Annotated in this window: 49 protein-coding genes, 2 pseudogenes and 2 riboswitches (1 of these 53 running past the window's edge); of the genes and pseudogenes, 23 read left to right on the top strand and 28 right to left on the bottom strand. The window is 51.2% G+C overall.

All coding sequences use genetic code 11. The features are described 5' to 3' along the window. The 7 genes and pseudogenes from XI25_RS03960 to XI25_RS03930 form a co-directional block, all read left to right on the top strand. Positions 1-1,285: the 3' portion of an AraC family transcriptional regulator gene (locus tag XI25_RS03960; RefSeq protein ID WP_046677468.1), read on the top strand. It extends 1,040 nt beyond the left edge of the window; only the last 1,285 of its 2,325 coding nucleotides appear in the window; its start codon lies beyond the left edge, outside the window; the stop codon is at positions 1,283-1,285. Positions 1,286-1,486: 201 nt separating this feature from the next. After that, positions 1,487-2,430 (top strand): annotated as a pseudogene (locus XI25_RS03955) (ABC transporter permease). 31 nt (positions 2,431-2,461) lie between these two features. Further along, positions 2,462-3,337, top strand: a complete 876-nt coding sequence (locus XI25_RS03950) for a carbohydrate ABC transporter permease (RefSeq protein WP_046677467.1) — start codon at positions 2,462-2,464, stop codon at positions 3,335-3,337. A gap of 74 nt (positions 3,338-3,411) precedes the next feature. Beyond that, positions 3,412-5,088, top strand: a complete 1,677-nt coding sequence (locus tag XI25_RS03945; RefSeq protein ID WP_235439642.1) for an extracellular solute-binding protein — start codon at positions 3,412-3,414, stop codon at positions 5,086-5,088. Further along, on the top strand, positions 5,085-5,879 hold the full coding sequence (locus tag XI25_RS03940) for a M55 family metallopeptidase (protein WP_046677466.1): 795 nt from the start codon (positions 5,085-5,087) through the stop codon (positions 5,877-5,879). Before XI25_RS03945 ends, XI25_RS03940 begins: the two co-directional genes overlap by 4 nt. A 28-nt stretch (positions 5,880-5,907) precedes the next feature. Continuing rightward, entirely contained in the window at positions 5,908-6,933 is a 1,026-nt protein-coding gene (locus tag XI25_RS03935) for a Gfo/Idh/MocA family protein (RefSeq protein ID WP_052759440.1), read from the top strand. Between the two features lie 20 nt (positions 6,934-6,953). Then, positions 6,954-7,832, top strand: a complete 879-nt coding sequence (locus XI25_RS03930) for a sugar phosphate isomerase/epimerase family protein (RefSeq protein ID WP_046677465.1) — start codon at positions 6,954-6,956, stop codon at positions 7,830-7,832. Positions 7,833-7,923: 91 nt separating this feature from the next. Here the strand turns inward: XI25_RS03930 and XI25_RS03925 are convergent, their stop codons facing one another. Further along, positions 7,924-9,390, bottom strand: a complete 1,467-nt coding sequence (locus tag XI25_RS03925) for an alpha/beta hydrolase family protein (RefSeq protein WP_046677464.1) — start codon at positions 9,388-9,390, stop codon at positions 7,924-7,926. A gap of 281 nt (positions 9,391-9,671) precedes the next feature. On the opposite strand from XI25_RS03925, the gene udk reads away from it, so the two are divergent. Further along, positions 9,672-10,304: a uridine kinase gene (udk, locus tag XI25_RS03920; protein WP_046677463.1), complete on the top strand. Its 633-nt coding sequence runs from the start codon at positions 9,672-9,674 to the stop codon at positions 10,302-10,304. Between the two features lie 3 nt (positions 10,305-10,307). Here the strand turns inward: udk and XI25_RS35665 are convergent, their stop codons facing one another. The 5 genes from XI25_RS35665 to XI25_RS03900 all read right to left on the bottom strand — a co-directional run bounded on the left by XI25_RS35665 (position 10,308) and on the right by XI25_RS03900 (position 14,461). Continuing rightward, complete coding sequence (locus tag XI25_RS35665) at positions 10,308-10,430, bottom strand: hypothetical protein (RefSeq protein WP_268794460.1); 123 nt, start codon at positions 10,428-10,430, stop codon at positions 10,308-10,310. Then, entirely contained in the window at positions 10,427-11,218 is a 792-nt protein-coding gene (locus XI25_RS03915) for a MerR family transcriptional regulator (protein WP_046677462.1), read from the bottom strand. The genes XI25_RS35665 and XI25_RS03915 overlap by 4 nt, the downstream gene beginning before the upstream one ends. A 12-nt stretch (positions 11,219-11,230) precedes the next feature. Next, on the bottom strand, positions 11,231-11,968 hold the full coding sequence (locus XI25_RS03910) for an ABC transporter permease (protein ID WP_046677461.1): 738 nt from the start codon (positions 11,966-11,968) through the stop codon (positions 11,231-11,233). After that, a complete protein-coding gene (locus XI25_RS03905; RefSeq protein WP_046677460.1) occupies positions 11,965-12,681 on the bottom strand; it encodes an ABC transporter ATP-binding protein in 717 nt (238 codons plus the stop codon). The genes XI25_RS03910 and XI25_RS03905 overlap by 4 nt, the downstream gene beginning before the upstream one ends. Positions 12,682-12,853: 172 nt before the next feature. Beyond that, the gene (locus XI25_RS03900) at positions 12,854-14,461 is read right to left on the bottom strand and encodes a glutathione ABC transporter substrate-binding protein (protein WP_442950356.1); all 1,608 of its coding nucleotides are present in this window, start codon (positions 14,459-14,461) and stop codon (positions 12,854-12,856) included. A 188-nt stretch (positions 14,462-14,649) separates the two neighbouring features. Between XI25_RS03900 and nikC the strand changes: the two genes are divergently transcribed. Genes nikC through XI25_RS03880 form a run of 4 tightly spaced genes read left to right on the top strand, consistent with a single transcriptional unit; the run spans position 14,650 to position 18,530 of the window. Further along, positions 14,650-15,546, top strand: a complete 897-nt coding sequence (gene nikC / locus XI25_RS03895) for a nickel transporter permease (RefSeq protein WP_046677458.1) — start codon at positions 14,650-14,652, stop codon at positions 15,544-15,546. An 18-nt stretch (positions 15,547-15,564) separates the two neighbouring features. Further along, positions 15,565-16,488: an ABC transporter permease gene (locus XI25_RS03890; protein ID WP_046677457.1), complete on the top strand. Its 924-nt coding sequence runs from the start codon at positions 15,565-15,567 to the stop codon at positions 16,486-16,488. 30 nt (positions 16,489-16,518) lie between these two features. After that, a complete protein-coding gene (locus tag XI25_RS03885) occupies positions 16,519-17,526 on the top strand; it encodes an ABC transporter ATP-binding protein (protein ID WP_046677456.1) in 1,008 nt (335 codons plus the stop codon). After that, positions 17,523-18,530, top strand: a complete 1,008-nt coding sequence (locus XI25_RS03880) for an ABC transporter ATP-binding protein (protein ID WP_046677455.1) — start codon at positions 17,523-17,525, stop codon at positions 18,528-18,530. The genes XI25_RS03885 and XI25_RS03880 overlap by 4 nt, the downstream gene beginning before the upstream one ends. Positions 18,531-19,022: 492 nt before the next feature. Here XI25_RS03880 and XI25_RS03875 read toward each other — a convergent pair whose 3' ends face one another. The 13 genes and pseudogenes from XI25_RS03875 to XI25_RS03815 all read right to left on the bottom strand — a co-directional run bounded on the left by XI25_RS03875 (position 19,023) and on the right by XI25_RS03815 (position 38,020). After that, positions 19,023-20,387: an FtsW/RodA/SpoVE family cell cycle protein gene (locus XI25_RS03875; RefSeq protein ID WP_046677454.1), complete on the bottom strand. Its 1,365-nt coding sequence runs from the start codon at positions 20,385-20,387 to the stop codon at positions 19,023-19,025. Continuing rightward, positions 20,387-20,716 carry a PadR family transcriptional regulator gene (locus tag XI25_RS03870; protein ID WP_046677453.1) on the bottom strand — a complete coding sequence of 110 codons (330 nt, stop codon included), beginning with the start codon at positions 20,714-20,716 and terminating at the stop codon, positions 20,387-20,389. Before XI25_RS03870 ends, XI25_RS03875 begins: the two co-directional genes overlap by 1 nt. Positions 20,717-21,050: 334 nt before the next feature. Further along, complete coding sequence (locus XI25_RS03865) at positions 21,051-23,288, bottom strand: helix-turn-helix domain-containing protein (RefSeq protein ID WP_046677452.1); 2,238 nt, start codon at positions 23,286-23,288, stop codon at positions 21,051-21,053. Between the two features lie 94 nt (positions 23,289-23,382). Then, positions 23,383-25,011, bottom strand: coding sequence for an extracellular solute-binding protein (locus tag XI25_RS03860; protein ID WP_046677451.1), 1,629 nt, complete (start codon positions 25,009-25,011; stop codon positions 23,383-23,385). Between the two features lie 36 nt (positions 25,012-25,047). Next, a complete protein-coding gene (locus XI25_RS03855; RefSeq protein WP_046677450.1) occupies positions 25,048-25,959 on the bottom strand; it encodes a carbohydrate ABC transporter permease in 912 nt (303 codons plus the stop codon). 10 nt (positions 25,960-25,969) lie between these two features. Next, positions 25,970-26,905: an ABC transporter permease gene (locus XI25_RS03850; RefSeq protein ID WP_082112197.1), complete on the bottom strand. Its 936-nt coding sequence runs from the start codon at positions 26,903-26,905 to the stop codon at positions 25,970-25,972. 222 nt (positions 26,906-27,127) lie between these two features. Next, positions 27,128-27,301 (bottom strand): hypothetical protein, encoded by a 174-nt coding sequence (locus tag XI25_RS33245; protein WP_160308873.1) that lies wholly within the window; start codon positions 27,299-27,301, stop codon positions 27,128-27,130. 122 nt (positions 27,302-27,423) lie between these two features. After that, entirely contained in the window at positions 27,424-28,173 is a 750-nt protein-coding gene (locus XI25_RS03840) for an SDR family NAD(P)-dependent oxidoreductase (protein WP_052759439.1), read from the bottom strand. A 29-nt stretch (positions 28,174-28,202) separates the two neighbouring features. Further along, entirely contained in the window at positions 28,203-29,192 is a 990-nt protein-coding gene (locus XI25_RS03835) for a helix-turn-helix transcriptional regulator (protein ID WP_046677447.1), read from the bottom strand. Positions 29,193-29,301: 109 nt separating this feature from the next. Beyond that, positions 29,302-30,837 (bottom strand): MDR family MFS transporter, encoded by a 1,536-nt coding sequence (locus XI25_RS03830; protein ID WP_082112196.1) that lies wholly within the window; start codon positions 30,835-30,837, stop codon positions 29,302-29,304. Between the two features lie 221 nt (positions 30,838-31,058). Then, entirely contained in the window at positions 31,059-36,050 is a 4,992-nt protein-coding gene (locus XI25_RS03825) for a pullulanase (RefSeq protein WP_046677446.1), read from the bottom strand. 349 nt (positions 36,051-36,399) lie between these two features. Further along, positions 36,400-37,573, bottom strand: a pseudogene (locus tag XI25_RS03820) (MFS transporter). Between the two features lie 144 nt (positions 37,574-37,717). Continuing rightward, positions 37,718-38,020, bottom strand: coding sequence for an ArsR/SmtB family transcription factor (locus XI25_RS03815; RefSeq protein ID WP_046677548.1), 303 nt, complete (start codon positions 38,018-38,020; stop codon positions 37,718-37,720). Positions 38,021-38,170: 150 nt separating this feature from the next. On the opposite strand from XI25_RS03815, the gene XI25_RS03810 reads away from it, so the two are divergent. From XI25_RS03810 to XI25_RS03790, 5 genes are all read left to right on the top strand, one after another. Then, a complete protein-coding gene (locus tag XI25_RS03810; RefSeq protein WP_046677445.1) occupies positions 38,171-38,956 on the top strand; it encodes a MerR family transcriptional regulator in 786 nt (261 codons plus the stop codon). Further along, entirely contained in the window at positions 38,943-39,668 is a 726-nt protein-coding gene (locus XI25_RS34070; RefSeq protein WP_235439641.1) for a DMT family transporter, read from the top strand. The genes XI25_RS03810 and XI25_RS34070 overlap by 14 nt, the downstream gene beginning before the upstream one ends. Further along, on the top strand, positions 39,668-39,982 hold the full coding sequence (locus XI25_RS03800) for a DMT family transporter (protein ID WP_046677444.1): 315 nt from the start codon (positions 39,668-39,670) through the stop codon (positions 39,980-39,982). Before XI25_RS34070 ends, XI25_RS03800 begins: the two co-directional genes overlap by 1 nt. 180 nt (positions 39,983-40,162) lie before the next feature. After that, a riboswitch (cyclic di-GMP riboswitch) is annotated at positions 40,163-40,249 on the top strand. 106 nt (positions 40,250-40,355) lie between these two features. Beyond that, positions 40,356-40,440: riboswitch (cyclic di-GMP riboswitch) on the top strand. A 61-nt stretch (positions 40,441-40,501) separates the two neighbouring features. Further along, positions 40,502-41,152, top strand: a complete 651-nt coding sequence (locus XI25_RS03795; RefSeq protein WP_046677443.1) for an anthrax toxin lethal factor-related metalloendopeptidase — start codon at positions 40,502-40,504, stop codon at positions 41,150-41,152. 219 nt (positions 41,153-41,371) lie between these two features. Beyond that, positions 41,372-41,818 carry a carboxymuconolactone decarboxylase family protein gene (locus XI25_RS03790; protein ID WP_046677442.1) on the top strand — a complete coding sequence of 149 codons (447 nt, stop codon included), beginning with the start codon at positions 41,372-41,374 and terminating at the stop codon, positions 41,816-41,818. Here the strand turns inward: XI25_RS03790 and XI25_RS03785 are convergent. Both XI25_RS03785 and XI25_RS34065 read right to left on the bottom strand, forming a co-directional pair. After that, positions 41,811-42,692, bottom strand: coding sequence for a sigma-70 family RNA polymerase sigma factor (locus tag XI25_RS03785; protein WP_235439640.1), 882 nt, complete (start codon positions 42,690-42,692; stop codon positions 41,811-41,813). The two genes, XI25_RS03790 and XI25_RS03785, sit on opposite strands and share 8 nt — an antisense overlap. A gap of 337 nt (positions 42,693-43,029) precedes the next feature. Then, positions 43,030-43,377, bottom strand: a complete 348-nt coding sequence (locus tag XI25_RS34065; protein ID WP_082112195.1) for a sigma factor-like helix-turn-helix DNA-binding protein — start codon at positions 43,375-43,377, stop codon at positions 43,030-43,032. A 384-nt stretch (positions 43,378-43,761) separates the two neighbouring features. On the opposite strand from XI25_RS34065, the gene XI25_RS03775 reads away from it, so the two are divergent. Then, positions 43,762-44,685, top strand: coding sequence for an ArsR/SmtB family transcription factor (locus tag XI25_RS03775; protein ID WP_046677441.1), 924 nt, complete (start codon positions 43,762-43,764; stop codon positions 44,683-44,685). A gap of 406 nt (positions 44,686-45,091) precedes the next feature. Here XI25_RS03775 and XI25_RS03770 read toward each other — a convergent pair whose 3' ends face one another. Next, entirely contained in the window at positions 45,092-45,352 is a 261-nt protein-coding gene (locus XI25_RS03770) for a hypothetical protein (RefSeq protein WP_046677440.1), read from the bottom strand. Between the two features lie 396 nt (positions 45,353-45,748). After that, the gene (locus XI25_RS03765) at positions 45,749-46,519 is read right to left on the bottom strand and encodes a DeoR/GlpR family DNA-binding transcription regulator (protein ID WP_046677439.1); all 771 of its coding nucleotides are present in this window, start codon (positions 46,517-46,519) and stop codon (positions 45,749-45,751) included. Positions 46,520-46,809: 290 nt separating this feature from the next. On the opposite strand from XI25_RS03765, the gene XI25_RS03760 reads away from it, so the two are divergent. Together XI25_RS03760 and XI25_RS03755 are read left to right on the top strand one after the other, a co-directional pair. Further along, positions 46,810-47,772 (top strand): metallophosphoesterase family protein, encoded by a 963-nt coding sequence (locus XI25_RS03760; protein WP_046677438.1) that lies wholly within the window; start codon positions 46,810-46,812, stop codon positions 47,770-47,772. A gap of 20 nt (positions 47,773-47,792) precedes the next feature. Continuing rightward, positions 47,793-48,650, top strand: a complete 858-nt coding sequence (locus XI25_RS03755) for a DMT family transporter (RefSeq protein ID WP_046677437.1) — start codon at positions 47,793-47,795, stop codon at positions 48,648-48,650. Between the two features lie 145 nt (positions 48,651-48,795). On the opposite strand, the gene XI25_RS03750 is transcribed toward XI25_RS03755, so the two are convergent. Continuing rightward, positions 48,796-50,331, bottom strand: a complete 1,536-nt coding sequence (locus tag XI25_RS03750; RefSeq protein WP_046677436.1) for an alpha/beta hydrolase — start codon at positions 50,329-50,331, stop codon at positions 48,796-48,798. A 97-nt stretch (positions 50,332-50,428) separates the two neighbouring features. Between XI25_RS03750 and XI25_RS03745 the strand changes: the two genes are divergently transcribed. Together XI25_RS03745 and XI25_RS34060 are read left to right on the top strand one after the other, a co-directional pair. Next, complete coding sequence (locus XI25_RS03745) at positions 50,429-51,118, top strand: protoglobin domain-containing protein (protein WP_152669062.1); 690 nt, start codon at positions 50,429-50,431, stop codon at positions 51,116-51,118. A 5-nt stretch (positions 51,119-51,123) separates the two neighbouring features. Next, on the top strand, positions 51,124-51,426 hold the full coding sequence (locus XI25_RS34060) for a methyl-accepting chemotaxis protein (protein ID WP_152669061.1): 303 nt from the start codon (positions 51,124-51,126) through the stop codon (positions 51,424-51,426). A gap of 80 nt (positions 51,427-51,506) precedes the next feature. Here XI25_RS34060 and XI25_RS03740 read toward each other — a convergent pair whose 3' ends face one another. Further along, on the bottom strand, positions 51,507-52,892 hold the full coding sequence (locus XI25_RS03740) for an MATE family efflux transporter (RefSeq protein WP_046677544.1): 1,386 nt from the start codon (positions 52,890-52,892) through the stop codon (positions 51,507-51,509). A gap of 369 nt (positions 52,893-53,261) precedes the next feature. Here XI25_RS03740 and XI25_RS03735 point away from each other — a divergent pair, with 369 nt between their 5' ends. Continuing rightward, positions 53,262-53,684, top strand: a complete 423-nt coding sequence (locus XI25_RS03735) for a VOC family protein (protein WP_046677435.1) — start codon at positions 53,262-53,264, stop codon at positions 53,682-53,684. 112 nt (positions 53,685-53,796) lie between these two features. Here the strand turns inward: XI25_RS03735 and XI25_RS03730 are convergent, their stop codons facing one another. From XI25_RS03730 to XI25_RS03720, 3 genes are read right to left on the bottom strand one after another with little or no spacing between them, the layout of a single operon-like run. Beyond that, the gene (locus tag XI25_RS03730) at positions 53,797-54,750 is read right to left on the bottom strand and encodes an ABC transporter permease (RefSeq protein WP_046677434.1); all 954 of its coding nucleotides are present in this window, start codon (positions 54,748-54,750) and stop codon (positions 53,797-53,799) included. A gap of 4 nt (positions 54,751-54,754) precedes the next feature. Further along, positions 54,755-55,810, bottom strand: a complete 1,056-nt coding sequence (locus XI25_RS03725; protein ID WP_046677433.1) for an ABC transporter permease — start codon at positions 55,808-55,810, stop codon at positions 54,755-54,757. Continuing rightward, positions 55,803-57,341: an ABC transporter ATP-binding protein gene (locus XI25_RS03720; RefSeq protein ID WP_046677432.1), complete on the bottom strand. Its 1,539-nt coding sequence runs from the start codon at positions 57,339-57,341 to the stop codon at positions 55,803-55,805. The genes XI25_RS03725 and XI25_RS03720 overlap by 8 nt, the downstream gene beginning before the upstream one ends. Positions 57,342-57,671 lie beyond the last annotated feature (330 nt).

Raw genomic sequence — 57,671 nt, 5'->3', positions numbered from 1 at the left:
TTCTTTTATTCAGCACATGGTTTCCGCCAACGACCATTTGCAGAGCCAAATCAATGAACAAATCCCTTATTTAAAAGAAGCCTTGCTGCAGCAGCTTCTGCGCGGGGAAATCGATTCCGATTATGCTAAAAAAATGGACAGCTACCGGTTCTTCGAAAAAAGCGGCTTTTTCTATGTTTGCGTTGTCGAACTGGACAAATATGCTCTATTCAAGGAAACCTATGAGGAAAAAGACCGCGCCCTGCTCTGGTATGCCTTACGGAAAATGATTATTGAAACTTACGAGGAAGAACCCCGGTTCTTCTTCGCCACCTCCATGCCCGTTTCCAATCAAATTGCCGTCATTATCGGAATGGAGAAGGTGACGGACAAGTCCGAGGAAACCCTGAGACATTTAACCAGGCATTTTATAGATAAAATCAACCAGTTCTTTCCGTTCACGGTTACCGCGGCTGTAAGCCAGCCCGTGAGAGACTACAGAAACATCTGCGAGGGTTATCGGCAGGCCGTAGATTTGCTGGGCTACCGGTTATTGCTGGGATCGAACCAGCTCATTGTACCCGAGGACATTCAATCCTCCGTTGAGAAATCAAGAGCCTCGATCTTTAAAATTCAGAAATCCATAGTGAATGGCATCCTTCAAGGCGATCTGGAAAAGGCCAAGGACCGTCTGTACGAAATGGAGCAGATGGTGCCGCAGGTGATGAATAACGTGGAAGCCGCAAGAGGATTATTTACTTATTTGATCGGGGAAATCGAGGTTCATATCCAGGAGTTGGGCCTGGATGAGAATTCTTTTTTACCGAGGGACAGATACAGCGATCTCAATGGAATGACCAGTTTGAACGAAATAACGGAATGGTTTATCCATGATATTTTTCCGGGAGTGATTGAACATATCCGCAGCAAGCAGGTTTCCCAGCAAAAAAAACTTGTGCGGCAAATTCTGTTCCATATCCACGAACATTATGATACCGACCTGTCCTTGCAGCAGATATCCGATCGGTTTGAGCTCTCTCCTTCCCAAATCAGCCGGATGTTCAAAGAGGAGACCTCCGTTAATTTCAGCGATTACTTGATCCGGTACCGAATGGATAAAGCCAAAGAGCTTCTGATCCATACCAATATCCCCATTAAAGACATTTCCGAAAAGCTGTGTTATACCTCCGTCCAAAATTTCAACCGGATCTTTAAGCAGACCGTTCACATGCCGCCTGGAAAATACCGCAAGCAATTCAGGGAAATCAAAAACGATCCGGGTAGCGATCAAAGCGCAGAATGCTGATTCTGCGCTATTTTTCCGCTCTTTTTACGTTTAGCTTTTCTTGCGTTTTATTTATCTTTTGCAAATCGGAAGTGATTATTGAGTTTCATTTCAGTAGCTGGCAGTATTGATGGCATGACAAAGGAATGGCAGCGCTTCCAATCGGATGGATTGCCCATATTCAACTACAACCTTAAAGGAGGGGTGCTATTGAAAACACAATTGACCGCCAAGCCCATTCTGCAGGTCAAACAATCGAAATGGCAGGCAACGGCCCAACGGATTTGGAAAGAGAGGTACCTTCTTCTTATCGGACTGCCGGGCGTCTTTACTTTCTCTTATACAAATATATTCCGATGGCAGGCTCCTATTTGGCCTTTGTCGATTTCAATCCGTTTCAGGGAATTTTTAAAAGCGAATGGGTGGGGATGGCGCACTTCCGGCGGATTTTTGAGGACGAGGAAATTTTTAAAGTCATCATCAATACGCTGTATATCTCTTTTTTGCAGATCGTTTTTGCGTTCCCTTTACCGATCATACTTGCGTTAATGCTTAATGAACTGCGCAACCAGACGTACAAAAAATTCCTGCAATCCGTTATTTATCTCCCCCACTTCCTGTCTTGGGTCGTGGTTGTCGGGATAAGCATCGTGTTTCTAAAGAGTGAAGGAATCATCAACGTTCTTCTGCATGATATGTTCGGTTGGAATGCCATACCTTTCCTCACCAATCCCGATTACTTTAAACCCGTGGTCGTTCTGCAAGTGATCTGGAAGGAATCCGGCTGGGGAACGATCATTTTTCTGGCAGCGTTATCGGGCGTAAATCCGCAGCTCTATGAAGCGGCCAACATGGATGGAGCCGGAAGGCTCAGACAAATATGGAGCATTACGCTCCCCGCCATCCGCAGTACGATCGTCATCCTGCTTATTCTGCGGTTGGGGCAGGTGATGGACAGCGGATTCGAACATATTTTCCTGATGCTGAACCCGCTGAACCAGGACTCGCAAAACGTGCTGGATACCTTCGTTTATTTCAAAGGCATTCAGCAGTCGGACTACAGCTTCGCAACGGCGGTAGGCCTGTTTAAAGGAATGATCGGCCTCATTCTGGTGATCCTGGCGAATAAATTGGCCAAAAAGTTTGGGGAAGAAGGCGTATTTTAATGTTGAACCGAACCGGAAAGGAGCTGCTGTCGTGAGGGATCGATCGATATCCAACAAGCTGTTTGATGCGGTAAACATCATCATCCTGCTGCTGGTATCGCTAATGATGCTGTTGCCGTTTTTATACGTTGTATCCGTATCCTTATCATCCTATACCGAATACATGAACAGGGATTTTTATCTCATTCCGAAGTCCATCGATTTCAAAGCCTACGCATTCATTTTCAATTCGGGTTCCTTTATTCGATCGATTTTCGTTACCGTCTTTGTCACTCTGCTGGGCACGTTCGTGAACCTGCTGCTCACCTCTACGCTGGCCTATACGTTGTCCTATAAGGTGTTTGGCCAAAGAACCGTCTTATTCATGGTCCTGTTCACGATGATGTTCTCCGCGGGGATGATTCCAACTTATCTGGTCGTCAAAGAAACGGGACTTCTTAATTCGATTTGGTCGTTGATTCTGCCGGTCGCCGTCACCCCGTTCAATTTGATCGTCATGCGGCAATTTTTCATGAGCATACCCGGCGAGTTGAGCGAAGCCGCGAAAATTGACGGCTCGAATGACCTCCAGACGTTTTTGCGGATCATTTTGCCGCTTTCGAAGCCCTCTTTGGCAGCGTTCGGCTTGTTCTATGCGGTCTATCACTGGAACAATTACTTTTCCGCCATTTTATATTTGAATGATCCCGCCCTCTGGCCGATTCAAGTCATTCTAAGACAAATCGTCGTGGTCAACGAAGCGCTGAGCACGTTAGGCAACGGACAAATATTGCTGGAGAACGCGCCGCCCGCCGAAACCGTCCAAATGGCGGCAATCATCGTCGCTACCGTTCCCATTCTGATCGTGTATCCCTTTCTGCAAAAACATTTTGCCAAGGGGGTGATGCTTGGTTCAGTGAAGGGCTAGCAAGCCAAAGGCATCGCTGCAGCGCATCGGACAATCAAACCGATCATCAACAATTACGAGGAGGGTGCAAGGTTATGATCAAAAAATTCGCGGGATTAGGTATAAGCATTTCGCTGGTGCTGTCGATGGCGGCTTGCGGTACGAAAGATGCGGCCTCAACGGGAGAATCTGCCTCGAACGGCAAGTCGCCGGAAGAAACCAAATTCGAGATTCGCATGATTGACTACCGTTATGGTGCAATTCCGCCGCAGAACGGCAAAGGCATCGAGATGATCAACAAGAAATTCAATGTCGATTTCAAGCCTCAATACGTGGTTCGTTCCGATTACGACGCGAAACTTAGCGCCGTGGTTGCATCGGATGAAATTCCCGACATTATCGTCACGGAAGGCCCGGATTCGAACTTCTACAAATGGGCTAAGCAAGGCGCATTTTTACCCCTTAATGACTATTTAGATAAATATCCGACGTTTAAACTTGTGCCGGAAAACGTGCGCAAAACGGTTACCGTGAACAATAATATTTATGCCATTCAGAAATATTTGCCGCAAAACTACGAGCTGAGCCCCATGATCCGGCAGGACTGGCTGGATAAATTGGGACTGGCCATGCCGACCAGCTATGACGAGTTGAAAGAGGTTGCCATCGCCTTCACGAAAAACGATCCCGACGGAAACGGAAAAGACGATACCTATGGATTAACCATGGCGCAAAACATCAATCCGTCCTATGAAATGGGAGCCTATTGGGATGCTCAAGCCTGGTATCACAAAGATGATCAAGGAAGGCTCATCCCGGGATTTATCTCCGATGTCCGCAAGGAGCATGTTCGGTTTCTGGCTGACTTGTATAAAGAGGGCGCCATAACGAAAGATTTTGCCGTCTTGAACTGGACGGAAGTAAACACGAAAGAATTTTACGGCGGAAAGGCCGGGATTTTCATCGGGACGCCCCGGGGCATGAATCCGACCTGGATGCAGGGCTTGGTCGACAGCATTCCCGACGCCAAACTTGCGCCCATTCCTCCGTTCAAAGCGCCGGATGGTTCGCAAGGGTACAGAACCTCCATGGGGTTTTACGGAACGATTATGTTAAGTTCCAAATTGGAGAGCGAACCGGAAAAGGTGGCACGGATTCTGGAAATGATTGATTACGGCCGCACGTTTTATCCGATTGAAGATCGCGTCCCGACCAATACGGAATTTGATTGGCTGAACGGCCATGAAGGACAAGGCTACACCATGGAGGATGGAAACATAAGAAGGGAACTGGATGAAAAAGGCCTTTCGCCCTACAATTATTTGCCCGACAACCGGATGTGGGCGCCGAGCGATGAAGCCAACGGATACTCCAAGGAATATACCATTCCGCTCCTGCGCGATGTAGCCGGGCAATTCGAGAAAATGCATGCCGAAACCAAGCATTACGTGAACCCGGTAAACGCCGTTTATTCGGAAACCCGGGCAGCCAAAGGATCCGAGCTCGACAAGTTTTTGTTCAATGAACAAACCAAAATGATTTTCGGCGAAAAATCGATAGATGATTGGGATGCATGGTCGATCAATGGAAGGAAAAAGGCGGGGAACAGATCATTACCGAAGTCAATGAAGCTCTTAAAGCAAACGGGATCACGCCGAAGTGGCAGTAAGCCGTTTAAATTCGCCACAACACTTCAGCAAATAAATTTTAACGAATCGGGACTCCTTGCCGAAAGTACGAATCAGAACCATGGGAGGCTGGGATCAAGTTGAAAATCTACGTTTGTGCGGACATGGAAGGGATTTCCGGCATCGTGCTGCCCTCACAGCTTCGGCAGGGGGAATCTTTCTATCAAGAAGCGCGCCTCCTGATGACGGAGGAAGTAAATGCCGTCGTGGAGGGATTGCTGGAAGCCGGAGCATCGGAGATTATTGTACGCGACATGCATGCCTCCGGGTTTAATCTAAGGATAGACCGGCTTCATCCGGGCGCTTCGTATTTTATGGGAGCCAGCAGGATCGCGGAACGGTTTCCGGGCTTGGACTCCTCCTTCAACGGCGCCATTCTTCTCGGTTATCATGCCATGGCGGGCACGAAACATGCCGTTCGGGACCATACTTTTTCCAGCACGACCTTTATGGGAATGGAATTAAACGGAGAGCCCATCGGCGAAATCGGCATAGACAGCTTGCTGTTGGGGCTGCACCGAGTTCCCGTCCTGCTCGTCACAGGCGACGACAAAACCTGTCAGGAGGCGGAAAACGTGCTGCCCGGAACGGCGACCTACCAGACAAAAAGGGCATGGGGACGACACAGCGCCTTACTGAAGCCCCCATCCCTGGTAAATACAGAAATCCGGGAAGCCGTGAGGCAGGCCTTAATCAACCAAGCTCGGTGCACGCCGCATACGAACCCGGGCCCTTATGAATTGAAGGTTCGATACATGAGCACGGATTTGGCGGATTCGATCCCCACGGATGGCATCCATCAGATCAGATTGGACGGGTCAACCATTCTATACAAGGATACCAACCTGGTGGGCCTTTTTTCGAAAGCGCTGTAAATACAATGTTCAGACGGAGGAGCACGGCATGATAAAAAAATTACGGTTTGCCATCGTCGGAGCCGGAGTGATCAGCTCGTTCCACGCGAAAGCGGCAGCGGAGAATCCGGAAGCGGAACTGGTTGCCATCTCCGACGTGGTCGAAGAGAACGCCCGGAAGCTGGCGGAGAAACACGGCATACCTTCGGTTTATGGCGATTACCGGGAAATGCTGGAGCGTAAGGACATCGATGTCATCTGCGTCTGCGTGCCCAGCGGCAAACATGCGGAGGTGGCCATTGCCGCGGCAAGAGCCGGAAAACATATTCTCTGCGAAAAACCGCTGGATATCACGGTCGAAAGGATGGACCGGATGATTCATGAAGCCAGGGCGGAACGGGTCAAGCTGGGCGTTATCTACCAGCGGAGAACGTTCCCGGCTGCCATTGCCGCCCGAAAGGCCGTTCAAGAAAACAAGCTTGGCAAGCTCGTGCTCGGGGATGCGTATTTGAAATATTACCGGAGCCAGGAATATTACGACAGTGCCGGCTGGAGAGGAACATGGGAGCTCGATGGCGGCGGGGCTCTAATGAATCAAGGGGTGCATGGCATTGATCTGATCCAATGGATCGTCGGGGATGTCGAATCCGTATTTGCCCGTTCCGCAGCGCTTGTCCGGAATATTGAAGTCGAAGACACGGCCGTGGCCGTCGTGAAATACGTCAATGGAGCCTATGGGGTCATCCAAGGAACGACATCCGTCTGGCCGGGACAAGAAACCCGCTTTGAAATCCACGGGGAGAAAGGGAGCATCGTTTTCGCGGATAGCGGAATAAAACAGTGGGCGTTTATGGACGGCGAGCCATCCGTTCCGGACGTGGAAGGAACCGCATCCGCCAGCAGCGATGCAGCGAACATTTCGGCGGACGGCCATTATATTCTGATGAATGACATGATCCAAGCGATCAAAGAAGATCGCGATCCCATGATAACAGGCGAGGAAGCCAGCAAGGCCGTTAAATTAATACTCGCCATTTACGAGTCGGCAAGGACGGGTCGGGAAGTCAAACTATAATCTGCGCAAGGGGGATGCGGATGTCTCCGTTTCGGCTTGGAATCCTAACGGACGAAGTATCTCAAAGCCTTGAGGAAGCCATTGGGTTTGCTCTTCGGCATGGAATGAAGACGCTGGAGCTCCGGTCGATCGAAGGGCAAACGATTCAAACGTGGAGCGACGAACAGGTGGAGTCGATTAGAGCGCTTATCACGCAAAACCATCTGTCCGTGTGCGCGTTATCCACGCCCATTTTCAAATGTCGCCTAAGTCAACCGGAGGAGGTGCGGGAGCACCTATCCATTCTCCAACGCTCGATTGAAATTGCCAAGAAGCTAGGAGCGCCGATCATACGCGGTTTCAGCTTTTGGGCCGAAGAAACTTTCGAAAAGGCGCTTCCGTCCATTGTTGAGCAAATCCGCGGAATCGCACCTATGCTTGAAAAAGAGAACAGAATATTCGCATTGGAATTTGATCCCGGCGTTTACGCCAGCAATGCCGGGAAGGTACGAATCATACTGGATGCGGTCCAATCGCCTAACGTGATGGCCCTGTATGATCCGGGCAATGATGTATGGGACCCTGACGGGGAAATTCCTTATCCGGACGGTTATGAGTATTTAAAGGGAAAAATATGCCATATCCATTTGAAAGATGCGGTAAGAACGCCGGACGGCGTCAAAGGCGTCGCCATCGGAAAAGGTGAAGTCGATTATCGGGGTTTGCTGCGCAGGCTCATGATGGACCAATATGAAGGGTATCTGGTTGTGGAAACGCATTACCGATTGCAGGCGGAATTATCCGAAGCGCAGTTGAAGCGTCCGGCGGGCTATGCTTTCTCTGAAGGCGGATGGGCCGCTTCCGAGGAATGCGTAGAAAGCCTAAAGCGGCTTATCCATGAAACGGCTTCAAACGCTTAAGAAGAGTCGAATACCTTAAGCAGGCTATGAAACTCAAGTCAAAAGGCCCCGAATCCGGGGCCTCTGCCTTTTGGAACAACATCATCATTTTCTATCTTGCGTAAAACTCCACTTCCGGGTACGCTTCGTCCGGTCCGTTCAGCAGCGTGCTCTCGATTCCTTTCAGATGTTTGTTGAAGAAATCCAGGACATATCGGTTCACGATCTGCGCTCCCCGTTGTCCGTCGATTTTTCCGGTCATCCCCATCCAACTGACGAATTTCGGGAACAGCTGCAAGTCGGTGAAATTGTAATGACCGGCTCCTTTAAGCAGAAGCAAGTCCCCTTTTTTCCGGGAAACCTCATCCATAATCGACAGTTCTTCCGATATATTTTTTAATAATTGCCGGTCTGCATCCGGTTGCTTCTTATATTGTTCAATCGCGTCCATAAAGTCCGCCACCCTCATGAACAGAAAGGGTTTGTCCATCTGTTTCCGGTCCTTCAGCTCATACAGCGAGCCGTCCATATTGATTCCGGCCAGGACTTTATCGTTCAAATAGGCTGCATTAAAAGCCGTCGCGCCGCCGAACGAGTGTCCCATGGCTCCGATATGCCGCATATCGAGCGTTCCTTCCAGCCCGCTGGATACATCGCCGGAATTCATCCGCTCCAACTGCTCGATCACAAACCCCACATCCTCGGTCCATACCTTGCCGATTCTGCTTGCATCCTCATAAAAGGCGTTCTCGTCGATCTCGGTTTTGAACCCCGTGGTTCTGCCGTCCGGAAAGATAGTAACCATCGTGCTGTAGGTATGGTCTATCACTGCCACGACGTAACCGTGGCTGGCCAGATTTTCGGCTTGGGCGGTATGGTACCACGTTCCCGTCCCCATGCCGTGACTGATAATCACGACAGGATACGGAGCCGTCCCGCGCAGTACTTTTGCCTCTTTATAGCCGTTGGCCCCGATATATTTAAAGTAGTCCAAGAAAAATGTTGGAACTCCCAGTCCTCCGGAGTATGCTTCCATCAACTTGTCAAAGGCTTTACCGTCTTCCGGAAACAGCGTGGCCTGCTTCAGTTTCTTATCGGCCTCGGCCGGATACCACACGCGGACCATAAGCTCTCTGCGGTCGCCGGGATCATCCGTGAAAGTCTCTTCTCTGTCAGGATCTACGAGATGAAAGTCCTTGACGCCAACCTGATATTTCCCCGAAGGTTCGGGCAGACGAAAGACCGGTACAACGACGGATAACAAAACCGAAGCGGCCAAAAAGACCATCCCGGCAGTGTAAAGGCTGTACCTCAGCCATTTCCTTGGTTTTGCCGCATTCGGCGCGGCGGTCCTTAAACTTCGGACCGCACACCATATGAGGAGCATCACGGCGATGCCGTAGATGAATGCCATCTGCCAACGATATCCCTCCGCAAACAGTTGGGCCACTAACAAGCCGAGGACCATCGTGCCCAGGACCGCGGTCGTTCCGGTTTTGGATGCCGGTTTCCTGAAGAAAACCAAATAATTCAGCAGAATTAGACAGGCTCCCGCCAAGAGCATTTCAAATATTCTCATACGTTCCTCCCCCTGATCCATCGTCCATGTAAAAGATATATACGGACCATGTAACCATAATAGAGGTTGAAGGTTAAAAGAAGGCTGCAATTTTGTTTAAAAATGGTTTAAAAAAAAACAAAGTATTTCACATCCCTTCGTCCAAGGAAAGATACGCCGAAGGCTCCCCGTAACAAATTCCCCTAAAGGTTCCAGCCCGATCAAGGTGAAAAAAAACACATGCTGTGGTACAATACTAAAATTGCAGTGCACGAAAGCCTTAGGGAGGTTTAAGGGACACCATGCTGATTATTGGTATCGCCGGCGGCACCGGCTCCGGAAAAACGACGGTGGCCCGGTCCGTCATCGATCGACTCGGACCAGGCAAAGTGACTTTCATATCTCAGGATAATTACTATAAGGACAACCCCCATCTCACGTTCGCCGAGCGCGAGAAGATCAACTACGACCATCCTTTTGCCTTTGACAATGAGCTCCTCGTCGAGCATCTCGGGCTTCTGAGGCAGGGCAATCCTGCCTATGCTCCGGTATACGATTTCACGGTCCACGCCCGCTCCCGGGAAGAAACGCTGGAGTTGAAACCGAACCACATCGCCATCATCGAAGGGCTTCACGTGCTGTCCGACGAAAATCTCCGGAAGCTGCTGGACATTAAGGTGTTTGTCGATACGGATCCCGATGTGCGGATTCTCCGCCGCGTCGTTCGGGACATCGAGGAACGCGGGAGATCGATCCAGTCGATTCACGAGCAATATTTAAACACCGTAAAGCCGATGCACGAAGCATTTATCGAGCCCTCCAAAAAGTACGCGGACATCATCATCCCGGAAGGCGGCCAGAACGAGGTCGGCATCCAACTGCTGTCGATCCTGACCGAAAAATACCTGACCGGCGAACGGTCCTGGGGAAGCTGACCTTTAAAGACCGATCTCTAGCTTCATTTGAAATACCCGCATAACAAGCTGCCCGGCCGAACGGCCAGGCAGCTTTTTTTCGTGGTTTGGCTGTTTTTGCGTTGCGCATCCGTTGACGATATTCATCCCTTTATTCCTCTTCCCGCCGGCGCTCCTCTCATGTCCCCTTGCCCGTTTCTTCTGCTTATACTGATGCGTTGTTTTATGAGTCGTATCACTTCCTGAGCGCTCTGTATGGCTTCTTCAAGCGAAAAGATGAGACGATCGGTAACCGTAATGATATCGTCGCTCTCTGCCGGACTGTCCAATACCTTCTTCACGTTCAATTCCTTTGATTGCCCTAAAGTATTCATTAATCGGAGAATCGCGCTGATCGAATAATGCGCAGCCCTTAAGGCTCGGATGATTTTCATTTTGTTTAAATCCTTGTCCGTGTAGAAACGGTAGCCGTTGGGCAGCCGGGAGACGGCGATCAAACCGTTGCGCTCCCAGTTCCTCACGACTTCCGGCGAAAGATCCAGGATCGAAGCGGCCTTTTTTCGCGTATAGGTCTGTCCGGACAAGGACTCCTTCCCCTCCAGCCACGCCTCTACAAGCGCGATCGCCTCCAGGGCCCTTAAGTATTCGCGTTCCAGATGGGCCAGATAATCCTGAGCCCTCTCAAGCGCCTGATCGAAATTTTCTTTCCCGCTGGCTTCAACAACGGACCGTGCTTTATCCCGGATGCGACCTTGTATGATTTCACAGCGAAAGGAGGCTCTGGCTACCTGAAGCTGAAACAAATGAAGGTCGGAATACACGCGATATCCGTTATTCGCGCGGGGGACCGGCGAGATATAACCCCATTCCTCATAAATTCGGACGGTATTCGGATGCACGTTCACCATTTTTGCTATTTCGGTTGTTCTGTACATCCGCGCACCTCCTTATCTCCATTTAAAAAATTTGACTGCTCCGCCCAGACCAAGCACAACGCAAAGAATAAGCACTGTAGCACTGAAAAAAAGATGATCTGCGGGTTCCCCGATGGAAACCTGTTTCAGGATGTGGATTCCGTGCGAAAGCGGAAGGATGTCCATGAATGCCTGAACAAAACGCGGCATGATTTCATAGGGAATCGTCGCACCCGAGAACAGCAGCATCGTAAAATAGGCAACCGAGCTCCACAAATTTGCGGCCTTTTGATCAGGCACCACGCTTCCAATGAACAGCCCAATACTGTACATGGCGAATACGACAAATGCATAGGCCAGCAAAAAAACGGCCCATGAACCTCTCATCCGGTAATCAAACAAAAAATGGTACGCCGCCGTTACTCCTATGAAGGACACGATTGCCGAAGAAAGTTGAATCGCGACCTGAGCAAATAATAACTGCAGAGGGGACACGGGAGTGACCTGGAATCTTTTCAAAATCCCCCGGTGGCGGTAGTCCGCAAGGGTAAGCGGCACACCCATCACGCCTGTTGCGAGCACCCCGATGGTAATAACGGCGGAGTAGGAAATTTCAAACATGGATGCACCATGAACGGATCCATCTTTACTCATAACATAACCAAACACGATCGCCAAAACAATCGGAAATAAAATACCGAATATAAGAATGTCCAGCCCTCTCCAAACCAGCTTTCCTTCTATTTTCAACAAAGTCCAAAATAAATTCATGCCCAATCCTCCTCGCCCGAAAAATGCAAATATGCATCCTCCATCGTTGACATCCCGCTGAGATGAATGATTTCCTGGACCGTGCCCGTTGCGACGGTTGATCCGTTCTTCAGAATCAACAGCCGATCGCAGAGCGCCTCAACCTCATCCATGTAATGCGAAGTCAGCACGATAGAAAGCCCGTTTTCTTTCATGATCAACAGCTGTTTCCACAGCATTTTGCGGGCCTTTGTATCCAGACCTGTGGTTAACTCGTCCAAAAAAACAAGCTCCGGATTCGGCAAAAGGGCGAGAAGTACGGCAAGTCGCTGCCTCTCTCCGCCGGAGAGCGATTTGACCGGCTGTTTTTTCTTATCCTGCAAGCCAAACGCCATCAAAAGCGGTTCTAGTTTTTGCGTTTCTTTATATAGCGCTCGCCACTGAAGACACGCTTCTTGTACGGTTAAACGATCTTGGAAATGGGTCTCTTGAAATTGAACTCCGACTTTTTCAAACACTTCCTTTCGTTCGGTTATCGGGGATTTCATAAGCAAAGAGAGCTCGGCAAACTCGCTTTTTTCAATGCCTAAAATGGCTGCGATACTGGAGGATTTGCCGGCGCCGTTGGCCCCAAGCAAGCCGAATGCCTCGCCTTTTCGCACACGAAAGCTCAAATCCTGGACGGCGACTTTTTCCCCATAACGCACACTTAAGTTTTTGACGGTTAATACCATAGATTCATCTGCCTCCTTTCAATCAGATTCACACTATATCAAATGAAGTGCAGGTTGGTGTAATACTGGAGGGTTAACAGCTTCATGAACAATCATAACCGCAAAAAAAGAAGACCGGATCGCCTTTAAGGCAATCTGGTCTTCTTTTCGCTTCGCCAATGATATCCGGGCTCTAAGGCTCCAGCGATACGCCGTGCAGCTGCATGATGCCGTTCGGATGGCGCCAATAACCCTTCACTTTATCGCTGACGCCTTCCAAGTATTCCTGGTGGTGAATATACAGCATCGGAGCGAGCTCAACAAGCTTTTCCTGGGCTTTCTTGTAAATGGCCTTGCGTTTCTCCGGATCGCTTTCCTTGCGCCCTTCATCCAGCAGCTTGTCGAGCTCCGGATCCTTCGTAAACGTACGGTTCCCGGGCTCGCCGGCGTTGGCGGAATGGAACAACAGGTACAATCCGTAATCCGAATCGGCCGTTACCGTGGACCAGCCAAGAATAAACATATCATGCTTGCCCTCGGCCGTCTGGGCCAAGTAAGCACCCCACTCCAACACTTCGATCTTCACGTCCACATTCAGTTCTTTCAGCTTCGATTGCACGTATTCCGCAATTTTGATGCGCTCAGGGTTGTCGTTCGTCCAGATCGTGGTGGAGAAGCCTTTTTCCAGCCCGGCCTCCTTCATCAGTTCCTTCGCCTTATCCAGATTGTTTTCGATCGGCTTGACGGAAGCGTCATAACCGAACACGTCAGGCGCCAGCGGGCCGACGGCAGGAATGCCGGTTCCTTCATAGACCCCCGAAATCACTTCATCCTTGTTGATGGCCATGGATAACGCCTGACGCACGCGAACGTCGTTGAACGGCTTCTTCTCCATGTTAAAGCCGATATAAGACAAGCTAAGGGAGGCTTGACGGTTTAAGTATGTACCGTCGAGACCTTCCACGCGGCTGATGCTGCTCGGCGATACCGGCTCTACGATATGGGCGTAGCCCGTCTCCAGCTCGGCAATCCGCGTGCCGTCCTCACTGACGACCTTAAAGGTGACGCTGTCGATTTTCGCTTTATCTCCCCAGTGGTCATCATTTTTGACCAGTTTCACTTCCTGTCCCGGATTCCAGTTGTCCAGCTTGAACGTCCCGGATCCTGCCGGGTTTTGGGCCAGATAGGCGCCAGCCTTCTCGCCGGCTTTTACTTTCTCGTAATCCTTTTTAATGCCTTCGGGGCTCACGATGCTCACCCCAGGATGAGCCAGATGCGCAAGCAGCGGAGAGAAGGGATAGGCTGTGACGATCTGCACCGTAAACTCGTCAATCACCTTAACCTCTTTGACCATGTCTACCAGGGAAGCACGCGGAGAGGCCACCTTCGGATCCAGCAGCCGGTCGATATTCGCCTTGACCGCCTCGGCATTAAAAGCCGACCCGTCCGTAAACTTCACGCCCTGACGGAGCTTAAACTCCCAAGTTACGTCATCCACCGCCTTCCAGCTCTCGGCAAGCCCCGGCTGAACGACCAGGTCCTTGTCATGCATGACGAGCGTGTTATAGATATGGGAGGTCACGATGCTGGTTTGCTGGTCGGTCGACATATGCGGGTCCATGGAGGGAGGATCCGACAGCCAGGCCACCACGAGATCCTTGGCGCCGCCCTCCGCAGGTTTATCTTGATCTTTGTCCTTGTTCCCGGGCTCCGGCGCGGCCGGATTGCCGTTGTTTGTTTCCGGCGGCTTCTCCTCCGCGCTGTTTCCTCCTCCGCCGCACGCCGTCACAAACAACATCATCAGGATAACCAGCAGCGGAATGAATCCCCTCAACCTTTTGCTTCCCGCCATACTATGCACTCCCCTTCTCAACTAAAATTTTAAAAAATATTTTCTTAGTATTTAACATATATTTGAGTAATCCATATTTATACTAGAATTCTCAATATTTGACCGTCGGATAATTAATGGAGAAAGGGTGGTTCTAGATGAACAATGCAACGGCAGCTTCGGAAACCGCAATACCCGGGCAAAGCCGGACTGTGAGGGGGAGATGGAGGAGATTTTACAAAAACCTTCACAAAAACAAATCAGCGCTCATCGGAGGTTACTTCCTAATCTTTGTGGTATTGGCCGCCATCGTCGGACCTTTCCTGACGCAGCACGATCCCACGATCGTAGACTATTCCTCCAAGCTGCTGAAGCCTTCGGCCGACCATTGGTTCGGAACGGACCATAACGGGCGGGATATTTTCACCCGGATTGTCCACGGCATGCGGCTCACGCTGTCGGTCGGCTTTATCTCCGTTATTCTCGGGGCGGCCTTCGGGATCATCCTCGGCGTTATCTCCGGGTATTACGGCGGAAAATGGGATTCCGTCATCATGCGTATAACGGATATCATGCTTGCTTTTCCGGGTCTTCTGCTGGCACTCGCCATTGTAAGCGTTCTCGGAAAAAGCCTGTTCAACGTCATCATCGCGGTCAGCATCTTCTCCATCCCGACGTTTGCCAGGATCGTGCGGGGATCGACGCTGGCGGTCCGAAAGCTGGAGTATATTGATGCCATGCGCTCCCTCGGAGCAAGCGACAGCCGGATTATTTTCAAGCACATCCTACCGAATATCACATCCCCCATCATTGTCCAGGCTACCCTCCGCATCGCGATTGCCATCCTGACGGCCAGCGGACTTTCCTTCCTCGGGCTCGGCGCACAGCCGCCGACACCGGAATGGGGCGCAATGCTGAACGACGGGCGCAACTATATTACGCAGCATCCCCATGTCGCCCTCTTCCCCGGCCTTTCCATCGTCCTGGTGGTGGTTGCGTTCAATCTGCTGGGCGACGGACTCAGGGACGTGCTTGATCCGAAGACCAAAAAATAAGAAGAAAGGAGCCGGCCCATGCTTATTTACACCGTCCGAAGATTGATCCAGACCGTGCCGGTCATCATCGGCGTCACGATTATCGTCTTCCTGCTGATGCATCTCATCCCCGGGGATGCGGCCCAGGTTATTGTCGGGGAAGGCGCTCCCAAGGAAAAAGTGGAGCAAATTCGGGAAAGTCTCGGTTTGAATGATCCCTTACCCGTCCAGTACTGGAATTACGTCAGCAAGCTTATCCAAGGCGACCTCGGGGATTCGATCCGCAGCAGCCGTCCCATCGCCGACGAAATTTTCACCAGCCGCTTCTGGATTACCGTGGAGCTTGCTCTTTACAGTACCATGCTGGCCGTTTTTCTCGGCCTGACCGCCGGAATCATTTCCGCGGTGAAAAGGAACTCGCCGGCCGACTTCGGGGTCATGCTGATCGCCTTGTTCGGGCTTTCCATGCCCAACTTTTGGCTCGGGCTCATGCTCATTCAATATTTTGCCGTTGATCTGGGGTGGTTTCGTCCGTCCGGCTGGGGTGCCTGGTCGCAAAACGTCCTTCCGGTCATAACGCTGGGAACGGGAGGCGCGGCCATTATCGCCCGGATGACCCGCTCCAGCATGCTGGAGGTGATCGGTCAGGATTACATCCGAACGGCCCAGGCCAAAGGCGTCCGGGAACGGGTCATCATATACAGACATGCCCTGAAAAACGCGATGATCCCGGTCATTACCGTCATCGGGCTCGAATTCGGGGGTCTCTTGGGCGGAGCGGTGCTGACGGAAAGCGTTTTTGCCGTCAACGGCATCGGCCGGTATGTGGTCGATTCGATTCGGGGCAGGGATTTTCCGGTGGTCCAGGCAGCCATCCTGATCATCTCCCTGACGTTCGTGCTCGTGAATCTGCTGGTGGACATCTCCTATAAATATTTCAATAAGCGGATCGATTTCGAATGATTCTATAACGCATGAAAGGAGCGAGGAAGGATGGAACCCATATATCCGGTGCTGGAGATCAAAAACTTGCAGACCTCATTTTTTACGGAACTCGGGGAGGTCAAAGCCGTAGACGGCGTGAGCCTTGCCGTTCGCAAAGGCAAAACCCTTGGCATCGTTGGCGAGTCGGGCTCGGGAAAAAGCATTCTGTCGCTGTCCATCCTGCGTCTGATCTCAAACCCGGGCCGTATCATCGGCGGGGAGATCCAGTATAACGGCGATAACCTGCTAAAAAAATCCGGCCGGGAGATGCGGAATATCCGGGGCAACCAGATATCCATGATATTTCAGGAGCCGATGACCTCGCTGAATCCCGTCTTTACCGTCGGCGATCAGATTGCGGAAGCTTATCGGATTCACGAAAATATGGGCAGGCGCCAGGCGATGGGCAAAGCCGTTGAGATGCTGCGTCTCGTCGGCATCCCCTCCCCCGAAAAGAGGGCAAGGCAGTATCCCTTCCAGCTATCCGGAGGAATGCGGCAGCGGGTCATGATTGCCATGGCTCTTGCCTGCAATCCCGATCTGCTGATAGCCGATGAACCGACAACGGCGCTGGACGTAACGATTCAGGCCCAGATTTTGGAGCTCATTCAGGAGCTTCAGCAAAGGCTGCATATGTCCGTCATCTTTATTACGCATGATCTCGGCATTGTAGCGGAGACGTGCGACGACGTGGCCGTCATGTACTGCGGAAAAGTGATGGAATACACCGATGTCAAAACGCTGTTCAAGGAGCCCAAGCATCCTTATACGGTCGGGCTAATGAACTCGCTCCCGCGTCATGACGTCGATCAGGAAGAACTGTTGGCCATTAAAGGCTCGGTTCCGAGTCCCTATGAAGCGATGACCGGATGCCGGTTTGCGCCGCGCTGCCCCCATGTGCGGGATGTATGCCGCGAAATGGAGCCGGAACTAAACGAGTTGGGCGGCCATCAGGTGCGCTGCTGGATGTATACCGAACGATGGGAGACGAAACCGGAGGCGGAGGTGAACATATGAGCAAGGAACTACTGACCGTAAATCGGCTTAAGCAGTATTTTCCGATCAAGGGCGGCATCTTTGGACAAACCGTCAATTACGTCAAAGCCGTCGACGACATTTCCTTCACCGTCTACGAGGGCGAAACGGTCAGCCTGGTCGGCGAGTCGGGCTGCGGCAAATCCACGACCGGACGCGCGGTTTTGCGCCTGGAGGAGCCGACCTCGGGCGAGATCATTTTTGACGGAACGAACCTGCTATCACTGACCAAAAGGCAAATGACCCGGAAGCGCAAGTACCTGCAAATGATTTTTCAGGACCCCTACGCCTCCCTTAACCCGCGAAAAACTGCGGTTCAGGTGCTGGAGGAAGCCATGGAAATCCAGAATACCGTGCCGAAGAATCGGCGCAGGACGAGGGCGATCGAGCTGCTGGAAACGGTCGGCCTAGCTGCCCATCAGGCCGACCGTTATCCGCACGAATTCAGCGGAGGGCAGCGGCAGCGGATCGGCATCGCCCGAGCGCTGTCCGTCAATCCGAAGCTGATCATCAGCGACGAAGCCGTATCCGCCCTGGACGTTTCGATCCAGGCCCAAGTCCTGAATCTGATGAAATCCTTGCAGCGGGAATTCAAGCTCACCTATCTGTTCATCTCCCACGATCTCGGCGTCGTACGCCATATTTCCGACAGGATCATCGTCATGTACTTGGGGACCATCGTGGAGATCGCCGACAAAAAAACGTTGTTTCAGCAGCCGCTGCACCCTTATACGCGGGCCCTGCTGTCCGCGATTCCGACCCTTGACCCGGACCGGAAAGCCGAACGCATTCTTCTGAAGGGGGACGTCCCTTCCCCGATCGACCCGCCGTCCGGCTGCCGGTTTCATACCCGCTGCATGTATGCGAAGGACCGCTGCAGGACAGAAGTGCCCGAGCTTCGTCCGGCGAAAGACCAGGGCGGACACATGGCCGCATGCCATTATATGGAGGCGATTAGGGAGGGAACGTTGGAGGCAGAGCCTTAGGGTTCAGGGAAGCACGAAGCCTTGGACCTGGGCCCTTTGTGGCTCGGGAACTCTGGAAGCGGCGGAGGATGAGCATTATTCGGCCTTTGCCGCTCTAACGGACACGACAGACGCTTAGACCTCGAAAAATCGCCAATTGGGCAGGTTAACGGACATATGGGACCCTTACAGCAGCAAACTCAGCCCAAGAGGGTTACAAGAACACCGCTAACGGAACGTATGTCCGCCAGAATAGCTTGCCCCGACTAAAAAGCATTTTAACGGACCTCATGTCCGTTAGGGTCACGAACCTTCAAGCCAACAAATCGGTCTTTACCGAACTGTCCATTTCTGTACGATAGATAAAGCAAAAACCGCCTCTTGAAAGGCGGTTTTACTTTGTTTTGATAAGAAAAACGTCCAATACTTTTTCAGAAGACAGACCGCGTTTAACGGAAGTTTTTTTTGCGAGATAAGGATAGCTAACCTCTGATGTTTATACTTTCTTATCTCTTAAAAAAAACCTCTATCGCTTTTAATCATACCGACGAAATCCATGCTCAAACCATCTATGCCACCTTTATCGGCGCTCGGGAGCATGTTTTTCCGGCGATACATAGACAGCAGCATGCCTACAGCCGCATAATCAAAAATTTGCGGCGTACCCCCATACCCGATAAACGGCAGTTCGATGCTAATTATGGGAACGAAACCGAAGGCCATCAGGATTGGCCATAACAACCTGAAACCGAACAGAACGAGGAGGCTGCTGGTTAATGTTTTGGCGTATGGATCGGTAAGCGAAAGCTTCATCTGCCCGATCCGCAGCAGAAACATCAGAACAAGCAGCACTACGACGATTCCCGCTCCCCAGCCGAAGCAATAAATCAGATAGAGAAACAAAGACTCGCTCTGCAGATAAGGCAGGGTTTTTATGGTTGAAGCAAACCCGTGTCCGCTCCATCCCGCCGAAGAAATCGCCTTCTCTATCTGATTCCAATGATAGGCTTCAGGACCGGAAGGGTTCAGGAAGGTTCCTAGCCTCTGAAGGACGTAGCCTCCCCGGAACAGCATGAAGCTAAGGGCAGAAAGCACCGTGATCGGTAAAGAGATCATATAAAATAACTTTTTCCTTTTAGAAGAAGCCCATGTCAGGACCAGAAAACCCGTCAGATACATCATTCCCTGAACCGGCGATCCGCCAAGGCTAAACAGCAGGGCAGGCACAGCGCATCTGTACATTGTTTTGAATACGAAATCTATGATCCCATATTGAGATTCTTGTTTCAGACCCGCAAGGGAAATAAGCAGCAGCAGCAGGGACAAATCCACGACATTGACCATAATGAATCCCAAATCCAGGTATCCTTGTCTGCCATTGATCTGTGAACCCGCCAACAAGGTATATGTCATAAGGGCCAGAACACCAAAAAACATGATCCTGGAATACTTCTTCAATTTCCGGTAATCCAGGAAATAACAAATGGCCAGAGCAGCAAGACCCAGCCCGGTTAGCACGGCTTTCGTCGTGAACAACGTAAAATATATAGGCAACGATTCTGAAGCCTCTACATTCAGCATGCCGAATAGACCCGCCATGACCATAAAAGCCAGAATAACAAGCATCTTCCAATCCAGTCGCGGTTTATGGGCCTGATGCAGACTTTTCCCAATCGCCTCCGGCGATCCCATCTGCTTAACCGCCTCCGTTATGGCGTCATCCTCCGCATACCCCTCCAGTTGAAGACTTGCCGCACGATCCGCGATATGGCCGCCGAACTCTTCCCGTATGTCGGGATGAATCTCCCTTGACCGAACATGCCGGCATACTCTATCCAAAAACTCACGGACTGTCTTTTCATCCTCCAGACGCCGCATTACCTTCCCTCCCCGATAACGGTGTCCACAGCCGTCCGGAAAAGTCTCCACTCGTTGGTCTTCTCTTTCAACTGCTGACGTCCTTTGTCCGTGATCCGATAATATTTGCGTTTGCGTCCATCGTGCTGGCTCCAATACGCCTCCAGCCAGCCTTCACCCTCCAGCGTGTGCAAGATCGGATACAGCGTTCCTTCTTTCATCATAAAGACGCCGTCCGAACGCCGTTCAATTTCCTTAATCAGCTCATACCCGTACATTTCTTTCCGGCTAAGTACCGTCAGCAATAAAATTACCGTACTACCTTTCAACAGTTCTTTATTAATCGGCAAATTTCCCTCACCTCAATGCATAGGATTACTATGTATAGATAATCTATGCATTAGTATAGCTTCATAATTACTACTATACAAGTCCCGGAATATAATTTAATACTTTATTTTAAACCTGTGCACAATCATGTGGATATCTTGTGGGCAAATTGTGCACATTCCACGTATTTTATCCACAGATTTGTGGACATCCTTTAAAATTCCGGGGAAAACCCCTGATATCCGTGTATAAAATGTGGATTCACTTATAAGGATCACCTCATTGAATGTGTACATATTGTGGATATCTCGTAAATCCCTTGCGGGAACTAAAGGGAGAGGGAACGTTCATCTATCAATTGGCCAATTTCATGTATTCATCGGGTTTAATCCCTTCATATCGCGCAAAAGCCCGCTTGAACGAATACACGTTTTCGTAGCCGACCTGAAGGGCGATGTCGTCGATTTTGCGGACGTTTTCCCTGAGCAATCCCTTGGCCATCTCCATGCGCAGGCGGCACAGGTAATCATAAAAGTTAATGCCCGTGACTTCCTTGAAAATTTTGGATACTCCGGAAACCGAGATTTGAAACATTTCCGCCATCTGCTTCAGCGAGATATCCGTACTCGTGTAATTCTCGTTTACATATTGCAGGAGCCGGCTTCCGACTTCCATGGTCGAGGAGGAGTTGGAATATTGTTTTCTTTCGCATATCAAGGTTCCGACTTCAAACACATAGCTCCACATGTCGTCAGAATCGGCGGCGGTCACCCTGTTGTCGAACTGTTTGGCGTAAATGCCCGTATCCAGATTCAGCTCCTTCAGCACTCTCAGCAGCGTTTCCATCAATAACGAGATCAGCTTGATCGTACTTCCTTCGGAAAGATGACGTTTCCCGTTCTCCATGTGGATTTCATGCAAAATCTGCATCGACGTGTCCAGGTTTCCGACTTTCAGATTATTGATCAACTGAACCTCCCAATCGGTTGGGTAGTAATAATCAACGCCGTTTTGAATCGTATCTTCCGGCAGCTGGGCGAGTTGTCCTTGTGAAAATAAGATATACTGCATTTTCTCATGCGCCGCATAATACGATTTGCTGATGCCGACAATTCCCTGCTCTACCGTGCCGTACAGAACATTCGGCTGAAATCCGCAAGCTTTTTCGATCGCCGCCGACAACTCGGCCGCAATCCGTTCCATCGCCCCATCTTCCCCTAGCCCTTTCCCGGAAGACAGAATCAAGGCGTTGTCCGCGCTGGTTACCTCAAACAGCTCATAATCCAGCTGATGCCGCTTCATCAACTCCTCAACCACCAGCATGGTCACCATTTCCATTCTTCGCAGTCGATCCATGTCGGATAGATCCGGCAGCGCATGAAAACTGATCAGCATGGTGCAGTAATACATGTCGTCAGTATATGGAATCCCGAATTTGCCAAGCCTGTTTAAATGCTGTTCATCCGGAAAATATCCTTTCAGCAGGCGCAGGAGCATATTCGATCTCGCTGCGCTTTCATAATCCTGCATCGATTGCTGAAGCTTTTGGTTTTCATGAAGCAAACGGTCGAACGACTTCTCGATATAGCTGTATTCCGAACCGGATACAGTGCCCGTCCTGGCCTCTTCGTCCTGAAGCATGCCCGAAAGCTTGTTTAGCAGGGCCCGTAGAGGACGGTAAGTCACCTTAGCCAACAAGAACGCGCAGGCCATGCCGAAGGCAAGCAGCAGGACGAAAATGAGCAAAGGGCCCACTAAATGGCGGATCCACAACCAACCGGGATCCAAATAGGACACCTCGTATCTCCACTTGCTGACCTGGGACGGCATCGAGATCGTGTACATCTTTTCTTCGAGTCCCTCCGCGCGGTCTTGTTGTTGGGTTTGCTGGTGAATAACCGAGTTCTCGGCGGAAATGACGAGATCCTTAAACTCGGCACCGCCGAAGCGCTGCACATAATTCGAAAAGTAAGCGCTATCAATAAAAAGAATCAAAACGGCACGCGGATGGTTTACGACCTCCAGGCTCTGGATCACCGGAATGACGGACTTCCCCGTCCCCCATAACTTCACCTCTGCCGGCTGCAGGATTCGAAAGTAGTCCGGGCTTAACAGCGAATGCTCCAACGCCTGTCGGGTTAAGGGGTCAAAAACCGCAACGCTGCTGAAAAAATCGCCAGTAGAATAGGTTCCCCACGATGACAGAATTCGCCCCTTCTCGGGAAAAACAACCATGCCGAACGAAAGGACGCCTAGCGAATTGATATCTTGGCTTAGATCGTTCCGGATTTCCAGCATCCGCAGCAAATCGAACTCTTGGTCGTATACATTGGCATTTTGCATCATTTTGATCACCCAGGTTTTGCCGCCGATTTCTTTGCCTAAATTCTTCAGTTCATTAAGCTTGTTATCCACGCTATCGGCAATCCGCTTGGCATCCGCCGCGTGCTTTTGGAATTGCTGCCGCTGCTCCTCCCTGATGTTTTGATATACGCTCAGGACGCTATAAACGATAATCGGGATGATCAGTATGGCGGTATAGGAAAAAAAGATTTTTCGATACGCACTGTTTCCGAAGCTCCTTGTCTTCAATGATGATATCCCCCTTCGGAATAAAATGTGGAAAAATGGCAGATCACCCAAGAGCGTGGATTCTGCCATTTCCTCCAGTTTATTATGACTCAGGCTACTTGATGCTATGGTATCTGTCAAGAAGCTGCTGATCGATTTCAATCAACTCGTCGAGCCCTAGCTTTTTCAGTTCGGCCATATACTGATCCCAGTCATCGAGCGATTTTTGACCCAGTGCCAGCTTGGTTGCAAGTTCGGCCGAATACGTGGACAGGTTCGTCAAGATTTTGGTCTTGGCCTCCAATTGCTTATCGTCCGGAATAGCCAGGTAATTATTGTTCATATTGACGAAATACGGCTTATATTTCAAAATCTCAAGCTCGTTATCCGCTTTGTGCTTTGGAACGCTGGCAAGCTCGAACTCCAGGTTGGCAAATTGAACCCGCGGAAATACCGTATCGCCGAACAGAGGGTTGCCCGTTACCAATCCGCTCTTGGACTGCTCTTCTGCGGTTCCGGTATCGATAAATACCTTCGCGCCGTTTTCGTCCTTCTTGTACGTTTTGCCTTCGATCCCCCAGTACAGAAGATCCGCGTATTTCTCCGAATAAATCATGTCAAAAAATTTAATGGCTGCTTCAACGTCTTTGCAGTCCTTGGTGATGGCATATTTCTGCCAGACGAGGAACGGAGGCTCGACTTGCGCGGCCGGTTCGATGCCTTCCACTGCCTTGAGCGGCATGAGTGGAAGATACTCGCCGCCCCCTTTAATCAAGGGCTCGTTGTACGTCGCGAGGTTGTAGTCATGAAGCGACGCCACCTGGTTTTCGGTAATTTTTTGCGTTTTTTGCTCCCCTTTGGCACCGATCAGGCTCGTGTCCAAGATTCCTTCCTCAACCAATTCCTGCATAAAGCGGAAGTAGTCCTTGATGCCGTCCTGATACCACGGAGACACCACCTTCTTGTTCTCCACGTCTACGGCGGTGATTTCCGAACCGAGGCCGAACCATTGGGCGATGGAACCCGAGAAATAAGCAGGGTCGTAGGCAAGCACTTCATCCTTCTTGCCGTTGCCGTTCGCATCGCTGTCCCGGAATTTCTTCAGCGTATCCAGGTATTCCTGGGCCGTGGTCGGAACCGGAAGATTCAGCTTTTCGAGCCAGTCTTTGCGGATCAGCATGGTCAGGGAGACCGGTGCCGGATCTTTTCTCTGATAATCCTTTTTATGAAGGTTGCTGAACCAGTACATCTTGCCGTCGGGGGAAGTTGTCGTTTTTCTTGCATAAGGGAATTCGGTATCGTACATTTTTTTGATGTTCCCGTTGCTGTATTTCTCGATCAGCGGATTAAGGTCCTGAATCACGCCCTGTTTTGCCAGGTTCAGCACGGTCGTATTATCAAGCTTCGAAATATTGACGATATCCGGGAGGTTTGCGCCGGAAGCCATTCTCGTTTTGATCACCACGTCATATTGCTCGGCCGGGACGAATTCGTATTCCAGCTCCAGTCCGGCTTCGTCCAGCATCTTGTCGACTTCTGTCCAAACCGGATATTTGTCTCTTTCCTCGAATTTAATGTGCTGATTGGTTGAGGCAGGACCGAGCAGCTTAAGCTTGCCGGTTTTTTCGGATGTACCCGGATCATTTCCCTCCCCGGTCTTGGTATCGCCGCCGCAGGCCGTCATGGAACCGACGAGCAGGGCGGCAGCCATGGCGGCTGCCAACGTTTTTTTCCACTTTTTCATGAACTGATATCCCCCTTTGATCATGGTTTTCAAGCTCTATTCTTTTAACGAGCCAAGAAGCGTCCCCTTGATGAAATATTTCTGGAAAAACGGATACGTGAAAATAACCGGCAGCGTCGTAAACACGATGATGGCATACTTCAGCTGAATGCTGGAAAGCATGTTCGCCACGGCATTCCGCGCATCATCGAATGAAAGCGTCTTCAAATCCACGGATTGTTGGACAACGACACGATACAAATACATCTGCAGCGGATGAAGCTTCTCATTCGGCAGGTAAACCAGGGCGTCAAACCAGCTGTTCCAGATCCCGACGATCGAATAGATCGCGATCACGGCAAGGATCGGCTTGGAGATCGGCAGAATGACCTTAAACAACAGCTGCCAATGGGAAGCACCGTCAATGAACGCCGATTCCTTCAGCCCTTCCGGAATCGTCGTAAAATAAGTGCGAACGAGAATGATGTTCCAAATGCTCACCATCCCCGGAATGATGACGGCAAGCATGGTATTATACATCCCGAGCTTGTTGATGAGCAAGTACATCGGGATCAGGCCGCCCCCGAAATACATCGGAATCAGCAGGAAGGTAACGATCCATTTTCGCCCCTTCAAATTTTTCACGGTGAGCGGATAGGCGCCAAGGACGGCCATCAGACAGTTCAGCAAGGCCCCGGCCGTGACGTAAATTAACGTGTTGGAGTAGGCCCACCACATTTTGGCGTCCTTGACGATCAGTTCATAGGAGCCGAGGAAGAAGCCTTTCGGAAACCAGTACACATTCATCGCTGCCACTTCCTGGGGGGAACTGATGGACATGATGATGACGTAATAAAACGGATAAAGCGTAATCAGGCAAATGAGAAGCGCAATCGTATACAGGATGATATCGACTACTACGGAGCCCTGCCTAATCTTGTTCGGGTTTCTCTTGAACGAGGTGATCATGGAACTCCCCCTACCATAAGGCGTAATCAGAGTATTTTCGGCTAAGCGTGTTAGCGGCATACAGCAGCGTGAAGTTAATGAGCGATACGAACAACCCGACCGCCGTTCCGGAACTGAAATTACCGCCCAGCAGTCCTTCGCGGTACAAATAGGTGCCGATGACATCCGCCGTTTCATAAACCATCGGGTTATAAATAAGGAGGATAAACTCGCTGTTGGCCGACAGCAAATTGCCGATGGCGAAGATGAGCAAAATAAAGATCGTCGGACGAATCGAGGGCAGCGTAATTTTCATCATCTGCTTGAACCGGTTGGCCCCATCGATTTTGGCCGCTTCATACATATGCGGATCAATCGAAGACATGGATGCCAGATACAGGATGCTGCTCCAGCCAAAAGACTTCCATATAAGGGTGATCGTATAAATAGCCGGAAAGTAACCCGGCTCGGTATTTAATGCTACCGGCGTGCCTCCAAACAACGTGACCAGGGCATTGACGATCCCGTCCGCATTGATAAAGGACAACACCATGCCGGCCACGACGACGTTGGAAATAAAATGGGGCAGGTAGCTTGCGGTCTGCACGTATTTTTTGAAAATGCCGCTCCGCAGCTCGTTCAGCAGCAAGGCGAACAGAATCGGCACCCAAAAGCCGAATACCAGAAAATAAAAGCTGAGCAAAAAGGTATTCTTCATCAGCCTGCCGAAATACGGCCCGTTAAAAAAATCGATGAAGTGTTTGAAGCCGACCCATTCAACCCCGCCGTCAAACGAGAGAAAGGGTTTGCCCGGGTAATAATCCTGAAAAGCAATGACGATTCCATACAAAGGGATGTAACTGAAAATGAAAATGTGAACCAGGACGGGAAGCATAATCAAATACGGCTGAAGATGACCACGCAATCGATAGGATCTACGCTTACTCGGTTGACTGGCTGCTTTCATGACCTTCCCCTTTCATAAGCAAGCTGGTGCGGTATCTTTCGGGCCCGTTCTTCCGCTTGGATTCATCATAAAAGGCGTGGCCGGGCGGGGCAAGCAACATAATTTGAAGCGCTTCGCAATTTTTTCTTTCATTAATGGCAGCTTTAATGCACGCAATGGGGCTGTCCAAAAAAGGTCGAATGACTTGGGACTCCCCCTTTGTCTGTTGTGAGGCGCTCGCCGCTACCGCTTTTCCGGAATCGTTTCGTCCTCTCCGCTGCTTCGTGCAAACTTCAATCTAAAAAACAAAAAGAAATCGCCCTTCGGTACAATGGAAGTGACTAGCAACCATTCATAAGGAGCGATTTCTTTGTACATTTCATGGACCAACTTTGTCTGCCAATGGATCCGCGTCATGAACACCACCGGTAACCGTGAATTATAACGATGATTAAAACGGCTGCTACTAAACAAAAAATTGCGCTATACATGATTAAATCGATTAAGTTTCCGTTTACTAAGCCAATAAAGGCGTACCCCTACTCCATCACAAGCCCGCCCGTCACGGGCGTATAGGTCCCCGTGACAAACCGGGCGTCGCCGCCTGCCAGGAAAGAGATGACGCCGGCCACGTCGCCGGGCTCCGCTACGCGTCCAAGCGGGGTAAAGCTGCCGATCATCCCTTTCTCCTTGTCCGTTATATCTGCGGTCGCATCGGTCTGTACCAGACCGGGGGCGACGACATTGGCCGTGATGCCATACGGACCAAACTCCTGGGCAATATAGACGGCGAACGTGTCCAGTCCTCCCTTTGCCGTGCCGTGGGCGATCATATGCGGGGAAGGATCTTTGCCAAGGGTGCTGGATACGTAGATCAGGCGGCCGGACCGCTGCTCGATCATCAATGGAATAACGGCTTGCGTGGTCACGAAGGCGGCGCGCATTTCATCATTCAGCTTTTGCCCGAATTCCTCCCAGGTCATTTCGGCAAAAGGCTTGGCGGCAAAGTTCATGTTGGCATTGCACACCATGATGTCGATCCCGTCGAACCTCTCCTTTACGCGGGAAACCAGATGCTGAATCTGGTCCCTGTCACGAACATCGCCTTGAAGGGCTATCGCTTCCCCGCCGTTTGCCTGAATATGTGCCGCCACGGCTTCGGCCGCAGAAGCGTTCGATAAATAATTAACAACGACCTTTGCTCCGCGCTCCGCCAGGAGAATGGACGTTGCGCGTCCAATTCCCCGGGCCCCGCCCGTCACCATCGCCACTTTTCCCGTCAGATCCATGGAATAACCCCCTTAGATTGGTAAGGCATTCATTCGGATAACTGTATTTCGTTCGTATTTCCCGAAACGGCCTCCCCCGTATCGCTGTATAGCGCCGCGATGGCCAAAGCTTCCTGTCTTATTTTTGCCGCCATATAGGCAGGCTCCAGGATAATCAGGTCCGTCCTGAATTGCAGCAAAAAACGGGTAAGCCACTTGGCATCCGGCAGCGAAGTCCGGACCAGGAATGAGCCGTCCTCCATTCTCTCGATCTCGTGCTCGTCAAAACGGTCCGCCGCGTAAACTTTGGCGTCGCCGGAGATCCGAAGCACGAAGTCGATCGCCTCAAGCTCGCTTCGCCGGCCCCACTCTTCTTTTAGACGGACTTCGGGCATATCCCGGCGCGAAAAGGTTTCTTCCGAAACCTGAAGCTCGCGGATGCGGGAAAGCCTAAATGTCCGGTAAGCCTCCCGGTTTAAACAATAACCGTGAAGGTACCAGGCATATCCTTTTAGCGCAAGGCCCATCGGCTCAACGCATCGCTCCGTGTCCTCTCCTTGCGCATCTATATAATGGAACCTGATCAGATTACGGCCTTTGACGGCTTCATGCACCGACTCATATTTTTTTCGCTCCGCCTCGCTGTTCTTCCAAGGGGTAAAATCGATGTTAATCTGGCTGCTGTCCACAAGACGCTCTTGTTCGGCTCGAGTAACCAAAGCCCCTACCTTTTCAAGCAGACGATCCATGTTGCCAGAATCCAGCGCCTGCGTCGATTGCAAGCCGCGAAGGGCGGTAAACAAGGCCGTCAGCTCATCAAACGAAAGCATCTGCCGATCGAGGCGGAAGCTCTCTATAATTTCATAACCGCCCTCCGTCCCCGTATAAGAGACGATGGGGATACCCGCAAGGCTCAGCGATTCCAGATCGCGATAAATCGTCCGCAAGGATACCTCCAGTTTGTCTGCCAGCTCTTGCGCCTGCACCCGCTTGCGGTTCAACAGAATCATGGTGATTGCCATAAGACGCTCCAGTTTCATGCAACTCCTCCTTTCATCCCGACGTTTCACTTCATCATAAACCAAATCCCCGTGCCCATGTCGAGGCAGATTTCCGTGCTGCATGATTCCGCATCATGCAGCACGGCCGTTAATGCGAAGTTGCGTAACCCTCTTCCTGGGCCTGCGGGTCCAGCTTCTCCTTGGTCATAACCAGCGCAGACACCAGCGCCAGCACGGCCGGAATCAGGCTCCAGGCAAAGGTCCCGGCAATGGACGAGGACAATCCTTCCGTAATCGTGCTGAGCGCGGACGCGTCCATGGACTGGCGTATAGCCGGATTGAGCAAAACGTATGGATCGCCGAAGTCGATGCCGGCCCCCGCCATGTTCCCCGTGCCGCTGCCGCCGAAAGCTTCCGTGAGCTTGCCGGTCAGCGAATGGCTCTGCAAAATCCCGAATATCGTAATCCCGAGCGTCATGCCCAGCGAACGGTTAAAGTTCAGCGTGGAGGTCGCAGCGCCCCGCTGCGCTGCCGGAAACGAGTGGATGGCGGCGCTGCTCAGCACCGAAAAGGACGAACCGATGCCAAGACCGACCAAAATCATATACACCGTGATGAGAAAACGCGGCGATGCCGTATTCAGCGCGGTCAACAGCGCCAGCCCCGCGATCAGGACGAGCAGCGTCGGAATGAGAATGGAACGGTACGGCAGCTTGGACATGAGATACCCGCCCACGGTCGCCGTCACGACCGAACCAACCATCATCGGAAGCAGGACGAGCCCCGCATTCGAGGCTGTGCCGCCCAAAACGCCCTGAATATAGATAGGGATAAACATGGAGGCCGTCATAAACGCCGCGCCGCTGAGCATAGCGACAAGATTGCTTGTCGTGAACAGTCGATTGCGGAACATGCGGAAGGAGATGATCGGCTCCGCCGCTCGTTTTTCAACAAAAACAAGCAGAATCGTCAGGACAACAAAACCGGCGAACATTCCTATAATCTGCGGAGAGTCCCATGCATATTGCTTGCCGCCCAGTTCAACCGCGAACATTAAACAAACGACGGCTCCCACTAGCAAGATCGCGCCCAAATAATCGATCTTTTGTCTGGAATGCTCCGCCGATTCCTTGTAGAACATCGCGATCAGGAAGAAAGCGATCAAACCGAGCGGCAGATTGATGTAGAAAATCCAAACCCAATGAATATGCTCCGTGATATAACCTCCAAGCAGAGGAGCCGCTATACTCGACAAACCGAACAAGGCTCCGAACATTCCGGTCATTTTGCCTCTGCTCTCGGGCGGCACGACATCGAACATGATCGTGAAAGCGATCGATACCATCGCCCCTGCCCCGATGCCTTGGACCGCTCTGTACAAGCTGAGCTGAACGATGGACTCGGCTGTCCCGCACAGGGCGGAACCGATCATGAACACGATGATTCCGAAAATGAAAAACCGCTTGCGTCCGTACATATCCGATAGCTTGCCGAAAATCGGCATGCCCGCCATTTCCGCTACCATGTAAGCCGACGTGGCCCAGACAAATTTGTCTAATCCCCCGATCTCGCCGACGATGGTTCCCATCGCGGTCGCAACGATGGTATTGTCCATGGAAGCCATCAGAATGGCCAATAGAAGTCCGGTAATCACGACCCCTATTTTGTTTGGTGCTTGATTCACGCAAATCCGCCCTTTCCTACTCTTTCGTTTTCTAAAACCTTACGAACACAGTGTAAACCACCCTTGTTGACAACAGTGTGGCAAGAACGGGATATACGCTTTATCGGTAGATGGGAATTTATAAATAGGCTCCCAGGAATCGTTCCCGGCAGCAAAAAAAGCGACCCGCGAAAACGGGCCGCTTTTGCTTTTAGGGATCTCGGGAAACATGATTCTCGTTTCTATTCAGCTCCCAGCTTATTCATCAGGTTCAATACAGCCTGTGCGCTCTCGGCGCGGGTTGCGACCTCTTTAGGCATGAATCGGCCTTTGCCCTGACCTTTCATCAGGCCCAAGGCTGCAGCCTCGTTTACCTCTTTCACGGCCCAAGGCGAAACCTGCTCCTTGCCCGTTACGGCTGGCTCCGGCCCGGCGGAGGAAGCCTCCCCGCCTTTTAACCGATAAGCACGGACGAGCATAACGGCCATCTCCTCGCGGGTAATGGCCGCGTTCGGAGCAAAAGTGTCTTTGTTTTTACCGCTTACCAATCCGTGGTGTGCGGCGGCTGCAACAACCGACGCATACCAGGCTTTATCGTCGACGTCTTTGAACGCGGCGTCTCCTTGATCGTTTAACTCCAAGGCCCGGACAAGCATCGCCGCAAACTGCGCCCGCGTCAGCTTCAGGCCGGGGCTGAACTTGATGTCGCCCGTGCCGTTCACGACGTGTTTGGCAGCCAGTTCTTTCACTGCAGTCTCAACCCAATGGCCTGTAAGATCAGCAAACGATTTGTCGTATTCCAGCACGGCATACTTACCGAAATGGCGAACCGCTGCCGTCAGGCGGGCGTTATCCTGCTTGCCGCCGGCATAATCCATGCGGCCCGGGTCCGAAAAGTGGTAAATTCCTGCGAATTTGCCGTTGATTCCGGCGTTCGTTTCCCATTCAAGCGTAACCGGTACTGCAAATCGCTCAAGCTTGTACTCCCTGCCGTCTTTCGTTTTGACGGAGAGGTTGAGAGCGAACATTTTGCTTCCCAGTTTCAACTTTGCTTTTTCGGAGATCTCCGCTTTAACCATGAGTGACGCTGCTGCCTGCGAAGGGATTTCCTCCGCCTTGAACGAAATGGCGGCATCCTTGGCCTGACCCGCAGGTACCAGCTTTTGCAAAGCTTTCAGTACGGATGAAGGAAGCTGGACAACCAATCCGTTCGCTTGAATTTCAAGCGGCTTCGAACCCAATATTTCTCCGGCTTGAAGCGGAAGCAGCACTTCTTTCTCCTGGGCTCCGAGCCGTACCGATACTTTGTCTTTGCCGCTTCGGAGCGCCTCTTCATTGACTATTTTTTGGCCGGGAACAGAAGGAACGGTTGGATCGTTAACCGGATCGGTTCCCGGATTGCCCCCCGTGCCTCCTCCGGTTCCGCTTCCCGGGTTACCTCCCGTGCCTCCTCCGGTCTCGCCGCCCGGATTCCCTCCGTTTTGGCCGGCCTTCATTTGAATGACAACGGCTGTCAGAGGCTCAATCACCATCCTATTGGATGTTAGCGTGAAGCCGGATTGCGCCTTGACTCCATCCATGCCCGCTTCGTCGTTATCCGCCAGCACCTTGCCGGAGGACAAGTCTTCGTTCAGCGTCAAGGTTCTGGCTTTGTTATCGGCATTCACAAAAACATAATAACGGGTTCCATCCGTTGCCTCGTTTTTGTACGCAATCACGAGGTCCTGAGCTTTTACTTCCGGAATCTGCAGAAGCGTCACATTTTTATTAACCAGGGACGAATCGCCCAATCGGAAAGCATCCGTCGATTTTCTAAGCTTAATCAATCCGCTCGTGTATTCCCGGGTCTTATTGTTCTGCGGATATGCCGCTTCATTCGTTGCTTTTTGCCAATCGAACTTGTTGATCGCATCGGAGGAATCGTAGGAATCATGGATAAAATAACCGAAGCTTTTTCCTGTCTCATCCTTTAATTCATGATACTTCTGTTCTGGCACCCCCGGGCCAAGCCACTGCTTCGTTCGGCCGTATTCCTGGCCGGCATGGAGGAAGGCCGTTCCCTGGGACGTCAGGGTGAGCAGGTTGCCGAGCCGAATCCGCTTATGGATTTCCAGGTCGTTCGCCGGAATCGAAGGATCCTTCCTGATCGACTGCGCGATAATATCATACAGGGGCAAGTTGTCATGAGCTTCGATATATTGAACCATATCGCCCGGATCGTCCGCCGGAGTATTGCCCGGCTGTGCTTTGATATTCTTGAAAATGGTATCGATATCCTGTGCCCCGCCCGTAATGAATCTCGGCTCGCCTTCATGGCCGAAACCGGACTTCAGCTCGTTGCGGAATTCGTCGGAAAACACGCCGACGTCATTCGTCTTGTCCATCCAATCCTGATCCGCACCCTTTCCCGCAAGGGACGGGTCGGCTGCGGCGCCTCCAAACGTTCTCCAGCCCTCGCCGATAAACAACGCCTTTGGATTGATCGCCGCGGCGGCATTATAGGCGTTTTGCACGGCATCGTAGGTGGCGTCACCCATCATGTCGAAGCGCATGCCGTCGATTTTGTATTCATCGAACCAGTATTTCACGGAGTCGACCATCAGTTTCTCGGCCATTTTGTGGTTCGTGGCCAGGTTGTTGCCGAATCCTCCGATGAAATTGCCGTTGGCATCCTGGAAAGCATAATAGTTAGGCACGATATCATTGAGGAAATCGGCCTTGGCCATATGCGTGTACACAACGTCGAGTATGACGCCCATATCCGCTTCGTGAATGGCGTGAATCATCGCTTTCAGCTCTCTGATTCTAAGTTCTGGATCTTTGGGATTTTCGGAGTAAGCCCCATCCGGCGAGAAATAGCCGTGCGGGTCATAACCCCAGTTGTATTCGTTGTTCTGTGCCGAATATTCCAGCTCCCTTTCCTTCATGGCCGCCTCGTCCCCATAATACCAAGCCATGACAGGCAGCAGTTGAACATGAGTTACGCCGAGGGATTTGATGTAATCGAGCTTCTCTTTGAAAGCATTGTAGGATCCCCAGGAGGCGTTGCGGAGATCATTTTCGATCGATGGATCGGACGTGAAGTCACGGACATGGATCTCCCAAATGACCGCGTCTTCCCTTTTTTCGTAGCCCGGTATTTCAGCAAAACCGAAACCGGACGGATCCGTCCCGCTCAAATCCACAATCGCCGCTTTTCCGACGGCATCGCCGTCCGGACCGGATTCGCCTTGCGTGTTTACCCTGAATTCCGCCATGGATTTGGCGTACGGATCCAGTACTTTTTTGGTCGCGCCGTTATTGGTTACTTCGTATTGATAAAAGTATCCTTTAAAATCCTGAATTCCGAGATCTCCCGGGTTCAAACGGACGGACCAGACCCCTTTATCGCCTTTGACCAACTGGGCGGTGCCGATAAGCCGCGAAGCCTCATCCTTGTCATAGACGTTAGCCGTTACCGACGTTGCCGTCGGCGCCCAAAGCTTCAACTCGGCTCCTCCCGCCTGATAGGCTGCTCCGAGATCATCGCCGTCATAGTAGTACATTTCATCGAGCATTCTCCATCCGGTGGAGGCGGATACGGTTTTTCCGGCGTACGTGACTTTTAATGGAACCTCGTCCAGCGTAAACCCGGCCGTCACTTCCACCGTTGCGGGTCCCGTAATGTCCACACCGCTAATGGCGACATCCCGATCGTCCTTATTTCGGATATGAAGTTCGGTTTTTAAGGACTCCGCATCCAAACCGTCCGTCATCGTGTAACCCAGCCGCAGCTTCCCGGGTGCGACCACCTCGGCGGAGACCAGTCCTGTCGGTATTTCTCCGTACGGGGACACATAGACGGCATTATCTCCCTGTTTAACAAACAGATGCCGATACCGGTCCAGAAGCGCGAAGCTTTTATCGCCGCCATCTTTGCCTGTATCGCCTTTTGAGGGATCCAGCACCAAGAAGTTGATTTTCTGCGCGTTCGTTTTCATCGGAATATCGACATAAGCGCCATAGCGGTCAACTTGCCCTTTCGGAAACATCGTGGCGCCCGTAGGCCAGCCATTGGAAGGCACGGCAATGTCATCGCCCCACAACCATAAACCATAGGAATCATAGTTGCGGTCCTCTCTTGCATAGTGAATCCGCACCGTATCGACCGGGAGCTCTACCGGCTCGTAAGCGTAAACCGTATCGGATCCTTCCTTAAGCCATACTTCATTCATCTCCGGCGAGACGATGGAAAACTTCTTGTCCCCGCCGTCCTTATTGCCGCTCATGCGGTCGACAACCACGATGCCGACTTTTTGCGCCGCTTCCTTTAGCGGAATGTCCACAAAAGCGCCGTAACCGTCCGCCTGCCCGTCCGGAAACGGCGTCGCGCCTGAAGGCCAATTGGCGGAAGGAGACGCGACATCTTCAAAAATCCACAGCCCCATGCTGCGATAGTTCCCGTCCGTCCGGTAATAGTGAACCCGTACATGATTTGCAGGCACCAGATCGGTTGGATCCGCAGGAACCGTATAATCGGCCGCCACGCCGTGATCCTCGGCATTATATTTAAAGGTTACCTTCACATCCTGCGAAAGTTTCAGCGATTCCCGTTCAGGCGGATATACCCCACCCGAGGTTTCGCTGCCCAGAGCAATCTGATATTCATGATCCCCGGCGTAAACATCGGCGCTGACGGAATACACATGGTCATAATCGGGATCCTGCAGTATCAGTTTTGCATCCGCAGGAGACCAATCTGCCGCTTCCCCGATTTCCGTCTGGAAGCTGCCGATCACTCTTGGAAGCTTGTCCGCTGCTATGGGCGTATAGTATGTAGAATCCGCAATCCGAAGCGTTTTGTGATTGTAATAGAAGGTTACCTCGGTTTCCTCGTCCAAGGAAATTTGAATGTTACCGCCCTTATTTATTCCGTTTTGATTCGAATACTTGTCGAAGCCGTAGCTTACATCCCAGCTGCCGTTAAGGGCAACCTTATATTGATAGGTTCCTGCCGGCAAAACCCCGGTAAAACGGTATTCGCCGTTTCCCAGATCGGTCATGGCGGTAGCCGCCGCCGCAGGATCCCAATCCTGGCCGTGGCCTAATGCCGATTGCAGGTCGCCGACCAATACAACCTGGCTCGGACCGCTGCTGGCAGTCGCCTCTGCCGGAGGAATGCCGAGCATCGAAAATACAAGTGAAATCATGATGATGATGGACCATGTTCTCTTGCTTGTTGCAGCCGTTCTCATTTTAAACTGAACCTCCTTTAATGATGTACTTTGTATGTTTGGTGCCGTTCTTTGAGCAAACGCTTGCATAAATGAGTTTGAACTTTTCAATTTTAAAGGGGCGGTTATATTTGAAAATTCATAAAGGAATAGGTTATCGAAGTGATCTTCCGCCCCTTAATGAAAACGATTTCATGTAAACGTTTGCATCTACCATTTTATTCATATGCCGCATGCGCGTCAACTTCATTTTTGACATGAACAGAATTCGATAAAAAATAAAAGAACAGCGGTCACGACACTTTTCTAACCGCTGTATCTTACTGTATTAACGGTCCCGTAAGCATACGGGTTGCAGGCAAAGCTGTGCTTATGCTTTTACCGACGAGTCCTTGCGGACGGACCGTGACCGTGACAATGCCACAGCTGCGACGATCGCGATGGCGACCCCGAGCGCCCCGAACCAGGTGATCGAAGCGAGCGATACCCGGTCTACCGCAATCCCTCCTATACCGGCCCCGGCAGCCATGGCGAGCTGCATCATCGATTGATTAAGCCCCAGCATGACGCCGGACGCTTCAGGTTCGATGGTGGTGAGGTGGTATTGCTGCGTCGGACCTGATGACCAAGCTGCGAACGACCACAGGACGAGAATGGCCAGCACCCCGATTAGAGAGTCCGTAACCACGGAAAGCATCACAAGCATGAGAATATGAAGCACCATGCCTCCGATGAGCGTAAAGTTAACCCCCCATCGGTCCGTGCTGTAGCCGCCGAATTTCGATCCGACGAGGCTCGAAAGCCCGAACATCAGCAGCGCTGCGCTCAGGAGATGGGTGCCGATTCCCGAGACGTTCAGCAGATAAGGTGACAGATAGGTGTAAGCTACAGAATAACCGCCGAGCCAGAAGAACGTGATGGACAATCCCAAGGCTACTTTCTTTTTTTTCAGAAGCGCGAGCTGCTTTAACAGAGGGATTGGCTCATCCCCCTTCGTTTGCGGAACGACGAAGTACATTACCACCATAGCTAGCAACCCAAGCAGGGCAATCCCGCCAAATACCGACTTCCAACCCATCGCTTCCGCTGCGATCCGGCCGATCGGCACGCCGATAATGAGCGAAGCGGTAAATCCCATCACGACGGTTGCGATCGAACTTGCCTGTTTGCCCGAAAGGGCAATCTTTGCCGCAATATTCAATGCCGTCACCACGACCATGCCGGCTCCCAGCGCCATAATGATGCGCGCGGCCACAAAAAGCCCATAACCCGGCAAGGCAAAGGACAAGATATTCCCCAAGACGAAAAAGACCCAGGGCATAAATCATTAACTTGCGCCGGTCCAGACTGGCCGTCAAGGCCATTAAAACAGGTGTCCCTATACCATATACCAAGGAAAAAATCGTGATCAGCTGCCCTGCGGCAGCTATGGAAACCCCCATCGTATCTGCAATCTTATCCAAAATGCCGGATATGATATATTCCGAAGTACCGACTAAAAAGCTAACGAGCGCCAAAATGTATATTTTCCACGTGTTTGTCAAACTGTATACACTCCTTTTTGCTGATCTTATATAAAGACACATTACGATATATCGATGTATCAAAAATAAATTCATATATCGCAAATTGTCGAATTGTATGGCGAAAAAGAAACCGAACTCCTATCCGGAATTCAGCCCATCGGTTCACAAGTCCTGTTTCCAAAAATCGACCATGGCCTGAATGGCCTCTTCATCTCTCTTGTAGTACGTAAACTTTCCAATCCGCTCCGTCTTGATCAGACCTGCCCGCTGAAGGATCGAAAGATACTGGGAAGCCGTCGACTGCGTCATGTTCAATTTCTGCGTAATCTGACTTACGCATACCCCGGTTTCGTTCATATCAATCCCTTCATGGGGCGTAAAATGCAGATCCGGTTCCTTAAGCCATTGCAAAATTTGCAGCCTGGATTCATTGGACAGTGCTTTGAAAATGTCAATTGGTTTCATACGATTCATTATATCGAGAATTATCGATATGTCAACTCTGCTTAGCTGGATGTGAAGCTTATACCTTTTACCAAAAAAATCTTGACCCTCCCCTATAGAGGAGGCTTTAATCTAAATGCAGACGACGGGTTTTGATAAGGAGGAATTAGCATGTATCGCGTCGGAGAACTATCGGAAAAGACGGGGGTTACGGTCAAAACCCTTCATTACTATGAAAAACTGGGCTTGTTAAATCCCGGCAGGCACCCCCATACCGGGTACCGCTTGTACAACAGCTCCGATATTTTGAGGCTTCAGGAAATATCCGTCTTAAAAGAAATGGGATTTTCGTTGTCAGCCATTAAAAGCATCCTGGGGCAGCAAAGCCTCAGCTCCGCCCATGGAACGAGGGAGGATATTTGGAAGGACGCCATTTCCAATCAGATCGAGTCCCTACGCCAAAAGCAGCTCAGGCTTTTCCGCATTGAACAACTGCTGCAAGGATCGCTGTACTCCATTGAAATGAATGACGAGGTCAAGCTCGACGATATGATGAGATTCATCAAAGAACTTCAGGACGCAAGACCGGAAGATTACCGGAAATGGCGCCGACAGCATTTTACATCTGAGGAGATCGAAAAACTTCCTACCAACGACCTGGAGGATCCCATTAACAAGGAGTGGGCCAAGTTGCTGAAGGAAGTCCGGAAGCATGTTCATGAGCCGGCCGATACTCCTGTATCTTTTGAACTGGCGGAGCAAATTCTCGTTATTGCCGATCACATGTTTCAGGGGGATTCGGTCTTAATGGAGAAATATTGGGATAAAATCAGGCCGGCCGAGAGCGAGGCCCCGAATGTATATGGCCTAGATGCCGAGACCATGGCTTACGTGGACCGGATCGTAACTTATTATTTGGAACAAACGGAGGGGGAAACAAACAATGACCCGGCATAGGAAGCCAAGATTCGGTTTCTATTTTATCTATCACGTCCTTCTCTTCATCACCGTGCATGTGCTGTTTGCGCTATACATCGGGGTTGTCCCCGCAGAGGAACTGCCGAGCGGCTCTTACCTTGAGCACATTAGCCTGAACCTATGGAATCACGGAATCGATATCTATTTGAATGACAAGATCAATGGGATAAGCAAGACATGGAAAACGATTCTGCTTATTCATGGAATCTTCGATCTGATTTATCTCCTGTTTCCCGGCAAGGATAAGGAGCTGCATCCGGAAGACGGGAATTCAAGCATGTCCGTGCCGGAAAACAACAACCGCTCAAATATAGAAGGCGAAGCTGATTCCTCGCTTGGTTCCCCGGATCGAGAAAAGCCTCCCATAAGCACCGGAAAAGGCTGGGCGTTCACTGTCATCGGTGGGGCGCTGGAGATTGTATGGGCATCCGGCATGAAATACAGCTTCATTCCCTCCGCCATCGTCCTGGTCTCACTGCTAATAAGCTTCGAACTGCTTATCCGGGCAACCAGGGTCCTTCCCATCGGCACCGTATACGGCGTCTTTACCGGAATCGGAACGGTCGGGCTCGTCGCCATGGAAGCCATTCTGGAAGGTTCCATTCAGCCTTTAAAAGTAGGGATTATTCTGTTATTGCTTGTCTTTATTATCCTGCTGAAGATGACGGGCGGACGAAAGGAGAATAGCTGATGGCGTGGGGGTTATTAATTCTTGCAGGATTGCTGGAAATCATCGGGGTCATCGGCATAAAACGCGTAGCCGAGAACAATAATTGGCCCAATAATTTGATCCTGATTGGCGGATTCGTCATAAGCTTTAATCTACTGACCGCCGCCATGAAAACAATAGATTTGTCTACCGCCTATGCGGTATGGACAGGAATCGGAACCGTCGGCGCGGCCATCGTGGGAATCTTGTTATACCGTGAGTCCAAAAGCCCGCTGCGCCTATTTTGCATCGCAGGGGTCGTTTGCTGCGTTCTGGCTTTGAAGCTGATGGGTTAGTTTCATTGGAGGGCAGCCCCCGCTCTCCGAATGCCGATAAGATGGTTCCGGTAATGACGGGCGGATAAGCGGTTTCGCCACTAGACAACCTTATTCAACAGGGTTAGACTTTCTTCTTGACTATTAAATCTATCGGATTTAATATGAGGGTAGTTCATAGATTTATTTGCCAAATGAATATATTGATAAGGGCAAAACCACTGAAAAGTGGTGACGCAAAACTATAGGGGCTAATGCGATTTTTCGTTATGCCAGCCAGTTACCGATATAGAAGCGCAGCGTGTTTCGTTGTTATTTGTGACCCTTCTTATTTCGGTAAGAAGGGTTTTTCGTGTTTTTTGCATCATTTAACAATTGCATACCGTCAACTCCGTATTGACAAAGGCAAATCCATTGAAAAATGGTGGCGCAAAACTATAGGAGCTAACGCGATTTCGCTATGCTAGCCAGTTACCGATATTTTAAGCTCAGCTTCAAGCGGTGGAATGCTTGCCTGGGCTTATGGAGGAATGATTGCAAATGAAGTGGATGAAACGTGCTTTAACCGTACTCGCCTTCTGTATTATGGTTAGCGTTCTCCCTACATACACGGTTCATGCGGAAAATTCCGTTCTCGATCAGTTGGTTGTCCTGCCGGCCGGCAGTTACAACGAAAAAGAAGCCCAGGCCATGATGAAGCGGCTTGAGAAAATCCCCGCACCTATCCTGACGACTTTATATGATAAAGGCGTAAAGATCAAACTGGTCAATGGTACCATCACCAATGAACCTGAACTCAGTTATTTGAAAGGCGTCACTCCCAGAGGCTGGGAAGGGACCGGCCTGACCTGGGACGACATCCCGGGTGTCAGCGAGAAAATTGTCGTCGTTCGGATCGGCTACAGCAAGAAGGGCAAGGGACACAATTCGTTCAACCTGGAAATTCATGAAACGCTGCACGCCGTAGACCGTTTTGTATTTAACGGCGTTAGCGATACCGAAGAATTCAAGAATATTTTTAATAAAGAAGCTGTCGCGAATTACGGCCAGGATGGCTACATATCGGCTTATCCCGCCGAATATTACGCCGAGGCCGCCAGCTTGTATCTGTATAATTCAACAACACGCGAAGAACTGAAGAAAAGCGCCCCCTTGACGCATGCTTTTATGGACAAGCTTTTCGCCAATTGATCATTGCAGATGTTTAAATATGAAAAAATCCCTGAAAATGAAGTGCACCCCTTAGAATAGACATTGGACCCCCCCTGGTTATTCCAATGAATTCTAGGGGGTGCATTTTTTACATGCAATTTTCAGGAAAAACTCCTGTTTCTGCGTCACAAATCCGGAAGCCGGATTGTCATACTGCATGAGAACCAAACAAATCATACCGTAAAGGAGCCCTTACTCATGGAACTTCGAATGAATTACAGAAATGCGAATGCGGATGCCTTCAAAACGATGCTGGGGTTGGAGCAGTTCATCAAAAACAGCGGCCTCGACCCAAAACTGTACGAGTTCATTAAGCTGCGGTCGTCGCAAATCAACGGCTGCTCCTACTGCATCGACATGCACGCCAAAGATCTGCTCGGGATGGGCGAAAGCACGGAGCGACTGATGCTTATTCCGGTATGGCGCGAAGTCCCGGTCTTCACCGAAGAAGAACGGGCCGTGCTGGAATTGACCGAATATGTCACCAAGCTTCACGAATCCGGCCTTCCGGACGAAGTGTACGCGCGCGTGCGGCAATTTTTTGACGAAAAACAATTCGTCGACCTCGTCATGGCCATCAATATCATCAACGCATGGAACCGGATCGGCGTATCCACCGGCATGTACCCCGGCTGCTTCAATTAAAACGCCGCAGTTTGTCCGGGTTCACGATGAGATACAGCTTTCGGATGCGGGAGCCGCCAGGCTCCCACTCCGGGCATATCGCCCAGGCAATCCGCCCCTCGTTCTTTAGCAAAAGGCAAAGCTCTCCGTTGACGCCGGCCGGTACAAAGCCTTCCCGGAACCGCCCCTTCGCTGCAAGTCCCTCAAAGAACGCCTGCACTCTGCTGAGGCCAAGAATCGGGTTCAAAGCCGCGCGGGCTTTTCCGCCGCCGTCGGAAACAAGCGTGACCTCCTCCATCAGAAAAGCAACCAAAGGTTTGAAATTCCCCGTATCGGAAGCACGCAAAAAAGCCTCCACAAAACGGTCCTGTACTCCAGGATCGGCTCCTTTGGAAGGGAAAGCGTCAGACCCGCCCGATAATGTTTTCATTTTTCGACCGGCCCGGCTGAATGTTTTCCGGCAGCTAAGCTCGGTTTTATCCAGCATTTCCGCGATGTCCCGGTACTCGAATCCCAGCGTTTCCTTGGTTATATATACAGTTCTCTCCAGCGGCGTAAGCTGTTGTAACATGACCAAATATGCATAGCCGACCTGTTCGCGGCGCTCCGCAGGATCGGACTGTCCTTCCCTATCGGCATCCGGAAGGGGTTCCGGCAGCCAGGGGCCGACATACGTTTCGCGTCGCTTCCGCGACGAACGAATGAGGTTAATGCAGCGGTTTGCCGTCATTTTCATCAAATACGCCTGCTCGTTCCGCACCTCGTCTTTATCGATCACCATATACTGTGCAAAAACATCCTGAACCATATCCTCCGCATCCGCCGCGCTTCCAAGCATCCGGTAAGCAAGGCCGAACAGCCTCGGCTTATACTCTGCATAAGTTTCTTCCAGCATGATCCGACTTCCTCCTAACCCTGTTTCGGTAGTGATACTAAGGAGACAGTTCAACAGCACCGTTTGTGACATCCGAGCTCAGGTCGCAGCAGAATCCCGATCTCGCCCTGCGCCAAAACCGTCAGACGGGAATAGCCGAATCCCTCATCTTTAATCACCTGGCGTACAGCGATGTCTTCCCGCCGTCATCGCTTTCAGCAACCGCGATTCTATGCAATCCGTAATCGTTTCTCATGTAATAGATAAGCTTTGGCCGGATGATGGATCCGCGATCCTGGCGGCGATGCCTGCGTTTCAATGGTTGCCACAGGCAATACAGCCTCACCCGATTGCTACCTTAGCCTAATAGCCTCACCCCTATGTTATAGGATCGCTTGGAGGCTGACCAGCAATTCCTTACTTCCTTTAGGTGGTCAAGTTGCGAGACCCCCAGCTGCTTTTTCAGCTTCTTTCTGGCTCGGCTCATTCGGTTCCGCACATTTTCGGGCTCGATTAGGAGTACCTCGGCAATTTCCAGCGTGTTGAAATGTTCATAATAATACAAATACATCGGCTCCCTTAAAGTCTCCGGCAGAGAAAGGACGGCAGACAATAGTGCTTCGCCCTTCTCCTTGCGATTCGCGGCCAACGAGCCGGACATCCGCTCCGTACCTTCCTGAAAAGCCTCTCCATATGAACCGTCCATAGATCCCAGCCCCTTTCTTCGTATGGAACGATTTTTTTTTCGTCATCCTTCACCTTAATTTGAAACTACACAGCGTTTGTTGCCCGCTTGAAATTCCGTTTCTTTTGGGGAGTGACTTCCTCCCTTTTAAGCTTTTCTTGGGCGGTGCCTGAACTTCCATGATTCCCCGGACTCTTTTTCCAGTTCCATCTGCTGCTGCCGTATGAGAAATTCCGCATTAAACCAATGGTTCATTCCGCTCTCCTCCCTCAATTCGGTTCATAAATTTTAGAACTAGTAATTTAAGTTCAATTATATATGAACTAATTTAAAGTTCAATATTTATTTTACTTAGGATGTGGTATCATAAAATTCGAATGAGAATCCTTTGAGGTGATAATGGATATGCCCCTGATCAGAATCGAATATTCTCCTGTTCATGAGCTTGTAACAAGCTTATTTGCTTATACGGATCATAAAAATCATCTTCATGACCTCGGCAACAAATGGAGGAAGGAAATACGGAAGAACCTTTCCGAGTCTTTCGAGAAAAAACTTGAGGATTTGGATTTATGCGAAATCATAACTTATTTGCATCTCGTGATTGTGGACAGCCCGGAAAAACAAAATGTGGAATCGTTCCTAGCGTGGTTTGCCGATTTGGGCGAGGGGCAACTCTATGAAATGCTGGCACCGCATCTTGAAGAGGGGATTTCCATGGGGCTGAAGGCCTTTCGCGATCTGAGCCTTGAGATTTTGACGGAATGGCACCGCGTCTGTCCAATCTCTCAAGAAATTCATGAATTGCTGGAACGTTCGGCCTCCCGCATGAAACAATTGAACGAGCAGGTTCCTTACATTGACCTGATTGACGAAGCAACCAGCGGAATCGTGCTGGATCCGGTTGACGAATACGACACCATCCTTCTCATTCCGGCCTACCACATCAAACCCTTAAACCGGATGGACTTTGTGAACAGTCGGTTGTTCGTCATCAACTATGCCGTAGATGATGAGCAAACCCCTGAAGATACGCCCACCCATCAGCTGCTTCGCATGACCAAAGGGCTGGCGGATGAGAAAAGGCTTGTGCTGCTGCACATTTTGGCCGGCGGTCCGGTCACTTTTACCGAGCTGCAGCAGAAAACCGGACTGTCCAAGAGCAACCTCCACTATCATCTGTCCCTGCTCAAAACGGCGGGGCTCCTACGCATGCACTTCAAGAAGCCCAACGAAAAATATAAATACAGCGCAAGGCCCGAATCCTTTGACCAGCTGAAGGCGCTGTTGGAGTCTTACGTATTCGGCATAAAAAAGAACAGTAAGTAAAAAGGCCAACCAGCAATCTTGAACTGCACCTCCAATTGTTAGCGTGTGTCCAACAATTGGGGGTCACTTCATCTCCGGATGGCCTAATAATATGAAGGAGGGGCATCCCAAAAGGTTCACTGCACGGGACGCCTCGTTTTTTTGTCAAGAGAGAGCGGTCTGTAGCCACGGCCAATGATGACACAGGTTCCGCTATTCGGCTCGAAAGGGGCTTGTGGGCAGCAAACGGCTAAATAACGGAACGGTTGTCAGTAAACCAGCTCAAATCGCCCAAAAAGCAGAATTTAACGGAACCAGTGTCAACGAATGAAAATCTACTTAAATTGGAAAAACAAGAATATAAAAATCGGGGGCTGTTCCAATGTAGAAAAATCTTAAAATCTACTTTGGGAACAGCCCCTTCATGTCAAATATCGATGGCCACATGAGGCTTGCTGTAGTGGCTGACTCCACCGCCTCCTACGAGCACCTTGCCTCCCTTTTTGAAGATCAGGCGTTTACCGGAGCCGTTCGAAAGCAGCACATCCACTTTGGCTCGGTTCGCGGTGGCGGTATAGATCACGTACCCGCTTTTTGAAACCGACGTTGCCCAGTTCCCATCAAACTCGGAACGAAGCACCCGGTTGGAATAGACCTGATTCTCGACTCCTGCATTCGATCTCACCAATCTCCACACCTCCCGCAAATTTGGATAGGATAGGATAGGATATGCCGGAGGATGCGGGATTGCTTTGTATATCGACCTATGAATATATCTATCTCCACGCCGGACTCATCAAACACTTTCCCTTATCGGAAGAATTTCCTGGAGAGCCGCTGACTCCAAAATAAGAAAAACGTCTATCGACGTACTTTCTCAGAAGACAGACCGCGTATAGCGGAAGTTTTTCTTGCGAGATAAGGATGGCAAACCTTTGACGTTTATACTTTCTTATCTCTTAAGAAAAACGTCTATCGACGCCCTTCTCAGAAGACAGACCGCGTATAGCGGAAGTTTTTCTTGCGAGATAAGGACGGCAAACCTTTGACGTTTATACTTTCTTATCTCTTAAACAAAACCGGCCTACTGCCCTGTCAGAACCTCCACATCCAGCCTGTTCAGCGCCTCGATCCATTCCGCGGTACAGCCCGAGTCGGTCACGATCATGGAAATTTGCTCAATGGGAGCAATTTGGGCAAAAGTCGTAACCCCGAACTTGGAATGGTCCGCGACGAGAATCGATTCCTCCGTTCTGAGCATCATCTTCCGGGACACTAAAGCTTCATCCAGATTGTACTCCGTAATGCCGTCCGATAACGAGATGCCGCCGGCCGAGATAAACGCCTTGTTCACCTTAAACTGATCCAGCAGCTCATGAGCGATAGGTCCCGTTGCCGCCTGAACGCCCATGTTCACCTCGCCGCCGGCAAAAACAATCTTTCCCTTGAAACCCTCCAAGGCGCAAGCCAAAACGGGCACGGAATTGGTGATGACCGTTACATGGGCACGGTCTTTCAGATGACGCATGATCTCCAATGTCGTTGTACCGTTATCCAACATAACCGTCTCCCCGTCCTTAACGAGAGAGGCTGCGGTTTTGCCGATGGCCTGCTTTTCCTCCCGAAACATTTGGGATCTTTTTAAAAAGGTAGGCTCTATCCATCCGGAACGAGTCTGCACTGCGCCGCCGTATACTTTCCGCAGCCTCCCTTCCTTCTCCAGCCGGTCCAGGTCGCGCCGGATCGTTTCCGTCGAGACGTTGAATAAAGCGGCAAGATCATGCACCTGTACCTTGCCTTCCATGCTTAACCGGGCAAGAATCGTTTGCCGGCGTTCCTCATAGGTTAAGGACATATGATATTCCCTCCTGTAATGGCCTTCCCGTTGCTTTCATGTGATTTCATGTTGTTTTGTCCAGTTTATCGTTCCGCTCTGAACCTTGTCAAACTTTCAAAATACGTTTTTTTTATGGCCCCGATAGTTACCATTCTCTATTTCCCTAGCTTTACAAGCCCGTGAATCGCTGTCCTTCGGTGCGAAAAAAGGAATTGACAGATCTTGATACAGGGCATACAATCAACAAGAAACAACATAAAACAAACAAAAACAACAACAAATCTACAGTTTGTCAAGGGGGAACTGATATGAACCGCCCATTATCTTTTCAGCCGAACGGCACGTTTACCATTGTGCAATTTACCGATCTTCATTGGAAGGACGGAGGAACCGAGGATCGAAAAACCCGTGAATTGATGGAACTTGTGATGGAATCGGAAAAACCGGATCTTGTCGTGTTTACCGGAGACATCATCTATACCGGAGACACCTCCCCCGGCATTGAACGATGCGCCGATCCGGCCCAGGCTTTCCGCGATGCCGTCGCAGCGGTCGAAGAGCGGAGCATTCCGTGGGCCTGCGTGTTCGGCAATCACGATACGGAAAGCGGAATCACGCGCAAAGAACTCATGCAGGTGGCCCTGTCGCATTCGCATACCGTAACGCAAGCAGGGCCGGAAGAGCTTGCAGGTGAGGGCAATTATGTACTGGAGCTTTTGGATTCCGAAGGAAAACCCGCGGCCAATCTTTATTTCCTGGATTCAGGCGACTATTCCCCTCTCGAGCGTGTTCCCGGCTACAACTGGGTCCGTCGGAACCAAATAAACTGGCTGGTCTCCGAGTCGGCGCGGCTGAATCCGCCGGAGCGGGAAAACAAGCTGCCCGCACTCGCCTTCTTCCATATCCCCGTTCCGGAATACCAGGAATTATGGGATACCCAGGTCTGCTACGGGCATAAATTTGAACCGGTTTGCTGCTCACCCGTCAACTCGGGGCTGTTCACCGCGCTGCTTGAGATGGGCGACGTTATCGGCACGTTTTGCGGTCATGACCATGTTAACGACTACCATGGAACCCTGCACGGGATACGTCTCTGCTACGGGCGGGCAAGCGGTTATAACACCTACGGCAAGGATGGCATGCCGAGGGGGGCGCGCGTGATTCGCTTGACTGAAGGAGAAGCCGGTTTTAACACATGGCTTCGACTCGCAGACGGCTCGGCAGTGCATGAACAGCCGGTCCATGATCCACATTCCGGTCAGGAAGGCTGACGATTAAAGGAGAAGCATCCATGCTATTGCCCATTTTACTGGTCATTGCCTCCGGCATGGCTCACGCCGTCTGGAGCCTGTTCACCAAGAAGAGCCTGAACAAAAGCGTTTTTCTATGGTCCATCATGATGGTGTGCACAGTCCTGCTGCTGCCGACCTTAATAATGGAACTGTGGCAGACCCCCTTATCATGGGGGGCCTACGCGCTGCTTGCGCTGTCCGTTATTCTTCAGGCCGTTTATTCCTGGCTGCTGTCCCGAACGTACGAGCTGGGCGATCTATCGCAAATCTATCCGATCATGCGAGGAACCAGCACGCTGCTCGTCCCGATCATCGGGGTGCTCTTTCTCAGGGAATCGCTATCCGTATGGGGATGGATCGGAATCATCCTCATGCTAATCGGCTTTATCGTCCTAAGCGGAGTCGGCCCTCGCCGTAAACACCCGGACGCTTCATCCCATAGCCTGAAGCCTGTTCTTATGGCGCTGTGCGTGGGGCTGTGCACCACCAGTTACGTATTCGTCGATAAGCTTAATTTGCAGCATATTTCGCCCCTCGCGCTGCTCGAAATTACGAATATCGGCTTTGTGGCCGGTCTGACCCCCCAGGTGATCAGATCCAAGGCGTTGCGGAGAGAATGGCAGGTCAACCGCCCCACGCTTTTGCTTGGAGCGATCCTGAACCCGGGTTCCTATCTGCTGTTCCTTTTTGCGATGGAGCAGGCCCCCATGGCCCATATTGGTCCTTTGCGGGAAACGGGAACCGTATTCGCTACGTTCCTCGGCATCCTGGTCCTGAAAGAGCGGCAGGGCATGAAGCGGATTGCCTGCTCGATCCTCGTCACCTGCGGCATTTTGCTTATCGGCATGTGGGGCTGAGTACTGGACTTTCTGTAGACAACATTAAGATAACAACAACCCGACCCTAGATAGGCCGGGTTGTTGCCGTTTGGGGAACGGCGACGGCTTTGAAGCTGGGTTATCTTATCCTTCGCCAAGAGCATCGAGACAGATGCCGTGCCGTTCAGGCATCGTCCCACTTCCGCCACTCCCGCTCCAACTCTTCGGCTTCTTCCTGACGGTTCATGCTGAGCAACACCGAGGCGACGGATTGGCGAATCTTCATATCGTTCGGATAATAAACAAGCGCGCATTTGCTGTATTCAATATACTCAATGATTTCACCCTGCCCGTAATGGTAGGCCGCTATCCATTTGGCCAGCTCGTATAGTTGAAATTCGATGCACTCGCGCATATGAATCATCCAATGATCGTACCACCCCGACAGCACCGCGTCCGGCGCGTTCCACAGAACTCTTTTGGCCAAAGCGGCTTTCACCTTCGGATCCGGCTCGTCATACGCTTGACGCAGGGATTGATGGAAATAAATCAAATCGCAAAACACATTCCCCTTCAGATGAATATATTCCATATCAACGCTTAGGAAAACGCCTTCATATCCTGAAGGTTCAATCAAGCTTTTTAAGTGAGACAGGTACACTCTTAAATTCCGTCTGGCTTTTACGTAACTGACATCCGGCCATAACTCCTCGCACAATTTCTCACGGGATACGGAACGGTGAAATACCAAATAAACAAAAATGTTTTTGGCAAATCGCTGGTTCCACCCTTCCCATACCTCTTCTCCGTTCACGTAGACTCGAAAGCACGTCAGTAAATTGATTCTTATCTCCCGTCCATGATCTGGTCTGAACATGCTTCTCTCCAAGCAATAATCCGGCACTGGCCCCCGTCCGGGCGCCCTGGCTTGCATGCCTTGTCTTTGAAAAAAATGCTGTACCCACCGGCTGGTCTCCTCCGGCTGATCCACGTACACCAAGTTGGAAGCATGCGAAATCATGCGAAATGCAGCATCAGGCACATGAACCTGTATGAGTCCCATCAGGTACGGCGTATAAATCGAATCGTACTCGCCGGCCAGCACAAGTACGGGAATCCCCAGCTTCTTCAGATCGTCGATAGATCGGGCCTCAATAATAAAATCGAGCAGATCGAAGTAACGGGAGGGCTCGAACGAGCGCATAACGGATATCAAGCGCCGGAGCATCGGATGCTCCAAAGGAAGTATCGTAAAGGTTTGGAACATTTGTTCCACCATTTGGCCAAACGAGCAGTGTGCGGCGACCGACTTTCGGAGCGCTAAGCCCTTTTCAACCATATATTTTGGAAGCAGTCCCGACAGAGACAGCAGCACCATGCCGGCAACAGCCTCGGGGCGCCTCATGGCAAACTGAATCGTCAAGTCGCAGCCGAAACCGTGACCGATAAAATAACTGCGGCGGATGTTCAAGCTGTCCAGCAAAAAAGCCAAATCGCCGCAATACGTATCCCAGCTCAGCCTCGTTTCGCCCCCGCTGCGGCCATGTCCCCGCAAATCGTATCGCAGCACGTTATACGTGCCGCTTAAATAGGGAATGATCAGATCCCAGGAACTGCTGTCCAGGCCGTTTCCGTGGATAAGCACTACGATGTCTCGAATGTTGTCGAAGCTGTCGTATTCATAGTAGATAGGTCCTTCCTTCCTCTTTAAATATGGCATGCTTTTGCTCTCCTGTTGTCATAAATTATGTAGCGTAAGCGTAGCGTTCGGCTTGATATAATGACTGCCACAATACTGTATTGTTGCGGGGGTAAAGATGATAAGCGTTGATCCGAGACGAAAAAAGCAGTTAGACTTCATTGGAATTACCGAAATCGACCTCTCTTACCTGAAAAGTAAGCAAGGTTTGTTGGAACAAATCACCGAGCTTGTCGTGGACAAGCTGTATCAGCGATTGATCGATGAGCCCGAGCTGGCTAAGATCATTCAAGCGCACAGCAGCCTGGAAAGATTGAAACAAACCCAGCGGTGGTATTTTCGGTCGATGGCGGATGGCATGATTGATAATGAATATATCGACAGAAGGCTGTATATCGGTAAGCTGCATTCCCGAATCGGCCTGACGACGGATTGGTACTTGGGAACCTATATCCTTTACCTGGACATCACCGCGTCATGCCTTCTGCCGCTGGCACCCGATGAATGCATCGAAATCATCCGTGTCCTGACCAAAATGTTCAATCTGGACGCGCAAATCGTGCTGGAGGCTTACGAACAGGATGAAAAAGAAAAAATCCGCCAAATGGCGGACGAAAAAGAGCATATGCTCTTAAAAATACAAAGCGCCGTTCAAGAACTCGCCGAAATGATGGCGAAACTGCATAAGAACAGCCAAATCGTCGAACAAACTTCCGCCCATTCCGCTTTATTGCAAGAACAGACCGCATCCAAAGTCGTGGGTTTCACGGAAAGCGTCCATAATATGCATACCATCGCTCCGCCGTAACCGATTTGTCCGACCAGACCCACTTGATCGGCATTAATGCTGCTATAGAAGCCGCGCATGCGGGTGAAGCGGGAAGGGGATTCGAAGTCGTTGCCAACGAAATTCGCAAGTTGGCCAGCCGCTCCAAAGATTCGCTTCGGCTCATTCAGTCAACCTTGGAGCACATGAGCCGCGAGTTGGCCGAGGTTCAACAGGAAACGGAGCAAGCCGCGGCTTATGCCCGAAAGCAGGCTGTCAGCTCCAAAGAGCTTGCCGCACTGACCGGAATGATCGAATCCGTGCTGGCCGATTTGAATGCGCTTCACTAAGCCCTTCCAATAATCTTCAAAAAAAAGCCCCGTCGTCGGGGCCTCTTTTTTATCCTATTCCGTATTTGTCCGAAAGCACGCTATATGAGTCTGTGAGCATACCACTTCTTCCCCCGGAACCGCCATAGGAATATAGCACCGCGCACGCCCCACTCACAGTTCATCGCCACCCAGACCCCGAGAATGCCGAAGCCCAGCGTAATGCCCAGAACGTAACCGAATACTACCCGGAAGAGCCACATCGTCAGCATGGAGGTCACCGAGGTGAAGCGCGAATCGCCGGCCGCACGGAGTGCGGAGGGCAGGATAAAGCTGATTGACCAGAGCGGCACCTGAATGATGGTATTGATCAGGAGAAGCAGAAAGATATCGTCCACGATTTCGGCGGGAGGATCAAACAGCCCCACCAAAGGCCGGAAAAACGGCATTAGGATCAGCCCCGTCAGCGCCAGGGAAGCGGAGCCCAGCCACAGGAAGGACTTCATGAACTTGCGGGCGTCCGCAATGTTCCCCCTGCCGATGCATTGGCCGACAACCGTGACCACCGTTAGGGATAAGGCCGCCGCAGGGATCTGGATTACGCCGGCGAGCGAAGCGCCGATGGCGTTTGTCGCGATGGCGTAGGTGCCCAGGCTGACAATAAACACCTGGGTTAATATTTTCCCCCCGTTAAAGAACATCTGCTCCGCGGCAAACGGAATCCCGATGAACATGATTTTGCGCAGCATCGACAGCGGAAAATGAACCAGATCCCGAAGGTGCAGATGCAGCGTAGCCTCCATTCTGAATAAATAAAAGAGGGCGCAAACAGCCCCCGCATAGCGGGCAATGTTGATGGCAAGGGTCATCCCCGGCACACCCATATGAAGAAAGTTAATAAAAACAACGTTCAATACAACATAAAGCAGGTTCATGATCAGCGAAAGGGCCAGCGACGCCCGGGTTTTGCCGACCCCCCTCAAAGCTGCGCACACGGCCGAAACGATCGCTATGCCGACATAGGAGGCGCTGCTCCCGATTAAATAAATTTTGGCATTGTCCATCACGTCCGCCGAGGCCGATCCGAACAGCAGATTAAGGAGCGGGTTGTGCAATCCCATGATCAGCAGGCCAATCCCCAACGCAATCAAGGCCACGGCGGTTATGGTGCCTGCCGAAGCCCTGGAGACCATCAGGTCATTGCCGCTTCCTTTGTACTGCGCTACGACTACCGTCCCGCCGGTCGCTACGGCCACAAATACGCTGATCAGAAAAATATTCAGCGAATCGACCATGTTGACTGCGCTGACGGCCGCCACCCCCGACGAACTGATCATGGCCGTATTGAGCAGATTGAGCCCGACGATAAAGGCCTGGTCAATCAAGATCGGGAGAAACAAGGCGAAGATCTGCCGGTAATCCATGGATTCCCCCGAAAAATATTTGCTTAATATGCCTTCCATCCGCGTTCGCAAAGAAGCCTGCATGGTTATCATCACATTCTTTTCTGTTTAAATGACTCCGTCGTCCTCGAGGAAGGAAAACGGAATTTGTTCAGCCGCAAGTCTTCGTCAAAAAAATCCGATCATGGGTATCCATGTATGAATCAGGTACATTTCACCCTATGTTTGATTGAGGATATCACCGTAGCCGGAATCTGTCAATCATGCTGGTCAAAAGAGAAAGAAGCCTTTAAACTAAAGAAAAACTTAATATGCAATCGCATACATTTCATCCTGTAAAAGGAGTGGTTCTATTCATGCCAACCCATGATCTGCTGCAACCCTTCTTCCCGGTCATCGGGTCGATGTGCATATCGACCCGATGCGAGATGAATTACAAGGAGGCCATCTAAAATGAAACCACGGATATCGGTTCTTACTTTAGGGGTGGACGATCTGGAGCGGTCGCTGAAATTCTACCGCGACGGTATCGGGCTGCCGACGGAAGGCATCGTCGGAAAGGAGTTCGAGCACGGGGCCGTTGCCTTTTTCGACTTGGAAGGCGGCTTAAGGCTTGCCATTTGGAATCGTAAAGACCTCGCTCACGACGCAAAAGTCGCTTTAACCGGAGCCAGCTCCACCGAGTTTACCATAGGCCACAACGTAAGCAGCAAGGAAGAAGTGGATCAGGTGATGGCAGCCGTTGAAAAGGCTGGCGCGGTCATCACGGTCCCTTCGCAGGACACGTTCTGGGGAGGGTACTCGGGCTACTTCCAGGATCCCGACGGCCATTTGTGGGAAGTCGTCTGGAACCCGGCATGGAAGACCACGGAATAAAGAATGCAGAGCGGTTGACCTTTTTCAGTCACAACGAAAAAATCCCCTCCAGCCCCCTTCCCTGTTCGGGAAGGCTTGCTCGGAGGGGATTCATTTTAATCATTTTTGGAACTCACCGTTTGCCTGAGTCGAACGGTTCCCCTACGGCTTTCGGCGCATTAGAGGATTTCGAGAAGAGCACGAGCGCAATCAGGGTAACCACATAAGGGAATACCTTAAGAACGACCGGCGGGACGACGGCAAGCTGCGGAATGACCTGCGATACGTTCGCCACCGTGCTCGCAAACCCGAAGAACAGCGTCGCGGCCAATACGCCCATCGGTTTCCACTGACCAAAGATCAGGGAGGCCAAGGCAAGGAAGCCGAGACCGGCGACGTTGCCGGTAAACTCGCCCGCATACGTCAATAGGATGATCGCTCCCCCGAGACCGGCGAAAGCCCCCGAAATCATGACGCCGACATACCGCATCGGTCTTACCCGGATGCCGGCTGCCTCTGCCGCGTGCGGATGCTCACCGCAGGAACGGAGGCGCAAACCGAACGGTGTTTTGTACAGCAGCCATGTGCTGACGATCAGCAACACCAGGACAATCCACGTTGAGTCGTACGTCTTGGAGAAGAACAAATCCCCAATAATCGGAATCGATGACAACCACGGTACATCATACGGCGCAAAACCGTTTGTAATGCGGATATTGCCGCTGCCGGTCATGTTGCGTGCCAGGAAAATCGTGAGCGCTCCGGCGATCATGTTAATCGCCGTACCGCTTATGATCTGGTTGGCGCTGAGATTGATGCTGGCAAAGGCGTGCAGAAGTGAAAACAGCGCGCTCGCCGCCGCCGCGGCCAGCAGCCCGACCCACAGCACCCATGGGGCGCCCGGCCATTGTTCCTGCATTTTGGATACGACAAAAGCTCCGATAAAGGAACCGACAATCATCAAGCCGTCCAAGCCGATGTTCACGACCCCGCTTCGTTCACTGAAAAGTGCGCCCAAGGCGGTAATCAAAAGCGGGATCGTGAAAACGATGGCATACGGAAAAATCTGTTCAAGCGTTGTCCACATGTTCTCAATCCCCCTGCTTTTTATTTGCCGCTCGACGCGTTTTCAATTTTCGGAAGAGACGCTCGATCAGGATGCTTGTCGCCGCAAAATAGATAATGATTGCGATAATCGAATCGGCGATCTCCGGCGGTATTTCCGTCATGGCGTTCATAAATCCTCTGCCCGAATACAACAGGCCGAAGAACAAAGCCGACAGGAATACGCCCAGAGGAGCGTTGACGCCCAGCAGCGCAACGGCGATGCCGTCAAAGCCTTGGGTCGGCAGGATGCCGATTTGAATGCTGGAGGCATTCCCGGTATACTGCGCCACGCCTGCCAAGCCGGCGATCCCGCCGGATATGAGCATGGAAAGAACGATGCTGCGCTTTACCGCGATACCCGCGTATTCGGCCGCGTGACGGTTGAATCCAACCGCTTTCAGCTCGTACCCCAGCGTCGTTTTGTTAATGATAAAGGCTATGATGATAACCGCCAGAACGGCGATAAAAAAGCCCAGGTTTACGTAGGAGCCTTGGAACAAATCGCTGAGCCAGTCCTGGTGAAGCATGGCTTCCGGCGGAAGCTGCCGGGATTCCGTTTCCAAACTTTCCCCTTTGAAATAGGCCGGAACCACGTAGTAGACCGTCCAGTAAGCAATCCAGTTCATCATGATCGTCGATACGACCTCATGCACATTGTAACGGGCCTTCAATATTCCCGGAATAACCGCCCATAAAGCACCGCCGATAAAGCCGATCAAAATCATAAGCGGCACAAGCAATCCCTGCGGCAGGTCTACCGTGAGACCGATCGCCGTTGCGCAAAAGCCGCCGAACAGCATCTGGCCCGCCGCCCCGATATTGAACAGTCCCGTGCGGAACGCAAACGCGACCGACAAGCCCGTCAGAATGAGCGGAGTTGCCGTGGCCAGCGTATTCCCGATCCGTTCCGGGTTCTTCAGCCCGCCCTGGATGAGGAATTTGTACCCTTCCACCGGATTATGGCCGGTCAGCGCCATAAGCAGCGCTCCCGCAAGGAGTCCGAAAAGGACGGCAAGCAACGATTTTACGCTGTTATTCATGCGGTGTGCCCTCCTCCTTTTGATAACCGGCCATCATCAGGCCGAGCTCTCTTTCGTTCGTTTCGGAGGCTTTGACGATACCGACCAGCTCGCCGTTGTTGATGACCGCGATGCGGTCCGACAAATTCAGCACTTCATCAAGCTCCAGCGAAACCAGCAAAACGGCTTTCCCCTTGTCCCGCTGTTCGATCAAACGCTTGTGAATATATTCGATCGAGCCTACGTCCAAGCCCCGGGTCGGCTGAACCGCAATCAGCAGATCGGGGTCGCGTTCAACCTCACGGCCGATGATGGCCTTCTGCTGGTTTCCTCCGGACATCGAACGGACGATGGATTTCCCGCCGGTTCCCGAGCGAACATCGAAGCTTTGTATGATATGGTCCGCATGCTTGCGGATAGCGGACGGCTGGAGCAGCCCCTTTTTGGAGTAAGGCGGCCGGTTGTATACCTCGAGAATCATATTCTCCTCCAGCGTGTAATCCAGCACGAGTCCTCTTTTTTGGCGGTCCTCAGGGATATGGCCGATTCCGCTTTCGTTCCGTTCGCGAATGGACAGGCCCGTGATGGCTTTTCCATTCAAGCTTACGGTTCCGCTTTCCGCCCGCCGTAGGCCCGTAATAGCCTCCACCAGCTCGGTCTGCCCGTTTCCGTCCACGCCGGCTATGCCCACGATTTCCCCGGCGTACAGTTCAAGCGAAAAGGATTTGAGCGCATCGACTTTTTTGCTGTTCTTGACGGTAAGCGAGCTAACCTCAAGAACCTTTCCTTCGGGATTGCTCTCCTTCTTGTCCACTTTGAAGGAAACGCTGCGGCCCACCATCATTTCGGCCATGGTCTCGCGGCTCGTTTCGGCCACATCCACGGTCCCGATCGTTTTTCCCCGGCGGATAACGGTACAGCGGTTCGCAACCGCTTTGATTTCCTTCAGCTTATGCGTGATCAGAATAATGGATTTGCCTTCGCTCACAAGGTTTTTCATGATGCTTTGAAGATCTTCGATTTCCTGCGGTGTCAGAACGGCCGTCGGCTCGTCAAAAATAAGCACCTCCGCGTCGCGGTACAGCATTTTGAGAATTTCCACCCTTTGCTGCATGCCGACCGAAATATCCTCGATTTTGGCATAAGGGTCCACGTTCAGCCCATACCTCTTGGACAGCGCTTCCACCCGCTTGGCCGCGGTTTTCACATCCAGGGATAATCCCCATCCTTTTCGCGTTTCACTGCCAAGAATGATATTTTCGGTGACGGTAAACGGCTCGACCAGTTTAAAGTGCTGATGCACCATCCCGATCCCGAGTTTATTGGCCACGTTCGGATTGGTGATCTTGACTTCCCGGCCATTCACTTTGATTGTTCCGCGGTCGGGCTGATACATGCCGAACAGAATGCTCATCAGGGTTGACTTGCCCGCCCCGTTCTCACCGAGCAGGGCGTGGATCTCCCCTTTTTGCAGCCTGAGCGTAATGTCGTCATTTGCCACGATCCCCGGAAATTCCTTGCGGATGCCCACCATCTCGACAACATAGTCCATGGCTTTGGGTCCTCTCCTTCTTTTTGTCCCGTCCCGGGACATCGTAATAATCAGCTAAAATCAGCATGAACTCAAATCATTCCATGCCTTTAAGGGCCTCATAAGAAAAACGTCTATCGACGTACTTTCTCAGAAGACAGACCGCATTTAGCGGAAGTTTTTCTTGCGATATAAGGAAGCCGTCGTCTTTCGAAGCTTATACTTTCTTATACCTTAAAAAAAGACGGATCCCCTCCGTCTTTTTTTATGTTGTGCATGGTAGCTTTCGATTACCTAATTACTTAATCAGTTCCCCTTGTTCTCCCGCTACTTTAACTTCGCCGGATTTAA

The sequence above is a fragment of the Paenibacillus sp. DMB20 genome (assembly GCF_000987955.1).
In the GTDB taxonomy this organism is placed as follows: Bacteria; Bacillota; Bacilli; order Paenibacillales; family Paenibacillaceae; genus Paenibacillus_AQ.
This window is presented reverse-complemented; position numbering and strand designations above follow the sequence as displayed.

Excerpts from the sequence above, each read along its gene's own strand:
- XI25_RS03720 (WP_046677432.1), bottom strand. The coding sequence starts at position 57,341 with ATGGACTATGTTGTCGAGATGGTGGGCATCCGCAAGGAATTTCCGGGG.
- XI25_RS03785 (WP_235439640.1), bottom strand. The coding sequence starts at position 42,692 with ATGCTGGAAGAAACTTATGCAGAGTATAAGCCGAGGCTGTTCGGCCTT.
- XI25_RS03890 (WP_046677457.1), top strand. The coding sequence starts at position 15,565 with ATGCTTATTTACACCGTCCGAAGATTGATCCAGACCGTGCCGGTCATC.
- XI25_RS03775 (WP_046677441.1), top strand. The coding sequence starts at position 43,762 with ATGCCCCTGATCAGAATCGAATATTCTCCTGTTCATGAGCTTGTAACA.
- XI25_RS03835 (WP_046677447.1), bottom strand. The coding sequence starts at position 29,192 with ATGAAACTGGAGCGTCTTATGGCAATCACCATGATTCTGTTGAACCGC.
- XI25_RS03800 (WP_046677444.1), top strand. The coding sequence starts at position 39,668 with ATGGCGTGGGGGTTATTAATTCTTGCAGGATTGCTGGAAATCATCGGG.
- XI25_RS03730 (WP_046677434.1), bottom strand. The coding sequence starts at position 54,750 with ATGTGGACAACGCTTGAACAGATTTTTCCGTATGCCATCGTTTTCACG.
- udk (WP_046677463.1), top strand. The coding sequence starts at position 9,672 with ATGCTGATTATTGGTATCGCCGGCGGCACCGGCTCCGGAAAAACGACG.
- XI25_RS03880 (WP_046677455.1), top strand. The coding sequence starts at position 17,523 with ATGAGCAAGGAACTACTGACCGTAAATCGGCTTAAGCAGTATTTTCCG.
- XI25_RS03735 (WP_046677435.1), top strand. The coding sequence starts at position 53,262 with ATGAAACCACGGATATCGGTTCTTACTTTAGGGGTGGACGATCTGGAG.
- XI25_RS03750 (WP_046677436.1), bottom strand. The coding sequence starts at position 50,331 with ATGCCATATTTAAAGAGGAAGGAAGGACCTATCTACTATGAATACGAC.
- XI25_RS03900 (WP_442950356.1), bottom strand. The coding sequence starts at position 14,461 with ATGATGTTGTTTGTGACGGCGTGCGGCGGAGGAGGAAACAGCGCGGAG.
- XI25_RS03905 (WP_046677460.1), bottom strand. The coding sequence starts at position 12,681 with ATGGTATTAACCGTCAAAAACTTAAGTGTGCGTTATGGGGAAAAAGTC.
- XI25_RS03725 (WP_046677433.1), bottom strand. The coding sequence starts at position 55,810 with ATGAATAACAGCGTAAAATCGTTGCTTGCCGTCCTTTTCGGACTCCTT.
- XI25_RS03745 (WP_152669062.1), top strand. The coding sequence starts at position 50,429 with ATGATAAGCGTTGATCCGAGACGAAAAAAGCAGTTAGACTTCATTGGA.
- nikC (WP_046677458.1), top strand. The coding sequence starts at position 14,650 with ATGAACAATGCAACGGCAGCTTCGGAAACCGCAATACCCGGGCAAAGC.
- XI25_RS03840 (WP_052759439.1), bottom strand. The coding sequence starts at position 28,173 with ATGGATCTGACGGGAAAAGTGGCGATGGTGACGGGCGGGGCCCGGGGA.
- XI25_RS03930 (WP_046677465.1), top strand. The coding sequence starts at position 6,954 with ATGTCTCCGTTTCGGCTTGGAATCCTAACGGACGAAGTATCTCAAAGC.
- XI25_RS03755 (WP_046677437.1), top strand. The coding sequence starts at position 47,793 with ATGCTATTGCCCATTTTACTGGTCATTGCCTCCGGCATGGCTCACGCC.
- XI25_RS03915 (WP_046677462.1), bottom strand. The coding sequence starts at position 11,218 with ATGTACAGAACAACCGAAATAGCAAAAATGGTGAACGTGCATCCGAAT.
- XI25_RS03910 (WP_046677461.1), bottom strand. The coding sequence starts at position 11,968 with ATGAATTTATTTTGGACTTTGTTGAAAATAGAAGGAAAGCTGGTTTGG.
- XI25_RS03815 (WP_046677548.1), bottom strand. The coding sequence starts at position 38,020 with ATGAAACCAATTGACATTTTCAAAGCACTGTCCAATGAATCCAGGCTG.
- XI25_RS03945 (WP_235439642.1), top strand. The coding sequence starts at position 3,412 with ATGATCAAAAAATTCGCGGGATTAGGTATAAGCATTTCGCTGGTGCTG.
- XI25_RS03860 (WP_046677451.1), bottom strand. The coding sequence starts at position 25,011 with ATGAAAAAGTGGAAAAAAACGTTGGCAGCCGCCATGGCTGCCGCCCTG.
- XI25_RS03885 (WP_046677456.1), top strand. The coding sequence starts at position 16,519 with ATGGAACCCATATATCCGGTGCTGGAGATCAAAAACTTGCAGACCTCA.
- XI25_RS34065 (WP_082112195.1), bottom strand. The coding sequence starts at position 43,377 with ATGGACGGTTCATATGGAGAGGCTTTTCAGGAAGGTACGGAGCGGATG.
- XI25_RS03850 (WP_082112197.1), bottom strand. The coding sequence starts at position 26,905 with ATGAAAGCAGCCAGTCAACCGAGTAAGCGTAGATCCTATCGATTGCGT.
- XI25_RS03925 (WP_046677464.1), bottom strand. The coding sequence starts at position 9,390 with ATGAGAATATTTGAAATGCTCTTGGCGGGAGCCTGTCTAATTCTGCTG.
- XI25_RS03810 (WP_046677445.1), top strand. The coding sequence starts at position 38,171 with ATGTATCGCGTCGGAGAACTATCGGAAAAGACGGGGGTTACGGTCAAA.
- XI25_RS03740 (WP_046677544.1), bottom strand. The coding sequence starts at position 52,892 with ATGCAGGCTTCTTTGCGAACGCGGATGGAAGGCATATTAAGCAAATAT.
- XI25_RS33245 (WP_160308873.1), bottom strand. The coding sequence starts at position 27,301 with ATGACGCGGATCCATTGGCAGACAAAGTTGGTCCATGAAATGTACAAA.
- XI25_RS03795 (WP_046677443.1), top strand. The coding sequence starts at position 40,502 with ATGAAGTGGATGAAACGTGCTTTAACCGTACTCGCCTTCTGTATTATG.
- XI25_RS03790 (WP_046677442.1), top strand. The coding sequence starts at position 41,372 with ATGGAACTTCGAATGAATTACAGAAATGCGAATGCGGATGCCTTCAAA.
- XI25_RS03825 (WP_046677446.1), bottom strand. The coding sequence starts at position 36,050 with ATGAGAACGGCTGCAACAAGCAAGAGAACATGGTCCATCATCATCATG.
- XI25_RS34070 (WP_235439641.1), top strand. The coding sequence starts at position 38,943 with ATGACCCGGCATAGGAAGCCAAGATTCGGTTTCTATTTTATCTATCAC.
- XI25_RS35665 (WP_268794460.1), bottom strand. The coding sequence starts at position 10,430 with ATGAATATCGTCAACGGATGCGCAACGCAAAAACAGCCAAACCACGAA.
- XI25_RS03935 (WP_052759440.1), top strand. The coding sequence starts at position 5,908 with ATGATAAAAAAATTACGGTTTGCCATCGTCGGAGCCGGAGTGATCAGC.
- XI25_RS03855 (WP_046677450.1), bottom strand. The coding sequence starts at position 25,959 with ATGATCACCTCGTTCAAGAGAAACCCGAACAAGATTAGGCAGGGCTCC.
- XI25_RS03760 (WP_046677438.1), top strand. The coding sequence starts at position 46,810 with ATGAACCGCCCATTATCTTTTCAGCCGAACGGCACGTTTACCATTGTG.
- XI25_RS03875 (WP_046677454.1), bottom strand. The coding sequence starts at position 20,387 with ATGCGGCGTCTGGAGGATGAAAAGACAGTCCGTGAGTTTTTGGATAGA.
- XI25_RS03765 (WP_046677439.1), bottom strand. The coding sequence starts at position 46,519 with ATGTCCTTAACCTATGAGGAACGCCGGCAAACGATTCTTGCCCGGTTA.